This window comes from Candidatus Methylomirabilis sp., assembly GCF_028716865.1.
Lineage (GTDB): Bacteria > Methylomirabilota > Methylomirabilia > Methylomirabilales > Methylomirabilaceae > Methylomirabilis.
Genome location: NZ_JAQUOY010000023.1, coordinates 1 through 43,681, shown reverse-complemented (window position 1 = coordinate 43,681; position 43,681 = coordinate 1). Strand labels below are relative to the sequence as shown.

The 43,681-nt window shown below is 59.1% G+C and carries 52 protein-coding genes, 3 tRNA genes, 1 other RNA gene and 1 pseudogene; 41 read left to right on the top strand and 16 right to left on the bottom strand.

Translation table 11 applies throughout. The features are described from left to right. Nucleotides 1-180: 180 nt before the first annotated feature. From PHV01_RS10000 to PHV01_RS09990, 3 genes are all read right to left on the bottom strand, one after another. Entirely contained in the window at nt 181-792 is a 612-nt protein-coding gene (locus PHV01_RS10000) for a hypothetical protein (protein WP_337291009.1), read from the bottom strand. 88 nt (nt 793-880) lie between these two features. Next, nucleotides 881-1,228: a DNA-binding protein gene (locus PHV01_RS09995; protein ID WP_337291008.1), complete on the bottom strand. Its 348-nt coding sequence runs from the start codon at nt 1,226-1,228 to the stop codon at nt 881-883. Next, on the bottom strand, nt 1,209-1,505 hold the full coding sequence (locus tag PHV01_RS09990; protein WP_337291011.1) for a DUF6516 family protein: 297 nt from the start codon (nt 1,503-1,505) through the stop codon (nt 1,209-1,211). Before PHV01_RS09990 ends, PHV01_RS09995 begins: the two co-directional genes overlap by 20 nt. 54 nt (nt 1,506-1,559) lie before the next feature. Between PHV01_RS09990 and PHV01_RS09985 the strand changes: the two are divergent. Continuing rightward, nucleotides 1,560-1,745 (top strand): annotated as a pseudogene (locus PHV01_RS09985) (formyltetrahydrofolate deformylase); the annotation flags it as partial. A gap of 204 nt (nt 1,746-1,949) precedes the next feature. Here PHV01_RS09985 and PHV01_RS09980 read toward each other — a convergent pair. The 3 genes from PHV01_RS09980 to PHV01_RS09970 form a co-directional block, all read right to left on the bottom strand. Next, the gene (locus PHV01_RS09980; protein ID WP_337291007.1) at nt 1,950-2,309 is read right to left on the bottom strand and encodes a HepT-like ribonuclease domain-containing protein; all 360 of its coding nucleotides are present in this window, start codon (nt 2,307-2,309) and stop codon (nt 1,950-1,952) included. Next, nucleotides 2,299-2,607, bottom strand: coding sequence for a nucleotidyltransferase domain-containing protein (locus PHV01_RS09975; protein ID WP_337291006.1), 309 nt, complete (start codon nt 2,605-2,607; stop codon nt 2,299-2,301). The genes PHV01_RS09980 and PHV01_RS09975 overlap by 11 nt, the downstream gene beginning before the upstream one ends. 106 nt (nt 2,608-2,713) lie before the next feature. Continuing rightward, entirely contained in the window at nt 2,714-3,433 is a 720-nt protein-coding gene (locus PHV01_RS09970; RefSeq protein ID WP_337291005.1) for a TIGR02391 family protein, read from the bottom strand. 319 nt (nt 3,434-3,752) lie between these two features. Between PHV01_RS09970 and PHV01_RS09965 the strand changes: the two genes are divergently transcribed. From PHV01_RS09965 to PHV01_RS09930, 8 genes are all read left to right on the top strand, one after another. Next, nucleotides 3,753-5,387, top strand: coding sequence for a DNA mismatch repair protein MutS (locus tag PHV01_RS09965; protein ID WP_337291004.1), 1,635 nt, complete (start codon nt 3,753-3,755; stop codon nt 5,385-5,387). A gap of 165 nt (nt 5,388-5,552) precedes the next feature. Beyond that, a complete protein-coding gene (locus PHV01_RS09960) occupies nt 5,553-6,422 on the top strand; it encodes a YicC/YloC family endoribonuclease (protein WP_337291003.1) in 870 nt (289 codons plus the stop codon). A gap of 15 nt (nt 6,423-6,437) precedes the next feature. Continuing rightward, nucleotides 6,438-6,719 (top strand): DUF370 domain-containing protein, encoded by a 282-nt coding sequence (locus tag PHV01_RS09955; RefSeq protein ID WP_337291002.1) that lies wholly within the window; start codon nt 6,438-6,440, stop codon nt 6,717-6,719. Further along, a complete protein-coding gene (gene gmk, locus PHV01_RS09950; protein ID WP_337291001.1) occupies nt 6,716-7,324 on the top strand; it encodes a guanylate kinase in 609 nt (202 codons plus the stop codon). Before PHV01_RS09955 ends, gmk begins: the two co-directional genes overlap by 4 nt. Before the next feature lie 19 nt (nt 7,325-7,343). Further along, nucleotides 7,344-7,784: a DNA-directed RNA polymerase subunit omega gene (gene rpoZ / locus PHV01_RS09945; RefSeq protein ID WP_337291000.1), complete on the top strand. Its 441-nt coding sequence runs from the start codon at nt 7,344-7,346 to the stop codon at nt 7,782-7,784. Between the two features lie 2 nt (nt 7,785-7,786). Further along, the gene (locus PHV01_RS09940) at nt 7,787-8,398 is read left to right on the top strand and encodes a molybdenum cofactor guanylyltransferase (protein WP_337290999.1); all 612 of its coding nucleotides are present in this window, start codon (nt 7,787-7,789) and stop codon (nt 8,396-8,398) included. A 12-nt stretch (nt 8,399-8,410) separates the two neighbouring features. Beyond that, nucleotides 8,411-9,694, top strand: coding sequence for an amidohydrolase family protein (locus PHV01_RS09935; protein ID WP_337290998.1), 1,284 nt, complete (start codon nt 8,411-8,413; stop codon nt 9,692-9,694). Next, nucleotides 9,673-10,506, top strand: a complete 834-nt coding sequence (locus tag PHV01_RS09930; protein ID WP_337290997.1) for a menaquinone biosynthesis protein — start codon at nt 9,673-9,675, stop codon at nt 10,504-10,506. The genes PHV01_RS09935 and PHV01_RS09930 overlap by 22 nt, the downstream gene beginning before the upstream one ends. A 49-nt stretch (nt 10,507-10,555) precedes the next feature. Here the strand turns inward: PHV01_RS09930 and PHV01_RS09925 are convergent, their stop codons facing one another. Next, on the bottom strand, nt 10,556-10,837 hold the full coding sequence (locus PHV01_RS09925) for an FmdB family zinc ribbon protein (protein ID WP_337290996.1): 282 nt from the start codon (nt 10,835-10,837) through the stop codon (nt 10,556-10,558). A gap of 473 nt (nt 10,838-11,310) precedes the next feature. On the opposite strand from PHV01_RS09925, the gene PHV01_RS09920 reads away from it, so the two are divergent. From PHV01_RS09920 to PHV01_RS09885, 8 genes are all read left to right on the top strand, one after another. Continuing rightward, nucleotides 11,311-12,054 (top strand): TVP38/TMEM64 family protein, encoded by a 744-nt coding sequence (locus tag PHV01_RS09920; RefSeq protein ID WP_337290995.1) that lies wholly within the window; start codon nt 11,311-11,313, stop codon nt 12,052-12,054. 43 nt (nt 12,055-12,097) lie between these two features. Beyond that, nucleotides 12,098-13,303 (top strand): sodium:calcium antiporter, encoded by a 1,206-nt coding sequence (locus PHV01_RS09915; protein ID WP_337290994.1) that lies wholly within the window; start codon nt 12,098-12,100, stop codon nt 13,301-13,303. Nucleotides 13,304-13,519: 216 nt separating this feature from the next. Beyond that, nucleotides 13,520-14,275, top strand: coding sequence for an NYN domain-containing protein (locus PHV01_RS09910; RefSeq protein WP_337290993.1), 756 nt, complete (start codon nt 13,520-13,522; stop codon nt 14,273-14,275). Between the two features lie 35 nt (nt 14,276-14,310). Continuing rightward, nucleotides 14,311-15,102 carry an enoyl-CoA hydratase gene (locus PHV01_RS09905; protein WP_337290992.1) on the top strand — a complete coding sequence of 264 codons (792 nt, stop codon included), beginning with the start codon at nt 14,311-14,313 and terminating at the stop codon, nt 15,100-15,102. 90 nt (nt 15,103-15,192) lie between these two features. Continuing rightward, the gene (gene thiS / locus PHV01_RS09900) at nt 15,193-15,402 is read left to right on the top strand and encodes a sulfur carrier protein ThiS (protein ID WP_337290991.1); all 210 of its coding nucleotides are present in this window, start codon (nt 15,193-15,195) and stop codon (nt 15,400-15,402) included. Nucleotides 15,403-15,431: 29 nt separating this feature from the next. Further along, complete coding sequence (locus PHV01_RS09895; RefSeq protein WP_337291010.1) at nt 15,432-16,208, top strand: thiazole synthase; 777 nt, start codon at nt 15,432-15,434, stop codon at nt 16,206-16,208. Nucleotides 16,209-16,240: 32 nt separating this feature from the next. Next, complete coding sequence (thiE, locus tag PHV01_RS09890) at nt 16,241-16,951, top strand: thiamine phosphate synthase (protein ID WP_337290990.1); 711 nt, start codon at nt 16,241-16,243, stop codon at nt 16,949-16,951. Between the two features lie 18 nt (nt 16,952-16,969). Beyond that, nucleotides 16,970-17,503 carry an NYN domain-containing protein gene (locus PHV01_RS09885; protein ID WP_337290989.1) on the top strand — a complete coding sequence of 178 codons (534 nt, stop codon included), beginning with the start codon at nt 16,970-16,972 and terminating at the stop codon, nt 17,501-17,503. A gap of 212 nt (nt 17,504-17,715) precedes the next feature. On the opposite strand, the gene PHV01_RS09880 is transcribed toward PHV01_RS09885, so the two are convergent. Continuing rightward, a complete protein-coding gene (locus PHV01_RS09880; RefSeq protein WP_337290988.1) occupies nt 17,716-17,988 on the bottom strand; it encodes an HU family DNA-binding protein in 273 nt (90 codons plus the stop codon). Between the two features lie 191 nt (nt 17,989-18,179). Between PHV01_RS09880 and smpB the strand changes: the two genes are divergently transcribed. The 6 genes from smpB to PHV01_RS09850 all read left to right on the top strand — a co-directional run bounded on the left by smpB (nt 18,180) and on the right by PHV01_RS09850 (nt 21,483). After that, nucleotides 18,180-18,653 (top strand): SsrA-binding protein SmpB, encoded by a 474-nt coding sequence (gene smpB, locus PHV01_RS09875; protein WP_337290987.1) that lies wholly within the window; start codon nt 18,180-18,182, stop codon nt 18,651-18,653. An 85-nt stretch (nt 18,654-18,738) separates the two neighbouring features. Further along, nucleotides 18,739-19,088: a transfer-messenger RNA gene (gene ssrA / locus PHV01_RS09870) on the top strand. Between the two features lie 216 nt (nt 19,089-19,304). Further along, a tRNA-Val gene (locus tag PHV01_RS09865) sits at nt 19,305-19,379 on the top strand. 59 nt (nt 19,380-19,438) lie between these two features. Then, nucleotides 19,439-19,515, top strand: a tRNA-Asp gene (locus PHV01_RS09860). A gap of 42 nt (nt 19,516-19,557) precedes the next feature. Next, entirely contained in the window at nt 19,558-21,021 is a 1,464-nt protein-coding gene (glgA, locus tag PHV01_RS09855) for a glycogen synthase GlgA (protein ID WP_337290986.1), read from the top strand. Nucleotides 21,022-21,090: 69 nt separating this feature from the next. After that, nucleotides 21,091-21,483, top strand: a complete 393-nt coding sequence (locus tag PHV01_RS09850; protein ID WP_337290985.1) for a hypothetical protein — start codon at nt 21,091-21,093, stop codon at nt 21,481-21,483. Nucleotides 21,484-21,528: 45 nt separating this feature from the next. Here the strand turns inward: PHV01_RS09850 and PHV01_RS09845 are convergent, their stop codons facing one another. Further along, on the bottom strand, nt 21,529-22,785 hold the full coding sequence (locus PHV01_RS09845) for a hypothetical protein (protein WP_337290984.1): 1,257 nt from the start codon (nt 22,783-22,785) through the stop codon (nt 21,529-21,531). Nucleotides 22,786-22,922: 137 nt separating this feature from the next. On the opposite strand from PHV01_RS09845, the gene pyrF reads away from it, so the two are divergent. Genes pyrF through PHV01_RS09830 form a run of 3 tightly spaced genes read left to right on the top strand, consistent with a single transcriptional unit; the run spans nt 22,923 to nt 25,875 of the window. Beyond that, a complete protein-coding gene (pyrF, locus tag PHV01_RS09840) occupies nt 22,923-23,651 on the top strand; it encodes an orotidine-5'-phosphate decarboxylase (protein ID WP_337290983.1) in 729 nt (242 codons plus the stop codon). Continuing rightward, nucleotides 23,632-24,972, top strand: a complete 1,341-nt coding sequence (locus PHV01_RS09835; protein WP_337290982.1) for a replication-associated recombination protein A — start codon at nt 23,632-23,634, stop codon at nt 24,970-24,972. Before pyrF ends, PHV01_RS09835 begins: the two co-directional genes overlap by 20 nt. A 15-nt stretch (nt 24,973-24,987) precedes the next feature. Beyond that, complete coding sequence (locus tag PHV01_RS09830) at nt 24,988-25,875, top strand: 3-hydroxybutyryl-CoA dehydrogenase (protein ID WP_337290981.1); 888 nt, start codon at nt 24,988-24,990, stop codon at nt 25,873-25,875. Between the two features lie 108 nt (nt 25,876-25,983). Here the strand turns inward: PHV01_RS09830 and PHV01_RS09825 are convergent, their stop codons facing one another. Then, a complete protein-coding gene (locus tag PHV01_RS09825; RefSeq protein ID WP_337290980.1) occupies nt 25,984-26,718 on the bottom strand; it encodes a hypothetical protein in 735 nt (244 codons plus the stop codon). 115 nt (nt 26,719-26,833) lie between these two features. Continuing rightward, nucleotides 26,834-27,430: a glycine zipper family protein gene (locus PHV01_RS09820; RefSeq protein WP_337290979.1), complete on the bottom strand. Its 597-nt coding sequence runs from the start codon at nt 27,428-27,430 to the stop codon at nt 26,834-26,836. A 728-nt stretch (nt 27,431-28,158) separates the two neighbouring features. Here PHV01_RS09820 and PHV01_RS09815 point away from each other — a divergent pair. The 6 genes from PHV01_RS09815 (at nt 28,159) to PHV01_RS09790 (ending at nt 31,498) form a co-directional block, all read left to right on the top strand. Next, nucleotides 28,159-28,686 (top strand): sigma-70 family RNA polymerase sigma factor, encoded by a 528-nt coding sequence (locus PHV01_RS09815; RefSeq protein WP_337290978.1) that lies wholly within the window; start codon nt 28,159-28,161, stop codon nt 28,684-28,686. Next, the gene (locus PHV01_RS09810) at nt 28,683-29,219 is read left to right on the top strand and encodes a hypothetical protein (RefSeq protein ID WP_337290977.1); all 537 of its coding nucleotides are present in this window, start codon (nt 28,683-28,685) and stop codon (nt 29,217-29,219) included. The genes PHV01_RS09815 and PHV01_RS09810 overlap by 4 nt, the downstream gene beginning before the upstream one ends. Beyond that, nucleotides 29,206-29,697: a Spy/CpxP family protein refolding chaperone gene (locus PHV01_RS09805; RefSeq protein WP_337290976.1), complete on the top strand. Its 492-nt coding sequence runs from the start codon at nt 29,206-29,208 to the stop codon at nt 29,695-29,697. Before PHV01_RS09810 ends, PHV01_RS09805 begins: the two co-directional genes overlap by 14 nt. Nucleotide 29,698: 1 nt before the next feature. Further along, nucleotides 29,699-30,208: a response regulator gene (locus tag PHV01_RS09800; RefSeq protein WP_337290975.1), complete on the top strand. Its 510-nt coding sequence runs from the start codon at nt 29,699-29,701 to the stop codon at nt 30,206-30,208. 287 nt (nt 30,209-30,495) lie between these two features. Beyond that, nucleotides 30,496-31,200, top strand: coding sequence for a hypothetical protein (locus tag PHV01_RS09795; RefSeq protein ID WP_337290974.1), 705 nt, complete (start codon nt 30,496-30,498; stop codon nt 31,198-31,200). 222 nt (nt 31,201-31,422) lie between these two features. Next, nucleotides 31,423-31,498, top strand: a tRNA-Phe gene (locus tag PHV01_RS09790). A 96-nt stretch (nt 31,499-31,594) separates the two neighbouring features. Here the strand turns inward: PHV01_RS09790 and PHV01_RS09785 are convergent. The 5 genes from PHV01_RS09785 to PHV01_RS09765 all read right to left on the bottom strand — a co-directional run bounded on the left by PHV01_RS09785 (nt 31,595) and on the right by PHV01_RS09765 (nt 33,541). Continuing rightward, nucleotides 31,595-31,978, bottom strand: coding sequence for a type II toxin-antitoxin system VapC family toxin (locus PHV01_RS09785; RefSeq protein ID WP_337290973.1), 384 nt, complete (start codon nt 31,976-31,978; stop codon nt 31,595-31,597). Then, nucleotides 31,971-32,246 carry an AbrB/MazE/SpoVT family DNA-binding domain-containing protein gene (locus tag PHV01_RS09780; RefSeq protein ID WP_337290972.1) on the bottom strand — a complete coding sequence of 92 codons (276 nt, stop codon included), beginning with the start codon at nt 32,244-32,246 and terminating at the stop codon, nt 31,971-31,973. The genes PHV01_RS09785 and PHV01_RS09780 overlap by 8 nt, the downstream gene beginning before the upstream one ends. A gap of 243 nt (nt 32,247-32,489) precedes the next feature. Beyond that, on the bottom strand, nt 32,490-32,978 hold the full coding sequence (locus tag PHV01_RS09775; protein WP_337290971.1) for a type ISP restriction/modification enzyme: 489 nt from the start codon (nt 32,976-32,978) through the stop codon (nt 32,490-32,492). Nucleotides 32,979-33,077: 99 nt separating this feature from the next. Further along, a complete protein-coding gene (locus PHV01_RS09770; protein ID WP_337290970.1) occupies nt 33,078-33,317 on the bottom strand; it encodes a type II toxin-antitoxin system HicA family toxin in 240 nt (79 codons plus the stop codon). After that, the gene (locus PHV01_RS09765; protein WP_337290969.1) at nt 33,317-33,541 is read right to left on the bottom strand and encodes a type II toxin-antitoxin system HicB family antitoxin; all 225 of its coding nucleotides are present in this window, start codon (nt 33,539-33,541) and stop codon (nt 33,317-33,319) included. Before PHV01_RS09765 ends, PHV01_RS09770 begins: the two co-directional genes overlap by 1 nt. A gap of 292 nt (nt 33,542-33,833) precedes the next feature. Between PHV01_RS09765 and purM the strand changes: the two genes are divergently transcribed. From purM to PHV01_RS09720, 9 genes are all read left to right on the top strand, one after another. Beyond that, complete coding sequence (gene purM / locus PHV01_RS09760; RefSeq protein WP_337290968.1) at nt 33,834-34,955, top strand: phosphoribosylformylglycinamidine cyclo-ligase; 1,122 nt, start codon at nt 33,834-33,836, stop codon at nt 34,953-34,955. A 126-nt stretch (nt 34,956-35,081) separates the two neighbouring features. Next, nucleotides 35,082-35,468, top strand: coding sequence for a hypothetical protein (locus PHV01_RS09755; protein ID WP_337290967.1), 387 nt, complete (start codon nt 35,082-35,084; stop codon nt 35,466-35,468). 178 nt (nt 35,469-35,646) lie between these two features. Continuing rightward, nucleotides 35,647-36,873, top strand: a complete 1,227-nt coding sequence (locus tag PHV01_RS09750) for an efflux RND transporter periplasmic adaptor subunit (RefSeq protein ID WP_337290966.1) — start codon at nt 35,647-35,649, stop codon at nt 36,871-36,873. A gap of 15 nt (nt 36,874-36,888) precedes the next feature. After that, a complete protein-coding gene (locus PHV01_RS09745; protein ID WP_337290965.1) occupies nt 36,889-40,002 on the top strand; it encodes an efflux RND transporter permease subunit in 3,114 nt (1,037 codons plus the stop codon). Further along, entirely contained in the window at nt 39,999-41,441 is a 1,443-nt protein-coding gene (locus PHV01_RS09740; protein ID WP_337290964.1) for a copper resistance protein CopC, read from the top strand. Before PHV01_RS09745 ends, PHV01_RS09740 begins: the two co-directional genes overlap by 4 nt. A gap of 241 nt (nt 41,442-41,682) precedes the next feature. Beyond that, entirely contained in the window at nt 41,683-42,039 is a 357-nt protein-coding gene (locus tag PHV01_RS09735; protein WP_337290963.1) for a hypothetical protein, read from the top strand. A 58-nt stretch (nt 42,040-42,097) separates the two neighbouring features. Continuing rightward, nucleotides 42,098-42,805 carry a peptidoglycan-associated lipoprotein Pal gene (gene pal / locus PHV01_RS09730; RefSeq protein WP_337290962.1) on the top strand — a complete coding sequence of 236 codons (708 nt, stop codon included), beginning with the start codon at nt 42,098-42,100 and terminating at the stop codon, nt 42,803-42,805. Between the two features lie 212 nt (nt 42,806-43,017). Further along, a complete protein-coding gene (locus PHV01_RS09725) occupies nt 43,018-43,278 on the top strand; it encodes a hypothetical protein (RefSeq protein WP_337290961.1) in 261 nt (86 codons plus the stop codon). Beyond that, nucleotides 43,275-43,681, top strand: a 407-nt coding sequence (locus tag PHV01_RS09720; protein ID WP_337290960.1) for an adenylyltransferase/cytidyltransferase family protein, incomplete at its 3' end; no start/stop codon positions are given. The genes PHV01_RS09725 and PHV01_RS09720, both read left to right, overlap by 4 nt.

The window sequence follows — 43,681 nt, the reverse complement described above, 5'->3', positions numbered from 1 at the left end:
CCTTGAACTCATTGCTGTAGCGATGCTTCTTCATCCGTCCTGTGGACACCTGACAGCGCTTGACGCCTCGCATTGGACCCCCCTCCATTGTTAGGTGTGGGTGTCCACTTTATTGGGGGAGGTACTCGGCCCTCTCCAGCACTGTGTTAGAGGTCACGCGTCTCGCTGCCCGATACTTCTTCAGAGTCTCTCGCACCAATCAGTCTTTACTTCCCCTATCTCGATAGCGCAACTGAAAACAGCGGTCCGTGTAAACTCGTTGTCCTCTGTCTTGGCTATCACCTTCAGTTCAAAGCTTTTTAACCAGCTCTTTTCCAGGACTCCCGCTTTCTGCTTGAATTTCATCACCTTTGTAATCGATTGGCCACCAGATACAGCGAAAGGAGCAGCTCTTGACACATATACTTCATAGTCCTCTACGTCCGGTTCTCCCTCACCCGGGAACTCCTTATTGAAGGCAAGGTAACCCATGAACTTTTTCTCTGATGCCCAACGCAGCACCACGGGCTTAATACCGGCTTGCTCTTGCGGTCGGAGTTCGGCCAGCACTGTCACCACGTGCCGACGGGTGCGAGGAGCACCTGTGTTTGTTAAGGTCACCGGTACAAGTAGCTCCAAGTTACCTCTTAAGTATATTGCGCCAACTTCGACTGGCAGGACAACCATTAGCTTGCCCGGACTTGCTTGAACCAGATAAAACGTGACTATCGACACTATAGCGGCACTCAGCGACAGCCAGGAATTCGGCTGCTTGAGCCAGCCCAAGAAAGTGTGAGCCTTTTCTTCGGACACCAGACGTGTTCCTCTAGTGATAGGCGTCAGCAGCGGGCCGACGGCCCATTCGGCTGCACACCATGGTTCGACACCGGCCCCTTCCGGCCTATGCTGCTCTCAGTAGGAACTCTACCCTCACGGCGTCGAACGGAAACTCAATGCGCCCATTGGGTGTGCGGTTCAGTATCCCAGCTTCCAGAAGCGCCCTTACGTCACCATGGACAGCTTTCACGTCGCGTTCAACCCGACGCGCAGCCTCGCGGATAGATACGCGGCCAGCCCCGCAAAGCGCCTTAAGAAGCTCCCAGCGCTTCGCCGTCAGGACTTGCCAAAGGAGTTCCGGCGTAGCAAAGCTAATACGCGCCTCGGGCTTCGCGCGACCCGTCTTCATTGCCCGTGAGGCATCGATCAGGGTTTCCTTGAGAGAACGAACTTCAAGCACGACCGTGTTCATGATTCCACCTCGCTACGTCGGCTGCAAAGTCGGCCATCAGTTGATCAGGCGTAGAAAAGTTATAAGGCTCTTTGGTTGTTTCGGTATGCCGGTGATCACCCTTTCCCTGCTCATTGTCATATCGCAGCACGCATTGGCCACGAACGACATACGCAAGCCGGTACTTGAATTCATGAGTTGATGGAGATATCGGCTCTGGAACCTCCCACACTACGACCTCAACGAATGCGTCTGCAGCAACGATCACTCGCCGAAGGAGCAAGGGCATAGCCTTCATGTTGGAGAGAATACCAACGCTGAGCCGTGTTGTCAATTACTCCAGCACCCGCCATCCGACGCCCTGGATGCCGGGCCGATCATCGAGCAGGATGTGGAGCGAGTGGATCACCGCCACAGTGTGGAGGACCTGAAGCGGATCGGCCGCCATGTGGAGCGGATGGTGCTGGCGCGGGCCGTCACCTGGCACCTGGAGGATAAGGTCCTGGTGTATGGCAATAAGACCGTAGTGTTTGCCTAGTGTAGTGCGCCATAAATCCCTTTACATCCCGTTCGTGGTGAGCTTGTCGAACCATGAACTGGACTAGCCACAATACAGTACCCTTCGACAGGCTTAGGGTGAACGGTAAATGTCAAGAAGCGTTGGATGCACTACACTAGTTGCTGTCGTCCGATCAGGGAGAGGCGCGTGGCTTGCCCGCGTGGCCTCCATATCCTGGTTAGTCTACTTCGCCTCCTGATTTCCCATCTCGGCCATGAGTCTTTCGCACTCATGCCGAAGCGCCGGAACGTCACGGATCGCGATTCCCCACACGATGGTGTCGTTGACCGTCGCGTACCCGTGCGTTAGCTGATTGCGAAAGTCGACGATTCGCCGCGCTTGAGATATCTGATCGAACAACTCCGGGTGGAGGCGTGACATGGCGCCGATAGCCTCGCCGATGGTGATGAACTCGCGCTCTACCGACGAGCGAATGAGGCGATTCCCGCGGTATGCGTCTAAGTCCAGGTCGTGCGTGGCAGAGACGATTGCATCGCAGGCCTCAATGATATCGAGTAGGTAGGCGCGGATCTCACGCTGCATACAAAGCCTGTTTGGTGCGTTCGACGTTCGCCGCGATGTAGCGGTTTTTGATCGCATCGCTCATGACGAGATCGACATCGGTGGTAAGGATTTCTCGGAGTTCATCAAGGAGCCCGAAGTACGCATCTACGAGCGCAAACGGATCCATAGGGCGAAATTCGACCAGGAGGTCCACGTCGCTCTCGCCTAAACGGAAGTCGTCCCGCAGCGCGGAACCGAAGGCATCGAGGCGCGCCACGCCAAAACGAGCGCACGCCTCCGCGATTGCCTCACGCTTGTCCTCAAGCACACGAACCATGCCGCACCTCTTTCGACTATGATACCTCGCTACTTGCGAGCCGCCAACGTTAGGCTTCAGCGCGGCGATCCAGGATCCCACCAGCCGCTATCGGTTGCAAGCCATGTTAGGCTCCGTGTTGACCAGGACCAGTGCTGTCCGCACTTGTGGAGTATCGATCCAGCAGCCTCATTAGCAGGTCGGCCAACAGCACAACTTCTGATGCTTCCGTTGGATTGCTGTAGTCCACTTGCCTGTGGCTCGGTGGATTCTTGAACGTGCCGATCGCCCCGGCGAACAACTCCATTATTCCCACCCGTTCTCCAGCATCGAGACCCGAATTGGCCAACGCGCCTCCATCTCCGAACACCTTTCGCATCAATTTGACGCCAAGAAGGGACGATTCTGCTCTTGCAAGCTCACGAACTCGGATTTCTACTTCTCTCATCGCCGCAAAAGCTGCGAGTTCGTACTCACCCATCAGAAATTGAGAGCGCACCTTAGTAAGTCGGCTGTGCAAGTCGACATCGAGCCGCGCTGTTGCCCGAAGCGTTTCGCTACCTTCCCTAAGAACTCGGTGGCCGAGCCGCGTGACAAAAATCGCTTGGGGGTTGGACTGACGGGGGGTATTGCGAGCGACCGCATTCTGAGAAATCAGCCAATTGAGCGCCTCAGCCCAGCAACGCAGGCTTTGATCTGGTACTCGCCGGTTGACGCCACTGTTCAGGAAGTTGTATTCATTCCACTCCCTTGTTTCCACGAGATGAGCAAGTACCAGCATCGCGAGTCGATCGACCGGCAGGGACTGGGTTTCCTCCGCGGAAAGGTCGTACAGTTTCGCTGTCATCGTGATGATCCGTCAGGGCCTAACTATTATGGAAGCTGACCAGTCTATTTCGACCAGCCGTTCTTGAGGCTAGCCCAAACTCTATAACCTTTTCCGGCACTTAACAAGAAATTTGTCTGAATGCGGACGACGGGAGACACTGCACCTGTGTCGGCCTTTCCAGTCTTCCGACAGCGAGCCGCCCGTACCGTGATCAGATGGCTGGAAAAGTCGAGGGGAGGGGAGTGTATGGCCAAGAATGATGCCACCACAGGACTAGCCAGCAGGGGGCAGGAGGTGCTACCCTACTACTGGTGACTTTCTCAATGGGAGTATGCGAATGCATGAACCTCTTCTGACAGCCATCGGCAAGGAGCTGTCCGTTCGCTCGGCCAGGGCGGCGAAAACTGGTGAAGGCGTGCTCGATGAGAGCACGTTCAACACGATCGAAGTCGATCGACTCTTTGACGCCGTCAATTGCGCCGGCACCATCGTCGGGCAAGCCACGCTGTACCGCTCCTTGGCCCACCCGTTAAGTTCGATCGAGGCCATCACGGCCAAGCAGGACGCGCTCCGGGAGCTGGGCTCGAAGGCTGATCTGCGAGCGCGGATCGAAGCACTGGTGCAGGATGCCGCGAAACAGGAGGAGGAATTTTACCGTCTGCTGTTTGGGACCTTCCTCGGCACCTTGGGGGATCCCCGGGACAAAATGGAAACAGGGGGGTATGGGCATAAAACCTACCGGCAAGGGACGAAGCTCATGCTCGATCTCGCCAAGGGTGCTCATGCTCTGCCCGCACCTGAAAGCCCCTATCTTCGAGCGCGTCTCGACGCGCTCAAGGCGTTTGGCTCCACACGATCGCATGCCTTGATGGAAGGTCCTGCCTACCTGACGGAGAGGGCCATCAAGACGAAGGCTGAAAAGTGGCTCCTGACCCCTGCTATCAAATTCAGACCAACCCTCTTCAAGCCAAGATTGATCGTCACGCTCTTGATTGCGCTGGGTCTTCTGCTGCATTACGCCCCCGCTTTCGGGATCTCCCAACATGCAATGCCCGTCGTGTTGGTTTTTTTACTTCCCTCATTTATGTTGTATGGACCTATCGTTGGGGGTTTTGACAGGGACAGTATCATCTATCCCTTGCGGGATGGTTATCGAAACTCCCGCGATGTTCAGCAGGCACTAGAGGCGTTAGGGCAGATCGATGAACTGCTGTCTTTTTATCGTTATGCTAAAGCGTTCGGAAGTTCGACCGTTTTACCGACGCTCATTGATGCAGATCAGCACGCGATGATCTTAAAAACGGTCAGAAACCCTATCCTGGGGAAAGGGAATACCGACTACGTGCCCAACGATCTCAACCTGAACGGGGCTCGATTGGCGTTTATTACCGGCCCAAATGGAGGCGGGAAAACCGCCTTCTGCAAAACCATTGCCCAGGTGCAACTGCTGGCGCAGATCGGTTGCTATGTGCCCGCTGAGGCGGCGCAGCTCTCGGTGGCTGATCGGATTTTCTATCAGGCTCCGGAAAGCAACTCGCTGGCTGACCGGGAGGGGAGATTCGGAACGGAGTTACAGCGCACGAAGGCCATCTTTTTCGCATCGTCTCCCAAAAGCCTGGTCATTCTGGATGAGCTGGCGGAGGGAACCACCTATCAAGAGAAACTGGAAATCTCCCGCACCATCCTCGGGGGATTTCACCAAGTCGGCAACAATACGATTCTGGTCACCCACAATCACGAGCTGGCGGAGCAGTTTCAAAAAAGAGACGTTGGATTGTATCGCCAGGCGGAATTTGTCCATAGCTCCCCAACTTATCGATTGATCGAGGGAATCTCACGGGTGAGCCATGCCGATAAAGTGGCCCGACGAATCGGTTTTGCGAAAGAGGATATCGAAAGGCACCTGGTTGAGCGAGGCTATGGAGGTGAAGGCGAGACCTCGTCCGAAGAGGACGCCAAGGGTCAGACATGAGGAAGGAGAGTGGAGGGTCGAGAATTTGATTTGACAGAACTGCCGATTATGGCTAAATTAATATAATAAAAAATCCCCGCGCGGCACCCCTTCGCGCTCACCCATCCAGTGTTGTGGCAACCCTCATGCCAACGTTACCGAGGCCGTGACGAGATGTTAAGCAGTATGACTGGGTTCGGGCAAGGGGAGTGCGCTACCTCCTCAAAACGATACGTCTGCGAACTGCAGTCGGTCAACCATCGTTATCTCGATGTTCGTGCCCGGCTCCCAAAGCGGCTGAGCGCCCTGGAGTTGCAGATCCTGAAGACCCTGCAAGGACGCTTCGCGCGAGGGCGGTTTGACGTGACGGTGCTTGAGGAGTTGACGGGTGAGCAGTCCTGCACGCTGCGTCTCAATCGGCCGCTGGCCCATGCGTATCTTGATGCCGCCAAGACGCTTCAGTCGGAACTCGGTCTCACAGGAGAGGTAACATTGGAACTGCTACTTTCCCGATCAGACCTTTTTGACCTGGAAGGCGAGGAATCGGGGGCGGGGGATGCTGATTGGGTGGCGGTCAGGACTGCCCTTGAAGGAGCGATGAATGCCGTCGTCGAGATGCGACGGGAGGAGGGAAAGGCGCTCGAGGCCGACCTGCTCGGTCACCTGGATCTGGTCGAGGCCACCTTGGCGACGATCGTCGCCCGCGCGCCGGAAGTCGTGCAAAGCTACAAGAATCGTCTGGAGCTTCGGCTCCAGCGCCTGCTGGAGGGGAAATCGGTCGATCCCGGCCGACTTGAACAGGAAGTCGCCATCCTGGCTGAGCGTTCGGATATCGCGGAAGAGACCACGCGAGTCACAAGCCATCTCCGACAGTTCCGGGATCTCATCCAACAACAGGGTCCGCACGGCCGACGGATGGAGTTCCTGTTGCAGGAGATGCAACGCGAGGTCAACACTATCGGCGCCAAGGCGAACGATGCCAAGACCTCGCACGATGTGATAACATTAAAAAGTATCCTGGAACAGCTCCGGGAGCAGGTCCAGAACGTCGAGTAAGAAAGGACGAATGCCTTGGCCGCGAAACTGCTGAACGTAGGGTTCGGAAATATGGTGGCGGTTGCCCGGATCATCGCCATCGTCGATCCCGGTTCGGCCCCAATGAAGCGGTTGAAGGACGAAGCCAAGCAGGCCGGCAAGTTGGTTGACGCAACCAACGGCAGGCGCACCCGGTCGATCATCGTGACCGATAGCGACCATGTTGTGTTGTCGGCCATCCAGACCGAGACGATCACCCAGCGGTTCGAGGCCGATGTGCTTTCCGGTCGGTCGGGTAAAGGCTCGCGAACAGAATGAATCGGCAGCGGATGATGGTGGTTGTGTCGGCCCCCTCCGGGGGTGGGAAGACCTCCTTGTGTCAGGAGGCCGCGCGGCGGTTGCCCCGTCTGGTCCACTCTGTCTCGTATACAACCCGTGCGCCCCGGCCAGACGAGCAGGACGGGCGCGACTATCACTTCGTGAACGAGCCCACCTTCCGAAGGATGATCGAGGCGGACGAATTCGCAGAGTGGGCTCACGTACATGGTCACCTCTACGGCACCAGCCGCCCGCTGTTGGAGAAACAGTTCGCGGAAGGTCTTGATGTCATCCTTGACATCGACACGCAGGGGGCGGCCAAGCTCAGACAGGACTACCGAACGGGGGTGTTTGTGTTTGTCGTTCCCCCCACCTTCGATCTGTTGGAAACCAGGCTCCGGCAGCGGCGGACTGATTCAGAGGAGGAGATCCGCCGTCGCCTGGCTATGGCCAGGGAGGAACTGCAACACTACCGGCATTACCAGTATATTGTCGTGAACGATATCTTCGAAAAGGCCGTCAAGCAGCTTTGCTGCATTATCACTGCCGAGCGATCCCGAAGAGATCGAGTAGATCTCTCCTTTCTGAATATGGGAATCGACTGAGGCTGGGAGGATCTTGGATATGCCGCTTGTCCCTTTGGAACAACTTCTGACGCACGTGGATAGCAAATATCGCCTGGTGATCATCGCCGCCAAGCGCACGAAACAGTTGATGCGCGGGGCCGAGCACCTGATCGCCCCGAAGAGTAACAAGCCGACGTATATCGCCCTGGAGGAAATAGGCGCCGGCAGGCTGGCTTATGAAATGAAGCCTGTAGAGGGGACGGGGGCAGTGGAACTGATTGGCCCGGAGGCCGGAGCGACTTGGTTCCGAAGCCTCTCCGTTGGGGATACCCTTGGCGAGGAGGAGATCGTCGAGAAGGAAGAAGAGGAAAAGGAGGGGGCCGAGTTAGAGGAACCCCCGGTGGAGCTTCTCGCCGAATCGGGCGAGGAGATAGAAAAATTAGAGGTGACCGATCTCGATGCCCTGGAAGAGCCGGCGGAAGTAGAGGACGAAGCCTGAAGGTGACGGGTATTGTGCTGGCGGGCGGCAAGTCCTCGCGGATGGGCTTCAATAAGGCCTTTATCGACTTCGGGGGCAGGCGGCTGATCGAGGCGACGGTAGATTGCCTGAAGGCGCTCTTCCCGGAGGTCTTGATTATTGCCAATGACCCTCCGAACTATGCGTACCTCGGCGTCAAGGTTGTCCCAGACCTGATCCCCGACTCCGGCTCGCTCGGCGGGATCTATACAGGGCTGAGCGCTGCCAGTCACCCCGCGTGTTTTTTTGTTGCCTGCGACATGCCTTTCCTCAACGCCGACCTGATCAAGCTCTTGATCCGCGAGGCCGAAGGGTGGGATGTGGTAGTCCCACGTGTGGGAGGCGAGTTGCAGCCGCTGCATGCCGTGTACGCCAGGTCGTGCCTCCCGTTCATTAAAGAGGCTATCGACGCCCACGCGCTGAAGATTGTCCGGTTCTTCCCGAAGGTCAAGGTCAAGATCATCGAGGAACCGGCGCTCAGGGCGGTAGACCCTCCTCTCCTCGGATTCATGAACGTCAATACTCCACCGGAACTGGAGCAGGCCGAGGCGGTCAGGCGACACCCGCACAGCCGCCAACGATCATCTGAAAGCTGACATGCGGCTGCCGTGATCCTGACTGCTCGTCTTGTCCTTCCGATTTCCGGTCCTCCTCTTGTAGACGGCGGCCTCTTGATCCGCGATGGGGCCATCTGCGCCGTGGGTCAGGCGTCCGCGCTGATCAGGGATTTCCCGACAGAGCCTCACGACGATCTGGGGAGCGTAGCCCTTCTTCCAGGCTTGGTCAATGCTCACACCCACCTGGAGCTGACCGGGCTGCATGGCCGCCTTCCTTTCGGCAGATCGTTCACTGAATGGGTCACCGCTCTGCTCGATCTTCGCTCCGAGTTGGATGCCGAGTGCTTCGCCACGTCAGCTCGACTGGGCGCAACAGTCCTGCTTCGAAGCGGCGTAACCTGTGTGGCCGACATTACGACGTCCGGCAGTAGTGTAGTCCCCCTCAAGGCAGCGGGGCTCAGGGGCATTATCTTTCAGGAGATCCTGGGACTTGATCCTGAGCAGGCCACAGAACGGCTCGACGCAGCCGAGAAGGCCCTTCGGTCGCTTCAACTTCAAGCGAGTGGAAGTCTGTTGTCGGTCGGCCTGTCGCCCCACGCGCCGTACAGCCTGTCCGAGCCGCTTTTACTGCGCTGCGCCGAACTGCTGCAGCGCCGACGCCTCCCGGTGACCATGCACTTGGCCGAATCTCCAGAGGAGGTGACGTATATCGGGTTGGGGCTCGGGCCGATTGCCACTACGCTGCTGCCCGCCGTAGGTCGGCATTCGCCCTCCCATCGAGTCTGTGGCGAAAGCCCGGTTGCGTTCCTCGACCGGGCCGGCTTACTCTCGGAGCGGTTACTGGCCGTCCACCTGGTTCATGTGGGGATCTCCGACCTCCAGTTACTGAGACAGCGGGCAGTGGCGCTGGCCGTCTGCCCTCGGAGCAATCACAACCTTGGAGTGGGAATTGCGCCGCTACCCAGATTCCTTGCGGCATCATTGCGGGTCGGCCTGGGGACCGATTCACTGGCCAGCAACGACACGCTGAGCCTCTGGGACGAGATGCGTTTTGCGCACCGACTCTATGGCGGGGCGGTCACAGCGCAGCAGTTCGTGACTATGGCCACGCTTGGCGGGGCCGCGGCACTCGGGATGGCCGAGGCCATCGGGTCGCTTGCGCCAGGTAAGCGCGCGGACCTCATTGCCCTGGCCATTGATCACCTCGACGATGCCGACCCGTATGGATCACTCCTTAGCCAGGCCTCGGATGACTCGGTCGTTTTGAGCATGGTGGAAGGTAAGATGCTGTATCAACGCGAGGGTGTAACAGGGTGCAACCGACAGTCACATTAGGCAGGGTAGCCTACATCAATTGTGAGCCGGTCTATTACGGGATCGAGCAGGGCGCAATTCCGGCAGAATGCCGGATCGTTGACGGGACGCCTGCCGAGTTGAACCGTATGCTGCGGGCGGGGGAACTCGATCTGTCGGTCATCTCCGCCATCGAGTATGCGCATCATTCGGACAGATATCTGATCCTCCCGAACCTGGCGATCGGCTCGGATGGCCCGGCCGAAAGTGTCCTATTCTTAAGTCGGGTGAAGCCGGGCGACCTCGACGGGAAGCCGGTCCGCCTGAGCAGGGATTCCCTTACATCGGTCTTTCTGGTGAAGCTCCTGCTCGCGAAGATATTCGGGGTGAGACCTCGGTTTCTACCTGTCGAGGCAGAGACGACCGACTTGCCCCAGGAGGATGTCGCTGGGGTCTTGATGATCGGGGATCCGGCGCTTCGGGCGAAAGGGCAATTCCCCTTCACTCTTGATCTTGGCCAGGGGTGGAAGGAATTGACGGGTCTGCCGTTTGTCTTTGCCGTCTGGGCGGTCCGCCGGGACTTTTATCGCGATCATCGGGAGGAAACCCATCGACTTTATCGCGCCCTGCTCAGTTCCAAGCGCTACAGCCTCGCTCGGCTTGACGAGATCTGCGAGGCGGTCTGCCAACGGGTTGAACTGGACCGGGACACCTGCGCGATCTACCTGAAGGAGCGTCTCTCCTTCGACCTGACTCCACGGCATCTTCAGGGGCTTCACCTGTTTTTCACGTTGTTGGAGGCGGAGGGGCAACTCGCGTCCGTGCCTTCATTGGAGTTTATCGATGCTATGTAATGTCACGCGCCAGGACGAACGAACCAAGGCCGGGCTGTTCTGGTTCAAGTTAATGGGTCCCGCGCTTCTTCGACTCCTTGCTCTCGGCCTTCGTGCCTCCACTATCGGACGAGGCGGCTTTTTTCTCCGCCTCCACCGCCTTTTTCCGCTCGGGGTTGGCGTAATCGGTCACATACCACCCCGACCCCTTAAAGAGTAAGCCTGGGGCGGAGAGTACCTTGTAGACTTTTCCCTGGCACAACACGCACTTTTTGATCGGTCTGTCCGAGACCTTTTGGATTACCTCGAACCTATGCTGACACACCTCGCACTCGTACTCGTAAATCGGCACAAATGCTACCTCCTTTTCGACCAGCCTCAAGAGAGGTCGACCGATAACAGCACGTTTTTGCTGTGGTACGCTCATCGGCTCAAGCCGGCTCGGCCCAGCCGTGCACAGTAGGATAAGCCACGGGTCCCGCAATGTCAAGGCGGCCGGCCCATCCGCTTTGAGGGGAAAAGGCCGGCGCCAGTCTGCTGCCGGGCAGGTTGGAAGGATTTTTCTTGACAGTAGTGCGACTTAACAGGTAAGAAAGCTGCAAGACATGACGATACTGCACCCTAAGCATTCCAAGTCAAGCCCCCCACGTCGTCGTTTCATTTCAGCGCGTTCATTGGCTGGGCTCTGTGCTGAGCCATGCCCGCGGCCTGATCAGCTTGACGAGGCGATGGAAGTTCTGACCCAGGCCGACTTGGTTCTGCCGTTCCCTGCAGGACGCCGCGACTAGTTCCGTGTGGTCCAAGTCGCTCGAGCAACGTTCGCCGATGAAGAAAACCGTGATGATTGCCACGGTCCTCGTGGCCGTGGTCGGCTTGGTGTCCGCCTATGCCCTGTGGGGCGATTGGCTCGACCTGGGAGGGTACTGGGAGTGGATCGAGCCCTACACCAACGAACAGGCTTTAGCCCGATACGTCAAACAGTTCGGACCGTGGGGACCTCTCGTGTTTATCGGGCTCCAGGCCCTCCAGGTCGTGGTTGCGCCGATCCCCGGTGAGGCGACGGGTGTCATCGGTGGGTATCTTTTCGGGACGCTGACGGGTCTCATCTATTCCACCATCGGCCTAACTATCGGCTCCTGTATTGCCTTCGGTCTGGGTCGTTGGCTGGGACACCATTTTGCCCGCCGGTTCGTTACAACCGAGACCTACGACATGTTCTTCTTCCTCACGCGAACTACGGGAAAGTGGATTACCTTCCTGCTCTTTCTCCTCCCCGGCTTCCCGAAGGACTTCCTCTGCTTTATTCTTGGCGCCAGCCCCCTGTCGTTCGGCATCTTCTTCTTGCTCAGTACCGTGGGCCGTATTCCGGGCACCTGGCTTCTCTCCTTACAAGGGAGGCAGGTCCGGACCGCTCACTACGGCAGTCTGATTGCCCTCGTCATCTTCCTGTCTTTGGCGCTCCTCTTGCTCTACCTGTATCGGGAGCCGCTCTTCAGATGGATCAAGCTCGATCATTATCGGCGGCAGCGGCGGAAGCGAGATATGGCGAGGGACCAGGAAGTCGGATGAGCCTCTGGAAGGTGGGTCTGGGAGGCCAATCGGGATCCCGGCGATGAATGCAACGCTGCGGTTGACCATCGCCATCCTTTTGCCCTTGCAGTGGATAGGTATCCGACTTTCCGGCGTTCACCTGCCACCTCAGTGGGAGGTGGTAGGTGCCGGCTTGGCCATCTTTGGGGCGGCGTTTATTCTGTCCTGGGCGGCCGAGGTCGCACAAGCTGATATCCCGCAGGCGCTTGCGCTGGCCTTTCTCGCGCTGATCGCCGTACTGCCGGAATATGCGGTAGACATCTACTTCGCCTGGTCCGCCGGCAAGGACCCGACCTACATTCCTTACGCCACCGCTAACATGACCGGCGCGAATCGCCTGCTGATCGGCCTTGGGTGGGCCTCCGTTGTCGTGACATTCTGGCTCAAGACCCGACATCGACAGGTCGTCCTTGACCGATCTCGCTCCATCGAACTCCTTCATCTTGTGCTCGCCACCACCTATAGCTTTATGATTCCATTGAAGGGAACCCTCTCATGGCTCGACTCGGCCGTCCTGTTGGCGATCTTTGTGTCATACATGATTGCGGCCTCGAAGGCGAAGGTCGTCGAACCCGAACTGGATGGAGGGGTCGGGGAACTGTTGATGCAACTGCAACCGAACCTGCGTCGGTCGGCTACTATTGCGATGTTCGTCTATGCCGGGCTCGGCATCTATCTGTCGGCCGAGCCCTTCGCCGAGGGGTTGCTGGCCACAGGCCGGACATTCGCGATTGAAGAGTTTCTGTTGGTGCAGTGGCTGGCGCCGCTGGCCTCCGAGTCACCCGAGTTCATTGTGGCGATCGTCTTCGCGCTTCGTGGGCACCCCGGGGTCAGCATCGGCACGCTTGTATCCTCCAAGGTGAATCAATGGACCCTCTTGATCGGCACGCTCCCCCTTGCCTACAACCTTTCTGCCGGCCATCTGGGACCGATGCACCTGGATGCCAGACAGATAGAGGAGATATTTCTGACAGCGGCCCAATCCCTCTTTGCGGTGGCTGTCCTGGCCAATCTTTCATTCTCTCTGGCAGAGGCCGGTCTTATCTTCGGCCTCTTTGCCACACAACTGTTCTTCACAGATCCCTTCTTTCGCCACCTCTATGCCATTGCCTACATTCTGCTCGCGGTGGTGTGGCTCATCGTCAGCCGCTCAAGCCGGCAAGGCCTTGCCGCTATGGTAGTGGAGCGGTGGGCTGGAAAAGGCATGGCGACTTCCCATCAGAAATGACAAGAGACGATCCGGAAAGAGCTGATGACGGTCGAGGAACTGAGTCGGGGAGGGGAGTGAGGGACTCCAAGTAGAGCAGTCTAATGAAACCTGTTGACAGGCTCAAGATGGCATGTTTAGGCTTATTGGGAACGAAGGGGGGCTGCGCGGCGGACACGCAGATCATCCGTCATGCCCTCGGCACTGCCTGAAAAGCGTTAAGGAGAAAGGGGCTCAATGAACGAAGAGAAGAGACTTGCCCTCTTCATCGATTTCGAGAATATCGCGATTGGTATCAAACAGGCCAAGCACAAGCAGTTTGAGATCGGCCTCGTGCTCGAGCGGCTCGTGGAGAAGGGTAAAATCATGGTCAAGCGTGCCTACGCCGACTGGGGACGCTACGCCGAATACAAACGGCACCTCCACGAAGCGGCTATCGAACTGATCGACATCCCACAGAAGCGAATCAGCGGCAAGAATAGCGCCGACATCCGGCTGGCGGTGGACGCGATGGACATGGCGTACTCCAAGGAGCACCTCGACACCTTTGTCATCGTCTCCGGTGACAGCGATTTTTCGCCCTTGGTTTCTAAATTGCGGGAGAACAACAAGGAGGTCATCGGTCTCGGCGTGAAGAATTCAGTCTCGGAGCTGTTGGTGGACAACTGCGACGAATTCATCTACTACGAAGACCTGATTCGCTCCCCCAAGAAACCACCCGTCCTCTCCGGTCTGCCTGAGAAGAAAGTGGAAGTGTTCGAGCTCCTGGGCGACTCGATCCAGGCCCTCATGCGGGAGAATAAAGAGGTGCTCTGGGGTTCAATGGTCAAACAGACGATGATCCGCAAGCGGCCATCCTTTAACGAAGGCTACTACGGGTACAGCGCCTTTTCCAAGCTGCTGGAAGACGCCGCTAAACACAATATTATCGAGCTGAAGCGGGACCCGAAGAGTGGGACGTATATCATCACCAGTTTCGCGGAGGCTGCGTAATAGGCTGAAGACTGAAGGCGTTAAGTAGGAGCAGAATGGCCTATACGGCACTGATCCACACGGTAAAGGGCTCGGTGGCCACCATCACCCTGAACCGGCCTGATCGTTACAATGCCCTGAACGGGCAGATGGTGGAGGAGCTGCTGGAGGCGGTCCTTGCCTGCCATGAGGACCGAGCAGTTCGCGCAGTCGTGCTGACGGGCGCCGGCCAGGCCTTTTGCTCCGGCGGAGATGTCAGGGAGTTCATCGAACATACCGATACCCTCGCCCAGCACATACAACAGTTGTTGGCCTCTCTCCACAGCGCGATCTCATCTATCTGTCGGATGTCAAAACCGATCATCGCCGGGGTGAACGGGGTGGCCGCCGGCGCCGGGATGGGCTTGGCCATGGCCTGCGATCTGGCGGTGGCGGCTGAGTCTGCTCGATTCACCATGGCCTATACGAAGATCGGGCTCCCCCCTGATACCGGCTCGAGTTATTTTCTTCCTCGATTGGTTGGGTTGCGACGAGCGGTGGAGTTGACCTTTACCAACCGGGTTCTGACGGCAGACGAGGCGAAAGCATGGGGACTGGTGAACCGGGTGGTGCCGGACGCTGAACTTGTTACCGCCGTAGACGCCCTGGCGAACGAGTTGGCCAAAGGCCCGACGCTCGCCCTCGGGCAGGCTAAGCGACTCCTGTACATGAGCGACCAGGCAAGCCTGGAGACCCAGATGGAGAACGAGGCCCAGCTTGTTGCGCTGAGCAGCCAGACTGCGGACTTTCGCGAAGGGGTGGGGGCTTTTGCCGAGAAGCGCACGCCGGTATTCAGTGGGCAGGAGTGATGAGGGTGCGTTGACAAGTCGTCATACGTGGGATAAGGTCAAAACACGGAAGCGTTTAGCTGATAGCTTTCCTTGATCAGAAAGAGCTTTATGATGGAACTCACTGTCAACGGGAAGACGTTCGAAACGACAGATGGCGCCACGGTCACCACGCTGCTGGAGGAGTTGCAGATCAACTCGCTCAGGGTTGCGGTCCAGCTCAATCAACAGATCATTAAGCGCGAGCTGTATGAGCGCACTGCGCTGCAAGCAGGGGATACACTGGAGATTATCACCTTCATGGCCGGCGGATCCCGATAAGGAGCAAGACGGTGCTGGAGCATAATTTGATGGAGAACGGCGACACTCTTAAATTTGCCGGTAGGGAGTTTCGGTCGCGGCTCATCGTCGGGACGGGCAAGTTCCCGGACCATCGAACGATGCAGCAGGCTCACGAGGCTTCAGGCGCCGAGATGGTGACGGTAGCGGTCAGAAGGGTGAACCTAGATCGAACCCGGGAGTCGCTCCTGGACTACATCGACACCAAGAGGTATGCGCTCCTGCCCAATACCGCCGGCTGCTACACCGCGGAGGAGGCGATCAAGACCGCGATGCTGGCCCGAGAGGTCGGGCTCTCGGACATGATCAAGCTGGAGGTGATCGGCGACCAGCGGACCCTCTTCCCGGACAACGAGGAGCTGTTGAAGGCCACCAAGGTATTGGTCAAGGAGGGTTTCGTGGTCTTGCCCTATACCAACGACGATCCCATTATGGCGAAGAAGCTGGAAGATGCCGGTGCGGCCGTCGTGATGCCGCTTGCCGCCCCGATCGGGTCCGGCCTTGGGATACGAAACCCGCATAACATCAGGATCATCCTCGAGGCGGCGCGAGTTCCGATTATTGTCGATGCGGGAGTGGGCACGGCTTCGGATGCCTCGATCGCCATGGAGCTGGGATGCGACGGCGTCCTGATGAACACGGCGATCGCCAGCGCCAAAGATCCGGTCGCAATGGCGGCCGCGATGCGGCACGCGTTGATCGCCGGGCGATTGGCGTATCTGGCCGGACGGATACCGAAGAAACTTTACGCTAACGCCTCAAGCCCGCTCGAAGGCATGATCGGATAAGCAGGGTTCGAGTTTGGAGTTTCGAGTCAGGCATGCGACCTGTGGAACCTGGGACATCTCTTTCAACCCAACACCCGTCTTCATGGGGCCTGTACGTCGTGACCGACCGATCCTTGACGAAAGGTCGACCCCTTGAGGCGGTCGTCGATGCCGCGCTTGCAGGTGGGGCGAAAGCCATTCAGCTTCGCGAGAAGGATCTCTCGACGCGAGACCTCTATGCACTGGCTGAGCGACTCCTCCCTCTCGTGCATGGGCGAGGCGCCTGCCTCCTCATCAATGACCGAGTCGATCTGACGTTGGCGTTACCGATTGACGGTGTCCACCTTTCCAGAACGAGTCTGCCGCCTGCCGAGACGCGGGCTTTGCTTGGACCAGCGCGACTGATTGGCGTCTCCTGCCACTCTCTTGAGGAAGCGATCGAGGCTGAGAGAGAGGGGGTCGACTTCATCGTATTCGGGCCGCTGTTCCCGACGCCGTCCAAGGCAGCGTATGGACCCCCCGTCGGCTTGGCGCAACTCAGGAAGGCAAGGCCACAGGTCCGGCTGCCGATCCTGGGTATTGGAGGCATCACTGCCTCGAATATGGCTTCCGTGATGGCGGCAGGCGCCGATGGGGCAGCCGTGATCTCCGCCGTCATGACGGCGGATGATCCAGCCGACGCCGTGTCCGCCCTGCTTCATGCCAACCGCTCCGCTAGACGTCAAGAAAAGTTTGACAGCAATGTACAGATTTCCGGTGAATAAGCAGGCTAGGTGCTATCCATGTGGATTGTGATTGATGGCTATAATCTGATTCGTCGCTCCCCTCAGTTTCAGCCCCTTGATCGCCGAGACCTGCAGGAGGGGCGGGACGCTCTCTTGACGGTATTAGGCACTTACCGACGCCTGAAGGGTCACCGGATCACAGTTGTGTTCGATGGGTGGGAACGGGGCGGGATGAGCGAGCAGGTGAGACTCACCGCCGGCCTGCAGGTGGTCTTTACGCGCCGCGGGGAGCGGGCCGATCAGGCCATCCTGCGGTTTGTTGAGAAAGCCCCCTCAGGGGCGGTTGTAGTGACCTCAGATCGAGCTGTAGCGCATGACGTCTCGCGAACCGGCGCCTTAGTCCTCTCGACCGAAGAGTTTCACGAGCGCCTGGATCGCGCGCTCCGAGAGGGGGATGGGGGCGAGTTTCAAAAAGATGATGAAGACGACGAATCGGCTGCCGAATCCCCAGGGCCTCGAAGACTAAAGGGCCCCGCTCGACGCCCATCAAAGCAAGCCAAGCGCCTGATCACCACTCTGAAGCGCTTATGAGAGTTCTAGGGATTTAGGCTGAAGACCGAAGGCTGAAGTCTATCAATCATTTTCGGTTTCTACCCCTAAAAGCCTTCAGTCTTCAGCCTATCTGCCTAAGTAGTTCCTGACCGTCCATAAACACGAAGAGGAGAGACTGATTCTCTCCTCTTCGTTGTGTGTTGTGACATCTGACCGATTGGTCGATAGATCAGAGCGTCAACAAACCCTACTTACCTGACGGCGTCTTTCAAAGCCTTTCCCGCTCTGAACCTCGGGATCTTCGCCGCCTTGATCTTGATGACATCACCGGTTTGGGGATTGCGCCCGTTCCGGGCCGCTCGTTTGGCTACCGAAAACGTCCCAAAGCCGACCAGGGTGACCTTCTTTCCTTTCTTGAGAGAGTCTCGCACCCCTGCTGTGACACTGGCCAGGGCGAGCTCTGCCGCCTTTTTCGTGATGCATGCATCCCTGGCAACCTTGTCCACGAGTTCCGCTTTGGTCATGCCCTCTCCTTTCTCAATGAAATACTAATAATAAGTAATCACTATCCGCCCCTATCGACCCGCCCAGCAGTCTCTTATCAAAATCTCCCACGATCTGTCAAGGGAAAAAGGACCTCGAAACCTGGCCTTTGGATATCAGGGCCTGGAATTCCGCTTGCTGCGTAGTGTTGGGCTACGCTATAGTCTGCCTCATGGCACCGGCACAGGAAAGAAGAATCCTCTGTTCCAATCGACGGGCGAGGTATGAGTATCAGATCGAGGAGGTCATTGAGGCCGGGATAGCCCTTACCGGGACCGAGGTGAAGTCGCTGCGGGAGGGCGGGGCCGACCTGAAAGACGGCTACGCCGCGATCGAGGGCGAGGAGGCGTATCTGTTTAATTGCCATATCAGTCCGTATGCCGCCGGCAGCCGTTCCAATCCAGACCCAAATCGGAAGCGGAAGCTCCTGTTGCACAAAGAAGAGATTGCCAGGCTCATGGGGAAGGTTCAGGCAAAGGGCCTCACCTTGATCCCCTTGAGTGTCTATGTGGCTGGACGGAAGATCAAGCTCGAACTGGCGCTGGCCCGAGGGAAAAAGCTGTACGATAAGCGGGAAACCCTGAAGCGACGTGCAATGACGAAAGAGATGGCCCAGCTCACTCGCGGCCGCGCAGACCTGGGATAGCTGTTGACTTTTTCAGCCAGGCGACATAAAGTAGAAATAGTCTTCTACCTTCAAGCCCAATCACGCGCTGTACCGTCTTTAGTATGGGGGCGCTCCGGTTTCGACGGGGACAAGGGCGTCAGGGCTGCGTGCCGAGGACCCATCGCCTCGTAAAAAGGTGGGAACACAAGCAACTGCCAACCACGAATTAGCACTGGCTGCCTGAGGGTAGCCACGTCCACCCCGCTTCGCCTGTCGGGCGGGATCTGGGCGTCGACTAGACGGGCTGGCTTGCCTCTCATGCTCTGGGGAGGCCGGTAAGATCACATGAGCTAGTCGCTCCTGGACCCCGCCTGTGGGGGCCAAGAGGGGCGAACATTCATACGCAGGCTACGCACGTAGATGTTCTTTCCGACATGTTCTCGGACGCGGGTTCGACTCCCGCCGCCTCCACCAACGTCCTACATTCGAACCGCCCTCCGGGCTCTCCAGCTTGGAGGGCGGTTCTATTAGCGCCAGGATAAGGTTCTTCGGGCGGTTCAGTCCACTCATGAGGGGGAGCCTGGAAGATCTTGCCCCACTTTAAGCAGCATTTCGGCTTGACACTCGATCTCTATAAGCTATACTGAGTGCCGGTTTCTTCCGCGATATGGGGCGTACCGTGCCGCAGTCGGGCGAATAGCTCAGCGGGAGAGCACCTGCCTTACAAGCAGGGGGTCGGAGGTTCGACACCTCCTTCGCCCACCACCAAATTTAGCGGAGCTGAAATTCAGGTAGATAGCTCCCACTCATCACCGTCTTTTTGCGGGGTCGTAGTTCAGTTGGTTAGAACGCCGGCCTGTCACGCCGGAGGTCGCGGGTTCGAGTCCCGTCGGCCCCGCCACTGCTCATCATCGCATGCCGCACAGAGGGCTGGATCGCCCGGATGAAAATCCTTTTTGCTGCTTCTGAGGCCGTGCCGTTTGCCCACACTGGCGGGCTGGGTGATGTGGCTGGCGCATTGCCAAAGGCGCTTGGTCGGCTTGGGCACGATGTCCGGCTCATCATGCCGCTCTACCGCGCTGTGGACGCACAGCGACACCGACTCCGACTCGTCGAAAGCGGACTGAGCGTTCCGGCAGCCTCTGGCCCGCAACCAGTGGATCTGCTTGAGGGGCATCTCTCAAGCGGAATATCGGTGTACTTTATTCGCCACGACCACTCGTTCAACCGCGATGGCCTCTATCAGACCGCATCTGCAGAGGATTACCCCGATAACGCGGAGCGTTTCGCGCTGTTTTGCCGGGCAGCCTTGGAGGTATGCCGAGCGGTCTCCTTTCAGCCGGAGGTTCTGCACGCCCACGACTGGCAGACGGCGCTGCTGCCTGTTTATCTGAAGACCATCCTTCGCAGCGACCCCTTTTTTCAGCGAACTGCGACCGTCTTCACCATCCACAACCTGGGCTACCAGGGCCTCTTTCCTCCTGAAATATTGCCGAGGCTGATGCTGCCTTCGGAGCTGTTCACGCCGGCGGGCCTTGAGTTTTATGGGAAGGGCAATCTGCTGAAGGGCGGGCTGCTCTTTGCCGACCTGCTCACCACCGTGAGCCGTCGCTACAGCCAGGAGATCCAGACCTCGAACCAGGGGGCTGGCTTGGACGGCGTCCTCGGGGAGCGGAAAGGCGATCTGTTCGGTGTATTAAATGGGATCGATCCCGAGGAATGGAACCCGGCCGGAGATCCTCACATCGCTGCTCACTACAGAGTCGATGACTTTGCCGGAAAGGCCCGGTGCAAGGCGGATTTGCAGCGGCGGTTCGAGCTTCCGGTCAAGACCAGTGTGCCGCTGCTGGCCGTGATCTCCCGGCTGGCCGGGCAGAAGGGGCTTGACTTGCTGCGCGATATCCTGGAAACGCTGATGTCGCTGAATGTGCAACTCGTCCTGCTGGGAAGCGGCGAGAAGAAACTCGAAGCGGCCTTTCGTGAGGCGGCAGCCAAGTACCCGTCACAATTGGCTGTCAGGATCGGCTTCGACGTCCCGCTGTCGCATCAGATTGAAGCGGGCGCCGATCTCTTCCTGATGCCCTCGCGGTATGAGCCGTGCGGCTTGAACCAGATGTACAGTCTGGCCTACGGAACGATTCCGATTGTCCACGCAACGGGCGGGCTGGACGATACGGTTGTCCAGTTTGATCCGGCGACGGGGCAGGGGAACGGATTCAGGTTCGAGGAGTCAACCGCGACGGCCTTTCTGCAGGCCATCTGGCAGGCTTTGGCCTTGTATCGTGAGAAAGCCTTGTGGGCTCGGCTGATGACCAATGCCATGGCCGCCGACTTCACGTGGGATCGCTCGGCTCGAGAATACGAGCAGCTCTATCGGCGTGCTGCCGAGAAGAAAGGCGGACAGTAGTAGCATTGCACTGTACTGTGTTGTTGCTTGGTGATGGATAATTTTACCTAACGGAAAGGGGAGAACTGTATGCGCGCATGGAAGAAATTGGGGATTGGGCTGCTGACGACAACACTGCTGATCGGGGGGGGCATGGCTTCGGCCCAAAAGGAGCCGACGAAGGAGCCGGACCCCTTCCAGAACCTCGGGCTTTCGACCGATCAGCGGAGCAAGCTTGATACGGCCAAGAAAGAGCGGATATCCGCGCTGAGCGCGACTCAACAGAAAGTCATGGCGCTCCGGCAGAAGTTAATGAGCCTTGTTGCAGACAAGAAGTCCTCGGACCGAGAGATCGACAAGATCGCCGACGAATGGGCTGTGGCAGATAAAGAGGCTCTAAAGACGGAAACGAAGTTCTACAAGGCGATACGGCAGGTGCTTACTCAGGAGCAGCTCACGAAGCTGAGTCAAGGCGGCAAGTGACCGCGTGAGTAGCCCTCAGCATGGTCAGTAGGTTGAGGATCTGAGCTAGGGCGATCCCGTATACTCCTCCGGTCCGGTAGCGGGGGGACGACCGATCGTGTCCTTGCGGTAGGGTTCGTGAAGATACTGCCTTGCCACGTCTTTGGCGATGCCGTCGGTCTCGACCTGGAGCGCCATCCTGTAGCTCTGTTGCGCCTCGGCCCGCTCCCCCAGCAGATCATGGATCATGCCGGTCCTGGTCCAGGCCCACGCCGTCACCCAGGCATACCGCGGCACCGGCTGCTCGATTGTCTTCCGGAAGAAGCTCAAGGCTGTGGGGTAGTCGCCCCGATCCATGTTGATCTTTCCCATGAGTTGGAGGTATCGCGGCAGCATCTCTCGCGAAAAATGGTTGCGGCCTGATTCCAGATTCACGCGGATGCGACGGCTGACCTCCAGCGCCTCGGGGAATCGTCTCAGCTCGGAGTAGACCAGAGCCGCCTGGAAGTAGAGCTCCGAGTTGCCGGGAAATCGGCGGAGCAACTCATCAGCAAGCGGCAGGGCTTTTTTGAAATCTTTCTCGATGCCGGTATAGGTCTGCAGAAGGGCGAGCTTCGCCAGCATCCGGGTTGCGGCGCCACGCTCGCTCGCGATCGTGAGCTCTCGCAGGCCCCACTCGCGATCACCGGGTGGAAGCACCAGGTGCACCAAGGGCCGATAGAACCATGCGACTCGGGAGAGCGTATAGTCGTACAGCCCCAAGGCGTAGTAGGCATCGTACCTGATCGGTTGGCGCAAGAGGCAGGCATCGAGATACGATTTTGTTCGCTTGATCGCCTCGTATGCCGAGAAATAGTTGCCTCGGACGCCGTCGATCATCGCCTTGGAGCCCCAGGCCATCCCGAGTAAGAGCAAGAGGTCAGGCTCGTCAGGGGTCTGCTTGAGGCGCGCCTCGGTCCTGGCAATAAGCGTGCGCATCGCAGCCAGGAAGGCGTCTAACTCCTGGCGGGTTGGCTTCCGATCCTGAAGACGCATGAGCGTCACGAAGGCTTGGTAGAACGGTGCGAGTAGACCCGTCCTATCGACGTCGCCAAGGCGGGCGAATGTCTGCTCGGCCAGGTCGTAGTCGAGGTTGAGGAGGTGATCGGTTCCCGCCACCGCCAATTCCTGAACCCTCGCGTCGGTCCAGAGGTCAGCTCGGCTGAGATCGGGCGATAAGAGTACCAGCAACCCAAGGGCAAGGCGACAGCAGACTCGCCTGCCTGCGCCGAGGCTTCGGTAGGCAGGTCGCCCTTTGGCCCTTGCGAACCCCCAATGCTCCATTTTGCAAGCCTCCACGCCTTGTTCACCCAACCCTTACCCTACCCGGCCCTGCCTTGTCAATGCCCTGGCTTCATGGTATCGTGACGCCATGCAACTGAGGACCTGATGCGCTTATCGGCGTAGAGAGAAGCGAGGGCATGCACAAACCACCAGAATTGATTGTAGCCCTGGATGTGGGAGACCTGACTGCAGCCGCCGCGCTGGTTGAGCAACTGTACCCAACAGTGACGCTCTTCAAGGTGGGCCTCCAGCTCTTCACGGCTGAGGGCCCTCGGACGGTAGAGGTGGTGAGGCAGCGGGGCGGGGCGGTCTTTCTGGATCTGAAGCTGCACGACATTCCGAATACCGTGGCTGCAGCGGTCCGCGAGGCCGCAAGGCTTGGGGCAGTGATGTGCACGCTCCACGCCTCAGGCGGACGGGCGATGTTGCAGGCGGCAAAGGCCGCCGTCGCTGGAATCGACTCACCCATGCGACTGCTGGCGGTGACGGTGCTCACCAGCCTGGACGCGCGAGGCCTGGAAGAGGTCGTTGGTAGCAAGCTCGATCTTGCGGCGCAGGTCGTTCGTTTAGCGTCGCTCGCGCGGGAGGCCGGACTGGATGGCGTCGTGGCATCGCCTCACGAAATCGGCTTACTACGGGCCACCCTGCCGCTGTCGATGCGCCTCGTTATCCCTGGCATTCGTCCGGCATGGGCTCCGACCGAGGACCAGCGCCGGGTTATGACGCCTTATGAGGCGGCCGTTGCGGGCGCGGACTACCTGGTGATCGGCCGGCCGATTACGGCAGCAGCCGATCCGGTCAAGGCGACCCGCCGGATCTTGGATGAGCTCAAGGCGGTGGTGTACGATGACAGCAGATCTCTTTGACCGATTGCCCACCCCATCCCAAAAGGTTGCAGCGCCGCTTGCGGACCGGATGCGCCCGAGGACGCTCCAGGAGTACGTCGGGCAGGAGCACCTGCTCGGAGAAGGCAAGCTCCTCCGAAGGGCCATGGAGGCGGGAGAACTGCCGTCGCTGATCCTGTGGGGTCCGCCAGGCTCAGGCAAGACGACCCTCGCCTTCCTATTGGCGGAACGATGCAAGGCAACCTTCCTACCGTTCTCGGCCGTCACCTCCGGGATCAAGGAGATCAAAGAGGTGATCGCTCGGGCCCAGCAGGAGCGCGCCTATGGCAGGCGGACGCTCCTGTTCATCGATGAGATTCACCGTTTCAACAAGGCCCAGCAGGATGCCTTTCTGCCCCATGTGGAAGGGGGAACGATCGTGCTGATCGGGGCCACTACCGAGAACCCCTCATTCGAAGTCATTGCTCCTCTCCTGTCTCGGGCGAAGGTCGTGACGCTTCGTCCGCTGACGGAGGATGCGTTGATCGTCATCCTCCGGCGGGCGCTTGACGATCAGGAGCGGGGGCTTGGTCGCCTTCGGATCGAGGCCGATGACGATGCGCTGCGCTTCATCGCGGGGCTCGGCTCGGGAGATGCCCGCGTATCGCTGAACACCTTGGAGCTGGCGGCGCAAATGGTAGAGGAGCAGCCTGACGGGAGCAGGCGGTTGACCGCACAGATGGCCCAGGAGGCGTCAGGCAGGCGGACGCTGCTGTACGATAAGACCGGGGAAGAGCATTACAACTTGATCTCGGTCCTGCACAAGAGCCTGCGGGGCAGCGACCCTGATGCTTCTCTCTATTGGCTTGCCAGAATGCTGGCATCGGGCGAAGATCCGATGTATATTGCCCGACGCGTGGTTCGGTTCGCGTCGGAAGATGTCGGCAATGCCGATCCACGGGCCTTGCAGGTGGCGCTGGCGGCCAAAGATGCGTACCATTTCCTCGGCTCGCCTGAGGGTGAATTGGCACTGGCCCAGGCCGTCGTCTTCCTAGCCACCGCGCCCAAATCGAATGCCGTCTACAAGGCCTTCGGCGAGGCGCAGCAGGATGTAGAGCAGGCGCCGCTCGAAGGGGTGCCGCTGCACCTACGGAATGCCCCAACTGCCTTGATGAAGGAACTGGAATACGGCGCCGGTTACCAGTACCCGCATGATCTGCCCGAGGCCATAGCCCTTCAGGACTACCTGCCTGAGCGGTTGAAAGGCCGGATCTACTACCACCCCACGGACCGTGGACTCGAAGCCGAGATCGGTCAAAGACTTGCCAAGTGGCGCCGCCGGAGGGTGGGTACGCCGTCGTAAGTGATGGGAGCGCACATGACGAGCGTCAAGACCGTTGGAGTTATCGGCGCCGGTATCATGGGGTCCGGCATCGCGCAGGTCGTCGCGCAGGCAGGCTACGCAGTCGTCGTCAGGGAAGCGGAGCAGCGCTTTGTGGATAAGGCGAGGCAGGCGATCGACGGCAGGCTGCAACGGGCGGTTGAAAAGGGACGGATGACCGTCGAGGAAAAGGTGACGCTCCTCGATCGGATCATGTGGACCATCACCCTGGAAGAGCTGAGAGGGGCCGACCTGATCATTGAGGCGATCAGCGAGGATCTGCCGCTGAAACAGGATCTCTTCCGGACCCTGGATCGCCTCTGCCCGCCGAGCACCATCTTTGTCAGCAACACCTCATCCATCAGCATTATGGCGCTGGCCTCTGTGACCGGGCGGGCCGATCGGTTCGCCGGCCTGCATTTTTTCAATCCCGTTCCGCTGATGAAGCTGGTGGAGGTGGTCCGGAGCATTCGCACCAGCGCGGAGACCTTTCGGACTGTCTCCGATTTCGCCACGTCGCTCGGGAAGGAGCCGGTTGCGGCAAAAGATCACTGTGGCTTCATCGTGAACCGCCTGCTGGTGCCGTATCTGTTGGATGGGATTCGAGCGTTAGAGGCGGGTGTCGCGTCTGCGGCAGATATCGACAAGGCGATGAGACTCGGCTGCAACCATCCGATGGGTCCTTTGGAGCTGGCTGATTTCGTCGGCCTTGACACGACCTACGCCATCGCGAACATCATGTTCGAGGAGTATCGGGAAGCGCGGTACGCGCCACCCCCACTTCTGAAGACAATGGTCATCGCCGGCTATCATGGGCGGAAGTCTGGCCGAGGCTTCTACGACTACTCCGGCTCGACGCCGCACGCGACGGATCTGGGCCTGTGATGCTGTTTCAACCCAAACATTGTCCTCGCGTTCCTCGCGGGAGTCTTGGTCGGCGCCCTTGCAGAGCGCACAGGATCGTTGTTCGTTACGATCCTCTTTAGTGTCCCGTTACTGCTGAGGCGCTCCTGTAGTCCCAAGGTCCCGCTTGATGAGCACTGTCGTCTGCGGCGAAACCACAATGTTTTCGATGATCGTCACGCCGCCCACCCGAAACTCCACGGTGTGCGCCCCGGCGGCCACCGGAACGGTGACCGGCCCTTTTGACCCCTTGGTCGTCATCACCCGCATGCCATCTACCAGGATCTCCGCCTCCACTGGGGTCACCTCGATCTGCAGAGACGCCGTCACCGGCGCAGAGGCCGGGGGGACCTGGGAACTCACGGCCGGTGGAGCCTGCGATGGCGGCATCACGGGGGGAGGCGCCTGAAAGGTCTCCCCGCCGTACTCGTACCCGACTGGTGGCGTAGCGGGCGGATAGGCGTATCCGGGATCATACCCCTCATAGGGATACACAGGGTACCCGTAGCCATAGGGCGCTCCCCAGCCATAGGGTCCGTACGGCCAATACGGGCCGTACCACCAAGGATCCCACCACCAGCCGCCAAGCCCGATTACGACGCTGCCGTGGAACCCCCCGTGAAAACTCTGGCCACGAAAACCGTGACCAAAGCCTCCCCCATGGACGAAACCTCCTCTACCGCCACCGCCGCCGAATCCTCCGCGCCCCCCGCCACTTCCGCCGCCGCCATGCGCCGCCTCTGCCAGCGTCAGCGGGGCCGTCATCACAAGCGCGCCGGCGATGATCAGGACACTCCAGCGTCGCAGTTCATTGACGATGTTCATGCTTCGACTCCTTCTGGTGCGGTCACCCACGATGGCTTCGCAACTCTGTTCAATTTATTCTGACGGTTACCCCGGCGACACTCTGGATCTCCATCCCGGCCGGCTATAACTGTTGTCAGTATGGCGGCTGAGGATAGGCTCCCGGTGGCGGAGGTGGAGGTGCGCCCGCTGATCGCGCCAGGTCCCGTCTGACGATCACCGTGGTTTGGGGTGACGCCACAATATGATTCGTGATACTGAACCCTCTCCAGTACAACTGCACTACATGCGGCCCGGCCACCACCGGTACCGTTACGGGCCCGTGGAATTCCCCCGCGCTGCCGATCCTCCGCCCATCCACGATGATCTCGGTCTCTGGCGGCGCGGCCTCGATCTGCAGGGCTGCCGTAGGCGGGGGTGGCGGAGGGTACCGGACTTGATAGGCAGGGGACGGGGGCGCGTAGGCATACCGCGGCGGATAGGGCCTGGCCGCCTGCTCATTTTGGATGGCGTTGCCTGTCAGAAGACCGGTAACCGCCCCGACCCCCGCGCCGATCGCTGCGCCCTTCCCCGGCGACCCGGCGATCCCACCGAGCACGGCGCCAGCGGCGGCCCCGACCCCCGCGCCGGTGAGCGTCCCGCTTTCGCGAGGAGTCAGCGGTGTCGCACATCCTGTCACGAGGATCAGGGTTGCGATTACCCCCGGCATCAGCCACCTGCCTGTTCTTCTCATCCCCTCGTCCTCCTTCCATTGAGTCTTACATAGGTAATAGAACGCGAACTGCGTACCTTTCCGTTCAGCCTGAGCGTGTCGAAGGCTGATCCGCCCATGGTTCGACGAGCGCACCATGAACAGAACGAAGGCAACCACAGTCTACATTATTCGTGCAAGTCTCAATAAAATTAGATTTTACGCTTCGTTATTCGTTTAGTCACAGCACAACAACAGAGGAAAGGGCCAGCACTGGGCTTTTTGGCGAACTGCTGCGCCACGTCGCCTCTTGCCTCTGTGATACGTCCATTTCCCCTTTATTAACGAATGAGCCCCCCTGTTGGTTGACAGGAGACTCGACCTGCTCGTCTTGATTGTCGCGTGGTTATACGTTTCGTGAAGCGATCCGGTAACGAAGGTACGCTTGATCGTTGATGCGGGATATGAAGCCGATGGTGTTGTTGGCGTCACCTAGGGCAGAGTTCCAGCGTAATAGATCAATAGAGGCGACCCATCGATTCACGGACCGGCGAGCAGAAAGTCACAGGGGACTCCCGTTTGACGATGAGACGAAGATATCTGCTCCGCTCTGACCGACTCAATGGGAAGGACCAGCCCTCTTCACTCCCTGAGAAGCGCTTTGCAGGACTGCAAGGCCCTCCATGCAGTTGGTCGCAAGGATTAGAAAAAGCGACTGTCTCTGTCAACCAACAGGGGGGCCCATTCGTTCTTAGTAGTGAGATCACATAATGGATGGACGCCTTGACGACCGCTCACCATGGTACGCGCAGTGTGAGGCGCTCTACCGGGAACACGCTCCGCGACTGCTGCGTCTGTGCCGCCTCCTGTTACGGCATTCCCAGGAGGCCGAGGACGTCACCCACGAGGTGTTCCTCAAGCTCGTCGAAAGTTACCGGGCAACAGACCGCGCTGTGGCGTGGGGTCCATGGCTCACGCGGGTCGCGGTCAACGCCTGTCGCGATCGGCAGCGGGCGGCGTGGTGGCGCCTCTGGCACGGGGCCCTCGAGGAGGTCGAGATCGTAGACCGTGACCCGACGCCGGAAGCGGCCACACTGACCGGAGAGACCCGTGAGCACATCTGGCGCGCCTTCCGGCGGCTCTCCCAACGACAGCGAGAGGTCTTCGTGTTGCGTCATCTCGAAGCGTGGTCTACCCAGCACGTCGCCGAGGTTTTGGGTCTCAGCCCCGGCAGTGTGAAGCGTCATCTGTTTCGGGCGGTGGCGTGCCTGCGCAAGGGGCTTGAGGAGCACTCATGATACGCTGTTTGCATGATCGAAGCCTGCTGCTCATCCATTACGGTGAAGGCCGTGCCGCGGACCTGGCTCACCTCGAGGCTTGCGCCACCTGTGCGGGCCGCTACCGCCAGTTGGTCCGAGACCTTGAGCAGATTGACCACGCACTTGAACGGATGCCATCCGCACTCACGGTCCGTCCTCGGAGGAGGGCTTTCTGGCCACGTCGGGCCATGGTGGCCGCCATGCTTGCAGCGGGAGTGATCGTGGCGGGGGTCGAAGTGTGGCTGTGGCGTGACACCCAGGTCCTGGTACAAAGGCAGCCGACGCTTGACGAGGCCGGCACCCTGGGTTTCCTTGCGGAGGTGTCCGCCGGTCTGTCGGCGCCGAGTGATGAGGAGACTCAAGTACTTCAGTCCGCTCGGCGTCTCACCGAGCCGGAAATGATGCTGGACAAGGAGGACGACGACGTGCTGGGCGGGCTGGGAGAGACATGGACGCGCGATGACGCGTCAGTGGAGGATTCATGGGGAGGAGATAGACATGAGAACACATAAGACGTGGCATGGGGCGGGGATCCTGCTGGGAGTCATGGCGATAGGCCTTTGGACAGCCTCGGCCTTTGGCCAGCCGCCCGGAGGCCGGGGCGCGGGGTGGGGGCACCCAACCGACGAGATGTTCCTCCTTCAGCTCGTTCAGGGGGCGGGGCTCACGGAGACTCAGCAGGCGCAAGTCAGACAGATTGTGGCGAGCCATCGCCCCAAGTTTGAGACCCTCCGGCGGCAGCTCCGGTCTGCGCGCGAGCAGTTGGCCGAGAAACTCTATGTCCCCGGTCCGGTGAAGGCCGAAGACCTTGCCCCGCTGATCCAGCAGATCGGCAAGCTCCGAGAACCCCTCATGCACGAGTCGCTGCAGGTTGCCCTGGAGGTTCGCAAGCTGCTCACCCCCGAGCAGCTGGCCAAGGCGAAGCAGCGTCGACAACGATTGAACGAAATCCGTGCGGAGATGCGGAAACTGCTTGAGGAGGGGCACTAAGTTGCGGGGCCACCGCAGGGCTTCTTCCAATATCGCACGAGACGACGAGCCTTCTCGAGCGGGACAAGTGGTCGGCAGCATCTTGGTGGTCGATGATTGCGAGGGGAATCGCGCCCTGTTGGCAGACCTGTTAGGCAGGCAAGGGTACAGCATAACCACCGCCCCTAATGGAGCGTTCGCATGGGGACTCCTGCGGCAGTCCTCGATGTCCTATGGTCTCGTCATTACCGATTTTATGATGCCGAGGATGAACGGCATCGAGCTGCTGGAGAAGATTCGGGTGGCGTACCCGTGGATCAAGGTCGTCCTCGTCACCGGCCTCGAGAAGGCGATAGCCTCGAAAGCCCAACGGCTGGGGGCCTTCGCTGTGTTTCCCAAGCCCTGCGGATTCGACCAGCTCCATGAAACAATCAAGCGCGCCCTTTTGCCGTCCCCCTCGGCAGAAGGAGGTAATGCCGATGGAACGGCTGAGGATGATCGTGATCAGGGCGAATTCGATTGTTTCCAGTAGGCGTATAGCCATTGTGTCTTAGCTTCTCCGGAATGCAACCTATCTCCACGCAGATGACGATCCGGTTGCTGTGATCCATGAGCCTACCGACCAATAGTGCTAGTCGCCGGGACCTCAGTCCGTGGAACAGGATCGTGGAAGGAGGGTCTGGAGCATCATTGGGAAGAGCGGCGGTAGGGCGCGTTGCGCCTTTTGGTGTGGCATGCCTTATCGTTCTTGTGAGCGCCCTCATGGGAGGTTGCAGCACCACAGCCGAACTATCGAGCTCGTGGAATAACAATGAGATAGTGATTGACGGCCTCCCCACCGAGTGGAGATCCTATTTCTTTTATCTCAAAGACTCGCAGATTTCCCTCGGTATACGAAACGACTCGGACTTTCTCTATGTCTGTCTCATGGCTCCAGAGGAGCAGTTCCGACGGCGGATGGTGGGACCGGGGTTGACCGTGTGGCTGGAGTCCGAAGATGGTAAGAAGCTGGGGATTCATTATCCAATTGGACTGCCGGGCCAGGAGACATCGGCGCCATTCAATCGGACGGATGCCCGCAGTTCGGAGGAATCGGAAGAAGTTGTGGAGCAATCACTTGAGAAATTGGAGCTTCTCGGACCCGGCAAGGAGGATCACCAACTCTTCTTAGCTTTCGAGGTGCCGGGCATCAGCGTGCGAGTAGGAAATTCGCAGGGATCAGGAGTGTACGAGCTGAAGGTTCCTCTGCGGGCATCCAGCGATCGTCCGTACGCGGTCGGGGCAGTTGCGGGTTCGACTCTGAAGCTCGGCATTGAGGCGGGAAAGTTTGAGCCGAAGATCAGGCAAGGCGGGAGGCGTGGGAGCGGGAGGCGCGGTGGTGGTTGGGGGAAACGCGGTGGAGGATTACCAGGGGGTGACCCAGGTGAGAGGGCAGGGTCTGGTACAGCGAGAACTCATGGCGATCGGCCCGAGCCGCTGAGCTTTTGGGCGAAGGTGCAACTCTCAGCGGCACCCGCACAGTAAACAACTGAACGGGGGCTACGCTCCTTAAGATGTCGCAAAATTGTGCATCACCGAGACGAAGCTCGCCAATCGTGAGAACGATCGATCTCGGGGCTGGAGACCATGCGGTTGCACTGTTCTCAATAGTGCAGTTTGAGCTGCAACTACACTCCTTGACAAATAATCTGCGCGGTGCTACAAAGATCGAGCCTTTTTGTAATCGGCTCATCCCCTTGTAGTTTCGGGCAGGTAGCTCAGTAGGTAGAGCACAGGACTGAAAATCCTGGTGTCGGCGGTTCGATTCCGCCCCTGCCCACCATCACTTCTTTTTAAAATCCGAGTTATATTGCCCGCTGTTGCCTTCCCTCACGGCCGATACCGGGAAATTGTGTCAGAATTGTGCTGATTCTCCCGCTTAACGGATCAGCTCGACAGGTACTCCCGCATCGATGCCCGTCCATGCCTGATCCGCCGTGACGGCTGTGGTGCCCAGACGTCGGGCGAGAATCAGGCAGGCTCGATCGCCCAGCGACAGTCCCGAGGACCGGGTCACGGGCGCAAGTAGCCCCAGGTCGATGGCGTCCTCGACATCAAGAGGGACGGATTCCAGAGGAAGCAGGGCCAAGGTATCCCGAATAGCGGCCTCCGGCATCCCTGCAATGGCTAGGCGTGTGACGACCTCCGCCAGGTTCACTGTTGAAATCACCGCATCCGCCAGGAGTGGGGCGACTCGTTCCGCTCCATCCTCCTGATTCAGCAGAGCGAGGAGCGCGGACGCATCGAGGACGACCCTACTCACGCTGTACCTCTCTCCGGCGGTCCTGGAGCAGCGACTCGACCAGACCGGCGTCCGCCGGGATATACCGGCGAACGCGGTGTTGCGCCTCCGCAATGGCCTCACGGAGCGGAATCAGCCGCAACGTCGCGTCTTCGATCTTCAGGACCACGGGATCCCCGGGACTGAGGGCCAGGGCCTTGCGGAGCGAGACCGGAATTACCACCCGCGCCCCTCTACCGATCCTCGTTACCACACCTTCACGTGAAGTATCTTTGAGTTTGACTACCATGACTATAGATTACCACACCTCGTATACGTGTCAAGCTCAATTAATATACCATGAACAGTAATATGCCACATCTTCTAATCATGCCTAAGTACGGTTTGTAAGGATGAAAATTACGAAGTTTTACCGTATGGTGAAAATAGCCAATTCGGTTGAGGATGCGGCTTGAAATGGGTGTACGGACTCTCTCGACTGCACGATCGAGCGGAGGGCCATCACGCAGATGTTCTCTTCTAGTTGGACGCTTCAAGCCTTCGGAGACAGCTCAACTGCCAGGGTGTCCTGTTCGACTTGTGGATACAAGCGGGCAATCTCGGCCTGGATCTGGATGGTTCGGGCGAGCGCCGTAACGACGCGGCAGTAGTGCTGGAGGTCTTCGAGGCTGAGGATTCGTTCCTTGCGGTCCTTCAGCCATTTGTTCAACACCTGATAGCCGCCGATCTGATATTCCCAGGTTTCTTGAGTGATCCCTTCAAAGTACTGAGTTTCGTTGATGTACACCCGCTGCTCATGCTCGCTGTATCGGTACCTCCTCACGCGATTGTCGCCTGCGCCTTCAAACCGGGCGGCGGGGCGGCCGGTTTTCTCGGGAAGGGTTGTGACATGGGTCTTTTTCTTGCCGGAAGACTCTGCGTAGTTGTTAATGAGTTCTTCCAGGCCAGAGTAGTAGCTTTCTTCTCTAGCGTCCCCATGTTTGGTGACGTCGAAGATTCTTTTAAGGTAGGCGCCGAGCATCTCAAATGTACCCAAGGCGTCTCATCCGCGGCTAGATTAGGGCAGGAAAACTGGTGCTACAAAGCTCACTGCGCATTCGCGGGGTCATCGAGCCCCGACTCATGTCTGTTCGTAGGCTTTCAGGAATTCGTCTTGGGCGATACCCGCTTGAATGCAGATGGTGCGGAGCGTCGAGCCTCTGATGTCGGAGTGATTAGGTATGGTGAGGGACGTCTGTGTTCCATCCGGGTTCTCGCGGACCATCGCCAGATGCGGCCCCTCTCGGACCAGCCGGAAGCCCAGCCGCTCCAATGGCTTAATGACCCTTGCTTTCGGGACATCTACCGGAAACGTGGGCATCAGACCGTGACTGTGGCCTCCGCAATGAAGGCGTCCAGGACGGGGGATTCAGCTTCCAGCGCCTCCGATCCAAAGGTCTGGATGTGGAAGCGGATGGCCGATCGTACATCCTCCAAGGCATCCTCATAGGTCTCGCCTTCGCCGATCACTACCCCTTTGAGCCCCATGGGATACGCCACGTAGCCCTCCGGATGTTTCTCCACGATCACTTTGAAGTAACGCATCAACGTCCCTTTTTTTGGCTAAGAGAAAAGTCGTTTCAGATCTTTTCCAACGGATCATACTCCTTCGCGCTCCCATGCGCAAGCTGACCCGCTTGATTCACGCCACGCGATAAATTCATCACTGCCGCCTCAATGGGTATAAATCGGCTCACCCTCTTATTGCAGCCGTGGTCTTCACCCTGACAACCCACGATACTGCTTGACGCGCCCCAGCGAATCTCTTACTGTTGACTCGCGGTTGACTGGTTCGTGGTGACGTCGCCAGGCTTTCTGACGTAAAAGGACAGAGGAAATGCAGAAGCATCCAGAGGGTGAAGCGAGCTACCTCGGCGCCGGCGTCGATGTCGAGCGAGAAGAGCAGGTGCTGTCCCGGGTGATCGAGACGGTGAGCGAAACGTTTGCCTTTGTGCGAGGGGTCGGGAAACCGGTCTTGCCTATCGGCTTTTTTGCGAACGTCATCGATCTCGGTCATGGAATGGGTCTAGCCCTCTCAACCGACGGGGTGGGTACGAAGCTCATGGTTGCAGAGAGGATGCGGAAGTTCGATACGGTCGGGATAGACTGCGTGGCCATGAATGTGAACGATGTGCTCTGCGTGGGCGCGCGCCCGACGACGTTTCTGGATTATATCGCGGTGCAGCAGGCGAACCCGGACCTCATCGATCAGCTCATGCAAGGGTTGAAGGAAGGCGCGCGCCGCGCAGGGGTCGCCATCTGCGGCGGTGAGATCGCCCAGGTCCGGGAGATGCTCGCATCAGAGCGTGAGGGATGGGGATGCGATCTGGTCGGGATGTGTGTCGGCCATGTTCCGCTCGATAAGGTGATTGTTGGCAGGGCCGTGACTCCTGGTGATGTCATTATTGGCATCCGAAGCAGCGGGATCCATAGTAATGGCTTGACGCTGGCTCGGCAGGTCCTGTTCACGCAGAACAAGTATTCGGTGGATACCAGATTCGAGGAGCTTGGGCGAACGCTGGGGGAAGAACTTCTCGAGCCGACCCTGATCTATGTGCCGGAGGTAGTCGAGGCGCTTGAGCGATCGCTGGCCATCAACGGGCTCGCCCACATCACGAGCGACGGGCTACTGAACTTGTTGCGACTAGATACAAAGCCCCACGCAGTCGGCTACGTCATTGACCGGTTTCCTCCGATCCCTCCGATATTTTCCCTGATCCAGAAATCGGGGGGTATCCCCGATCACGAGATGTTCCAGGTCTTCAACATGGGGATCGGATTCTGTGCCGTCGTCGCTGAAGCGGATGCGGAGTCCTTTGTGGAGATCGTGAAGCATCATGGCCGGGAGGCCTTGCAGATCGGCCACGTGGTCAGCGATCCGGAGCAGAAGGTCGTCATTCGGCCCCGAGGCCTGGTCGGCCAGGGCAATCGATTTGTGAAGGTATCATCAACGATGTAAGCAGCGGTCTTTCTGCCCGAGGGCTGAGTCGGCTAGAGTCCAGCACGGCTGTGAGCTTTCTGGATTGAAAGTACACATGGGCCGTGATAGCATGAAGTTATCCTCGATCGCGAAAAGGATGACTCAATGGGACGGGGATCTGGATCGCTAGCTCCGACCATGGCTCTCATTACGGCTATCTGCCTGTTGTGGGTCTATCCGTTTTGCCTTTTCCACCAAGTCAGCGCTGTTGCGTACCAGCGCGTTACCTTATCCGATTTCGACCATAGTTCATCCCATCCTCTCCTCTGCGATGGCCACCAGCTTTACGCGGCCCTGAGCGGCCAAGAGACGGGTGCCGGCGCAAAGGCCGGCATCAGCCTCCGAACTGAGCCCCTGCAAGCCATTCCACACGAACGGTTCTCGGCCGTCAGGCGACAGGAACCGACCGGCCCCTTACTCCTCGCCTTCCGATCCGCCGCACTTTCTTCTTCAAAAGAGTTGTACGTACTGAACGTGGTCTATCAGATTTAATTCGCCTGCCGGCATTCTTGCATTGTAGGCATCTCCTCGACCGCGCAGATCCTAGTTTTTACCCGTATGATCCGCCCGGCGAGGGGGTCCACTTTCCATTCTTTTCATCTTACTGAAGGCGAAAGGTCTATGGTTGGGCAGTTCCGATTGACCGATATCTTGCTTGGGCAGAAGAGAGATGCAAGAGTTGAAACAATTCATTAGCGTGATATTGCTGGCGATTGCCGTCGCGGCAGGCGGATGCGGCAAGCAAGAGACCGGGCCCACACCGCGCGAGACAGACAAAGCGCCCCATGACAGAGAGCACGGGGAGACGGTCGGTTTCGGCGAGGCTTCAATTGGTATCCGACTGACTCCCGAAGAGCGCGACAACATCGGTCTCAGGACCGAGGCGGTAGCGCTTCGACCGACTGAAGATGTCCGCAAGCTCAATGGAATTGTCAAGCCGCATCCCGATCGGGTGGCGCAGGTAACCAGCCGTGTGCCGGGCATTGTACTTAGTGTTCATGCATCGCTTGGCACCTGGGTCAAGCGAGGAGACGATCTGTTGGACATTAAGAGTGTGGAGTTGGAACGCCTGGAGTTGAGCCTGATTCAGGCCGAGAACAGGCTGGCACTGACGAAGCTGGATCTGGAGCGAGTACGACAACTCGTTGAACGGGAGATTGTGGCCCGGAAGGAGTTGCTGAAACTCGAGAACCAGCATCGCGAGGTCCTGAACGAGATCGAGAGCCTCACCCGCCAACTGAACTTTCTCGGTCTGCCCCAGCAGGCGATCGCGCGGATTCGTGAGGAGCAGATGGTCGCCACGTTGCATCTGCCGGCCCCCATCAGTGGGACGATCGTCGAGCGCAACGTCGTGATTGGTCAGGCAATTGAGCCCAATGTTGCCTTGATGAAGATTATCGATACCTCCACCATGATTGTTGAGGGGGAGGCCTTCGAGGACACCCTGCCCCTGCTCAGGCTTGGACAACGGGTCCGAGTCGCCGTCTCCGCATACCCCCATGAGGTGTTCGAAGGGAGAATTAGTTTCATCAGCCCGACGGTCAACCCGGTAAAGCGGACCATTTCGGTGTGGGCAGAGGTCGGAAATCCTCGCGGGCTGCTGAAACAAGATCTCTTTGCCCAGGTCTATGTGATCGTGGGAGAGCAGCACAGGAGCCTCACCGTCCCGATTGAGGCGCTCATCAGCGCGGAGGGGGTGGAGTTTACCTTCGTCGAACGGGACGGCGTGTATCTCCGTGCAGACCTCGGACTGGGAATCCGGAATGACCGTTATGCCGAGGTGAAAAGCGGCCTTTCCCCTGGCGATCGAGTCATTACGGACGGCAGCCGCCAGCTTTACGCAAAGTGGCTTGCCGCAAAGGGCGGCGGACCGGCACTGGGCGGCCACACACATTGAGGTGCGAGGGGTGAGATGTTCGCCTGGATCATTGAACGATCACTGAGAAATCGCGTCCTCGTGGTGGTCGCTTTCGTCGTCCTGCTGGTTGTCGGTCTGTTTACGTTACGCCGGATCACGCTTGACGTCTTCCCCGAGTTTGCCCCGCCTCAGGTCGTCATTCAGACGGAGGCCCCTAGCCTGCCGCCGCAGGACGTCGAGTCCCTCATTACCTTTCCGATCGAGTCTGCCATTAATGGGACTCCGGGGGTGGAGGTGATCCGGTCGAAATCGACCGCTGGACTGTCAAGTATCGTCGTGGTCTTCAAGTGGGGAACGAACATCTACGCGGCCCGCCAGCTTGTGACCGAACGTCTCCAGGGGGTCAAGGATCGGCTTCCAGCGGGAACCAAGAGTCCCATGATGCTCCCGATTACCTCGGCGGTGGGCTGGCTGGTCAAATACGTGCTCACAAGCGACAGCGTCTCCCTGATGGAGCTTCGAACGATCTCGGATTGGGAGATCCGCAACCGGCTGCTGGCGATTCCTGGCGTGGCTTCAGTAGTCTCCATCGGCGGCGACGCGAAGCAGTATCAAGTGCTACTGTCTTCGGACAAGCTGTTTCAATACGGCCTGACCGCCAAGGAGATCCTTGATGCCATCAGGAAGGCGAACGTCAGTGTCCCTGGAGGCTTTCTGGTGACGCCTGCCCAGGAATACGTCATCACCGGGGCTGGCCGGATCTCGTCGCTTCAAGAGCTTCAGCAGACCAAGGTGGCGGAGCGAGGCGGGACACCGATCCGGTTGGATCAGGTGGCGACGGTCCGCTTCGGTCCGGAGTTCAAGCGGGGGGACGCATCGTGGGAGGGCAAGCCCGCCGTGATCGGAACGGTCTCGAAGCTCTTTGGGGTCGATACCTTGACGGTTACATACCAGGTAGAACAGGCGCTGGAGGAGATTCGCAAGACGCTGCCGCCAGGGGTCGAGCTGAATACGCAGGTCTTCCGCCAGGCGAGCTTCATCGAGTCCTCCATTGCCAACCTGCGTCAGGCGATCCTGGAAGGGGTGGTGGTCGTCAGTATCGTCGTCATCTTCTTTCTCTTCAATGTCCGGGCGTCTCTCATTACCTTGACGGCGCTGCCAATCTCATTAATCTCCGGAGTGCTGCTGCTCAAGACGTTCGGGATCGGCATCAACGCGATGACCCTTGGGGGGCTGGCCATCGCCATCGGCGAGGTCGTGGACGACGCGATTGTGGACGTAGAAAATATCATCCGCCGGCTTAGACTCAATAAGGAGAAGGCCCACCCAGACCCTCCCCTGAAGGTGATCTACGAGGCGTCAGTTGAGATCCGGCACGCCGTGGTCCATGCCACCTGGATCGTCCTGATTGTCTTCATGCCGATCTTTCTGCTTGGAGGGGTGGAGGGACGGATCTTTACGCCGCTCGGCCTTGCGTATATCTTTGCGATCCTTGCCTCCCTCCTGGTTGCGGTGACGTTAGTCCCGGCCTTGGCCGCCATGCTCCTGATTCGCCGCGGGGACGCTCAACCGGAACAGGAGAGCCTGACGATCAGGAGCATGAAGCGCACCTATGAAGCGCTCCTGCGCCGGGCGCTGCACCACCCCCGGTGGGTAATGGCCGCCTGCATGCTCCTGATTGCTGCCAGTCTGGCGGTCGTCCCGTTCCTCGGCCGCTCCTTCCTCCCTGAGTTTCGCGAAGGCAACTTCATCCTGCAGGCAACGATGCTGCCGGGTGTCTCGCTTGTAGAGTCGATGCGCGTGGGGGAGCGGATTGTCCGAATTCTGAAGCAGCATCCCGAGGTCATCTCGGCCTCCCAGCGGGCGGGTCGGGCAGAGCTGGATGAGGAGGCGCTGCCGCCGAATGTGAGTGAATTCGATATCGCGATTCGATACAGCGAACGCGATCCGGAACTGCTCCTCCGTGCCATCCGCGAGCATCTGGAACAGGTTCCCGGTGTGGCCACCGTGCTGGGCCAGTTTATCTCGCACCGGCTGGACGAGGTCCTTTCGGGCATCCGGGCCCAGATCGCCATCAAGCTCTATGGGCCCGACCTGGCCGTACTCCGAGCGAAAGGGCAGCAGGTTGAGCAGATCATGCGAGAGATCAAGGGGGTTGCGGATCTGTTGCTGGAACCCCTCATCAATGTTCCGGGGGTGCGCATCGCGGTCGATCGGAAGGAGGCCTCTCGTCTCGGTCTGGACGTGGGTGACATCCTGGAGACGACCGAAGTGGCCTTCGGCGGGAGATCGATCTCTCGCATCATTGAAGGGCAACGGGGGTTCGACCTGTTCGCCTGGTTCGATGAGGACTCCCGCAAAGACCAGGCCTCTATGCGAAATCTCTTGATCGACGCGCCGGAGGGGCGCAAAATCCCGCTTCGGCTGGTGGCCGACCTGCAGATCGTAAACAGCCCCTTCATGATCAATCGGGAGCGGTTGCAGCGGCGAATTGTTGTGCAGGCGAACGTGGCGGATCGGGATCTCATCAGCGTGATCCACGAGGCCCAAAGCCGGATTGCCAGGGAGGTCCGGCTTCCCGCCGGCTACTTCATCGAGTACGGCGGGCAGTTTGAAAGTGAGCGGGAAGCGACGAGGGTGCTGATAGTGTATGGCGGGCTGGCGGTGGTCGGAATTTTCCTTATGCTGTATAAGGCGTTCAATTCGCCACGCGCCGCCCTCCTCGTCATGGTCAATCTCCCCTTGGCGTTGATCGGCGGTGTGGCGGCCATCCTGCTCACGGGGATGGTGACGAGCGTCCCCGCGCTGATCGGGTTCATCAGTGTCTTTGGAATCGCCGCCCGAAACGGGATCATTCTGGTCAGCCACTATCGGCAGCTTCGGGCTGAAGGCGTTTCGAAGGAAGACGCCATTATCCAGGGGTCGAAGGACCGACTTGCGCCGGTCCTGATGACGGCCGCCGCGGCTGCGTTAGGTCTGCTCCCGCTGCTGTTCGGCGAGGCGACCGGGAAGGAGCTGGAGCGACCGCTGGCCCAGGTTATCCTGGGAGGTCTTTTCACCTCGACGCTGCTGAACATGATCGTGGTGCCGACCCTGTTCATGCGGTTCGGCTGGGAGCGGGAAGAGGTCTTCCGGCAACAGATGGCCCTGGAAGGAAGGTTGACGTGAAGCTCATTCCTGCGCCTTTCGTCACCCTCAGCTTGCTCCTGCTGACCACCACAGCGTGGGGCCATGCATTTCCCGACCACTCGGAGCCACGGGTAGGTGGAACGCTCCAGCCGCCGCCCCCGCGCGTGAGGCTATGGTTCGACGGAGCGCTGGAGCCCGCCTTCAGCACGATCAAGGTGGTCAATGCCGGCCATCAGCAGGTTGACAACGGGGACGGACGGGTGAACCCTGCCGACCACACCGTCTTGGAAGCGTCTCTCCCGCCCCTGCCACAAGGACAATACCGGATCGTGTGGAGCGTTGTCGCCCACGACGGCCACCGCACTGAAGGTGGTCTTTCGTTTGCTATCGGTCCCGGCCTGCCCGATCGGCCTTGGGCTACCAGCGCGGCTGCTACAATTCCGCAGCTCTTTGTCCGCTGGCTCAGCTTCATCGGCCTCTCGATGCTGATCGGCGCGCTGGCTTTTCGCTTGCTCCTTATTCGGTCGGTTGTGCTTCCGCGTCAGGCATTTGAGACGGTTGAGCGACCACTTCGGCGGCTGGAACTAAGTTTGATCGTGCTTGTGGCGCTGACAACTATCGGCGAACTGATCCTGAGAACACAGATGATGAGCGACGTGCGCCTTATCGAGATACACGTCACCCTCCCGGTTGTGCTGCTGCAGACCCACTTTGGCGTCGTCTGGCTCATCCGACTCGGCTTTATTGGAATCATGGGACTTGTCTGGGGTTTCGGTCGGACGACTGTATCGCAGAGCCAGCGAACCATTATGCTCTCCCTTTCCGCAGCCACACTCATCGCCCTGACAACAAGCCTGTCTGGACATGCCGGGGACTGGGGAGACCTGACGATGCCCGTCCTGATCGATTGGATCCACTTGGTTGCGGTCTCCATCTGGATCGGCGGTCTCTTCACATTCGGATTCCTATTGCAGCGCGTGGCTGTCCCTCCTCGCACGGAGGAGGTGACGCGCAAGCTTGCAGCGATCGGCCGCCCTTTTTCGAGGATGGCGGCCTACTGCGTGTTCACGCTGCTCGTGGCGGGGCTCTTTAATGCGTGGTTGCAGGTGAGATCGTTGCAGCCCTTCGTCACGACCTCCTATGGATTGACCCTCTTCGTCAAGGTCGTCCTGGTGGGGCTGGTCTTGACGCTTGCTGCCGTGAACCGGTATTACTTCCTGCCGCTGTTGCGCGATCCGCTCGGCGCGCGTTATCGACCACTGGTGACAACAATCGGTCGCCTCGGCGGCGCCTGGCTCGTAGGGGCAGGTGGCGACCAAGTAGCGGGGATCCGCCGCCGCCTGCGCCAGTTTATGCGGCTGGAGTGGATCCTTGTCATCGCCGCCCTGGCGCTTGCGGCCCTACTGACCCATCTCCCTCCGGCCCGTCACATCCTTGCCCATCACCATCTTGAACAACAGACCCATCGTCAGCCTTAGCAGCCTCCAGCGACTATGCGGTACGCTCCAGTCGGACCAGTCAGTTTCCCTCTGGCTAATCCTCATGTAAGGCGACTGAGCGAGCGATCGAACCGGGGAGACATTGGCTTTGACTGGTACAACAGACTGTGATAGTTTATATGCGTTTAGCCCTTTGGCGGGGCAGGAGTAGAGTCTTCAATGTGTTGTCGTTCACGTTGGATTTTACCCACCTCTATATGCGAAACATAGGAGGGACGCGATGAGAACCGGCGGTGGGGCTGTTCGATGGCCCCTTGCACTTACCTTGATTAGTGTGGGAGCGTTACTGTGGGGCTGCTCAGGGATACATCTCAGACCGGAATCCTACGATTGGGTCACCGGGGAGCGGACGGCTCCAGCCGCTGTGAGCGCAGCCAAGGTGGCCGTGGCCGAGGCGGAGGCCGCAGGTGCAGCGAGGATCGGTTCAGCCCGCTATCACATAGCCAAAGCGAAAGAGTACCTGATCCTGGCCGAGCGGGAGCTGTTCGAGCGCGATCTGGCGGCGGCGGAGACGGCGGCGGGCATAGCCAAGAAAGCCGCTGAGGAGGCCAAGGCGATTGCGCAGCGCAGAAAATAAGCTGATGGTTGACAGCTATAAGCCGACAGCGGCCTCAAAGAGAGGGGGATCGAAGAAGATGAACAGGAGTCCGAAGACCGGTCGGGTATTTCAACTCGCGCTGTTCTGTGCATCGGTGGCTCTAATGATCGCGGGGTGCGCAACCACCGCGTCGTATCGCCCTGAGATGGACAGCATGAAGGCCGTCCTCACCGAGGCGAAGGCCGCCGGCGCCGAAACGCGCGCGCCTAAGGAATTCGCCGCCGCGGAAGCCTGCATGGATTGGTTCACCCACGAGGCCACGGAGTTCAATCCGTTCGCAGATCCTGACGCCCACATACGTGGTAAGTGCCAGGCCGCCTTCGCAGCGCTGAGGGGAAAGGTACCCACTGAGGCGGTCTTGCCCCCCGTAACCCCACAGCCGGAAACCGCTCAAGGAGCGGCAGAAAAGAAGGCGTCACCCCTAAAGGATATTTTTTTCGACTTCGACAAAGGAACGATTCGGGCGGATATGAAAAAGAGCCTCAACGAGGACGTTCGGTGGTTGAAGGCAAATCCGACAGCCTCGATCATCATCGAGGGCCATTGCGATGAGCGCGGGACGCGGGAGTACAACCTCGCCCTCGGCCAGCGGCGCGCCAAGTCGACAAAGGATTACCTTGTCGCCGCCGGGATCAACGTCAAGCGGATCAAGGTTATCAGTTATGGGAAGGAGCGGCCTTTCGCCCCTGGCCACGACGAGTCGGCCTGGAAATTGAACCGGAGAGCCCATTTCGTTTTGCAATAGAGGAGAGGAGAGGCGATTGCCTCTCCGAACCGACCGCTGGTCGGTGTGCCAAGAGTCGGGCCACCCTCCGATGCCGTTCAGGGGGTTCCCCCTGGAAGTCGTGATGTCACTTCGCTGCGCTGATCCGCCCCCTCGATGCAGTCTCTCCTCCGGGAAGTCGCCCTGCCTCATGTTGTTCGATCGAACTTGCGCCGGTTTACGATAGGCCACAGATGTCTGAACGGATGATTTATGCGACGTATGATGAGATGCAGGCGGAACTCCTCCGCCTGCATCTGCAACGCTATGGTGTCCCGTGCTGGCTCCGGTCTATGCGAGTCGGCGGGTTTCAGGGGATTACCTTCGGTCCGCTTGGGGAGATCCGACTGATGACCTCCGCTCCGTATGCCGCAAAGGGGAGGCGGCTGATCGAACAGGCCGCTCTATACGGATTGCTCTCCCTTTTACCGGACAAGGCCGAGAAAGCGAAATGATGATTGGCGCCGGCAAGATCAAGACGCTCTGCGAACTGGGCGTCATCGTTCGGCAGCGCCGGGCGCTGGGAGAGCGGGCGGTCTTTACCAATGGCTGTTTTGATCTACTGCACCGGGGACATACCCGCTTGTTGCAGCAAGCGAGGACACTGGGCGACCTGCTGATCGTCGGTCTGAACAGTGACGCATCGGTCCGATTACTGAAGGGCCCATTCCGGCCTGTACTCTCGCAGGATGAGCGGGCAGAGCTGCTCTCGGCCCTGGCCTCGGTCGACTACGTGGTGATCTTCGAGGAACCGGACCCGAGCCGTATCATCGAAGCGCTTGAGCCTGATGTATTAGTCAAGGGCGCCGACTGGGCGAAGGAAGAGGTCATCGGTCGGGAGACGGTAGAGAGGCATGG

What these genes read in the sequence shown, in the direction of transcription:
- PHV01_RS09995 (WP_337291008.1), bottom strand. Translation starts at nt 1,228, where the DNA reads ATGAACACGGTCGTGCTTGAAGTTCGTTCTCTCAAGGAAACCCTGATC.
- PHV01_RS09990 (WP_337291011.1), bottom strand. Translation starts at nt 1,505, where the DNA reads ATGAAGGCTATGCCCTTGCTCCTTCGGCGAGTGATCGTTGCTGCAGAC.
- PHV01_RS09980 (WP_337291007.1), bottom strand. Translation starts at nt 2,309, where the DNA reads ATGCAGCGTGAGATCCGCGCCTACCTACTCGATATCATTGAGGCCTGC.
- PHV01_RS09975 (WP_337291006.1), bottom strand. Translation starts at nt 2,607, where the DNA reads ATGGTTCGTGTGCTTGAGGACAAGCGTGAGGCAATCGCGGAGGCGTGC.
- PHV01_RS09970 (WP_337291005.1), bottom strand. Translation starts at nt 3,433, where the DNA reads ATGACAGCGAAACTGTACGACCTTTCCGCGGAGGAAACCCAGTCCCTG.
- PHV01_RS09965 (WP_337291004.1), top strand. Translation starts at nt 3,753, where the DNA reads ATGCATGAACCTCTTCTGACAGCCATCGGCAAGGAGCTGTCCGTTCGC.
- PHV01_RS09960 (WP_337291003.1), top strand. Translation starts at nt 5,553, where the DNA reads ATGACTGGGTTCGGGCAAGGGGAGTGCGCTACCTCCTCAAAACGATAC.
- gmk (WP_337291001.1), top strand. Translation starts at nt 6,716, where the DNA reads ATGAATCGGCAGCGGATGATGGTGGTTGTGTCGGCCCCCTCCGGGGGT.
- rpoZ (WP_337291000.1), top strand. Translation starts at nt 7,344, where the DNA reads ATGCCGCTTGTCCCTTTGGAACAACTTCTGACGCACGTGGATAGCAAA.
- PHV01_RS09920 (WP_337290995.1), top strand. Translation starts at nt 11,311, where the DNA reads ATGAAGAAAACCGTGATGATTGCCACGGTCCTCGTGGCCGTGGTCGGC.
- PHV01_RS09915 (WP_337290994.1), top strand. Translation starts at nt 12,098, where the DNA reads ATGAATGCAACGCTGCGGTTGACCATCGCCATCCTTTTGCCCTTGCAG.
- PHV01_RS09910 (WP_337290993.1), top strand. Translation starts at nt 13,520, where the DNA reads ATGAACGAAGAGAAGAGACTTGCCCTCTTCATCGATTTCGAGAATATC.
- PHV01_RS09905 (WP_337290992.1), top strand. Translation starts at nt 14,311, where the DNA reads ATGGCCTATACGGCACTGATCCACACGGTAAAGGGCTCGGTGGCCACC.
- thiS (WP_337290991.1), top strand. Translation starts at nt 15,193, where the DNA reads ATGATGGAACTCACTGTCAACGGGAAGACGTTCGAAACGACAGATGGC.
- PHV01_RS09895 (WP_337291010.1), top strand. Translation starts at nt 15,432, where the DNA reads ATGGAGAACGGCGACACTCTTAAATTTGCCGGTAGGGAGTTTCGGTCG.
- thiE (WP_337290990.1), top strand. Translation starts at nt 16,241, where the DNA reads ATGCGACCTGTGGAACCTGGGACATCTCTTTCAACCCAACACCCGTCT.
- PHV01_RS09885 (WP_337290989.1), top strand. Translation starts at nt 16,970, where the DNA reads ATGTGGATTGTGATTGATGGCTATAATCTGATTCGTCGCTCCCCTCAG.
- PHV01_RS09880 (WP_337290988.1), bottom strand. Translation starts at nt 17,988, where the DNA reads ATGACCAAAGCGGAACTCGTGGACAAGGTTGCCAGGGATGCATGCATC.
- smpB (WP_337290987.1), top strand. Translation starts at nt 18,180, where the DNA reads ATGGCACCGGCACAGGAAAGAAGAATCCTCTGTTCCAATCGACGGGCG.
- glgA (WP_337290986.1), top strand. Translation starts at nt 19,558, where the DNA reads ATGAAAATCCTTTTTGCTGCTTCTGAGGCCGTGCCGTTTGCCCACACT.
- PHV01_RS09850 (WP_337290985.1), top strand. Translation starts at nt 21,091, where the DNA reads ATGCGCGCATGGAAGAAATTGGGGATTGGGCTGCTGACGACAACACTG.
- PHV01_RS09845 (WP_337290984.1), bottom strand. Translation starts at nt 22,785, where the DNA reads ATGGAGCATTGGGGGTTCGCAAGGGCCAAAGGGCGACCTGCCTACCGA.
- pyrF (WP_337290983.1), top strand. Translation starts at nt 22,923, where the DNA reads ATGCACAAACCACCAGAATTGATTGTAGCCCTGGATGTGGGAGACCTG.
- PHV01_RS09835 (WP_337290982.1), top strand. Translation starts at nt 23,632, where the DNA reads ATGACAGCAGATCTCTTTGACCGATTGCCCACCCCATCCCAAAAGGTT.
- PHV01_RS09830 (WP_337290981.1), top strand. Translation starts at nt 24,988, where the DNA reads ATGACGAGCGTCAAGACCGTTGGAGTTATCGGCGCCGGTATCATGGGG.
- PHV01_RS09825 (WP_337290980.1), bottom strand. Translation starts at nt 26,718, where the DNA reads ATGAACATCGTCAATGAACTGCGACGCTGGAGTGTCCTGATCATCGCC.
- PHV01_RS09820 (WP_337290979.1), bottom strand. Translation starts at nt 27,430, where the DNA reads ATGAGAAGAACAGGCAGGTGGCTGATGCCGGGGGTAATCGCAACCCTG.
- PHV01_RS09815 (WP_337290978.1), top strand. Translation starts at nt 28,159, where the DNA reads ATGGATGGACGCCTTGACGACCGCTCACCATGGTACGCGCAGTGTGAG.
- PHV01_RS09810 (WP_337290977.1), top strand. Translation starts at nt 28,683, where the DNA reads ATGATACGCTGTTTGCATGATCGAAGCCTGCTGCTCATCCATTACGGT.
- PHV01_RS09805 (WP_337290976.1), top strand. Translation starts at nt 29,206, where the DNA reads ATGAGAACACATAAGACGTGGCATGGGGCGGGGATCCTGCTGGGAGTC.
- PHV01_RS09780 (WP_337290972.1), bottom strand. Translation starts at nt 32,246, where the DNA reads ATGGTAGTCAAACTCAAAGATACTTCACGTGAAGGTGTGGTAACGAGG.
- PHV01_RS09775 (WP_337290971.1), bottom strand. Translation starts at nt 32,978, where the DNA reads ATGCTCGGCGCCTACCTTAAAAGAATCTTCGACGTCACCAAACATGGG.
- PHV01_RS09770 (WP_337290970.1), bottom strand. Translation starts at nt 33,317, where the DNA reads ATGCCCACGTTTCCGGTAGATGTCCCGAAAGCAAGGGTCATTAAGCCA.
- PHV01_RS09765 (WP_337290969.1), bottom strand. Translation starts at nt 33,541, where the DNA reads ATGCGTTACTTCAAAGTGATCGTGGAGAAACATCCGGAGGGCTACGTG.
- purM (WP_337290968.1), top strand. Translation starts at nt 33,834, where the DNA reads ATGCAGAAGCATCCAGAGGGTGAAGCGAGCTACCTCGGCGCCGGCGTC.
- PHV01_RS09755 (WP_337290967.1), top strand. Translation starts at nt 35,082, where the DNA reads ATGGGACGGGGATCTGGATCGCTAGCTCCGACCATGGCTCTCATTACG.
- PHV01_RS09750 (WP_337290966.1), top strand. Translation starts at nt 35,647, where the DNA reads ATGCAAGAGTTGAAACAATTCATTAGCGTGATATTGCTGGCGATTGCC.
- PHV01_RS09745 (WP_337290965.1), top strand. Translation starts at nt 36,889, where the DNA reads ATGTTCGCCTGGATCATTGAACGATCACTGAGAAATCGCGTCCTCGTG.
- PHV01_RS09735 (WP_337290963.1), top strand. Translation starts at nt 41,683, where the DNA reads ATGAGAACCGGCGGTGGGGCTGTTCGATGGCCCCTTGCACTTACCTTG.
- pal (WP_337290962.1), top strand. Translation starts at nt 42,098, where the DNA reads ATGAACAGGAGTCCGAAGACCGGTCGGGTATTTCAACTCGCGCTGTTC.
- PHV01_RS09725 (WP_337290961.1), top strand. Translation starts at nt 43,018, where the DNA reads ATGTCTGAACGGATGATTTATGCGACGTATGATGAGATGCAGGCGGAA.